Annotated in this window: 50 protein-coding genes and 1 tRNA gene (1 of these 51 running past the window's edge); 7 read left to right on the top strand and 44 right to left on the bottom strand. The window is 28.8% G+C overall.

Annotated features, from left to right (window positions below; all coding sequences use genetic code 11):
* Positions 1-774: IS3 family transposase (locus tag ACQPVP_RS14370; RefSeq protein WP_430851079.1), on the top strand; the 774-nt coding region annotated here is incomplete at its 5' end.
* 98 nt (positions 775-872) lie between these two features.
* Here the strand turns inward: ACQPVP_RS14370 and rlmD are convergent.
* From rlmD to ACQPVP_RS14535, 33 genes are all read right to left on the bottom strand, one after another.
* Positions 873-2,237: a 23S rRNA (uracil(1939)-C(5))-methyltransferase RlmD gene (rlmD, locus tag ACQPVP_RS14375; RefSeq protein ID WP_430851081.1), complete on the bottom strand. Its 1,365-nt coding sequence runs from the start codon at positions 2,235-2,237 to the stop codon at positions 873-875.
* Between the two features lie 418 nt (positions 2,238-2,655).
* Complete coding sequence (pyk, locus tag ACQPVP_RS14380) at positions 2,656-4,074, bottom strand: pyruvate kinase (RefSeq protein ID WP_430851083.1); 1,419 nt, start codon at positions 4,072-4,074, stop codon at positions 2,656-2,658.
* A gap of 98 nt (positions 4,075-4,172) precedes the next feature.
* Positions 4,173-5,132: a 6-phosphofructokinase gene (pfkA, locus tag ACQPVP_RS14385; RefSeq protein ID WP_430851085.1), complete on the bottom strand. Its 960-nt coding sequence runs from the start codon at positions 5,130-5,132 to the stop codon at positions 4,173-4,175.
* 446 nt (positions 5,133-5,578) lie between these two features.
* Positions 5,579-9,133, bottom strand: coding sequence for a DNA polymerase III subunit alpha (locus ACQPVP_RS14390; protein WP_430851087.1), 3,555 nt, complete (start codon positions 9,131-9,133; stop codon positions 5,579-5,581).
* A gap of 153 nt (positions 9,134-9,286) precedes the next feature.
* On the bottom strand, positions 9,287-10,237 hold the full coding sequence (gene whiA / locus ACQPVP_RS14395) for a DNA-binding protein WhiA (protein ID WP_430851089.1): 951 nt from the start codon (positions 10,235-10,237) through the stop codon (positions 9,287-9,289).
* A gap of 91 nt (positions 10,238-10,328) precedes the next feature.
* A complete protein-coding gene (locus ACQPVP_RS14400) occupies positions 10,329-11,576 on the bottom strand; it encodes a sensor histidine kinase (RefSeq protein WP_430851091.1) in 1,248 nt (415 codons plus the stop codon).
* 162 nt (positions 11,577-11,738) lie between these two features.
* Entirely contained in the window at positions 11,739-13,100 is a 1,362-nt protein-coding gene (locus ACQPVP_RS14405) for a gluconeogenesis factor YvcK family protein (protein WP_430851093.1), read from the bottom strand.
* Positions 13,097-13,981, bottom strand: a complete 885-nt coding sequence (gene rapZ, locus ACQPVP_RS14410; protein ID WP_430851095.1) for an RNase adapter RapZ — start codon at positions 13,979-13,981, stop codon at positions 13,097-13,099. Before rapZ ends, ACQPVP_RS14405 begins: the two co-directional genes overlap by 4 nt.
* A 245-nt stretch (positions 13,982-14,226) precedes the next feature.
* Positions 14,227-15,054, bottom strand: a complete 828-nt coding sequence (locus tag ACQPVP_RS14415) for a TIGR00266 family protein (protein WP_430851097.1) — start codon at positions 15,052-15,054, stop codon at positions 14,227-14,229.
* Entirely contained in the window at positions 15,044-15,526 is a 483-nt protein-coding gene (locus ACQPVP_RS14420) for an LURP-one-related/scramblase family protein (RefSeq protein WP_430851099.1), read from the bottom strand. The genes ACQPVP_RS14415 and ACQPVP_RS14420 overlap by 11 nt, the downstream gene beginning before the upstream one ends.
* 168 nt (positions 15,527-15,694) lie before the next feature.
* On the bottom strand, positions 15,695-16,615 hold the full coding sequence (gene murB, locus ACQPVP_RS14425) for a UDP-N-acetylmuramate dehydrogenase (protein WP_430851101.1): 921 nt from the start codon (positions 16,613-16,615) through the stop codon (positions 15,695-15,697).
* Positions 16,616-16,791: 176 nt separating this feature from the next.
* On the bottom strand, positions 16,792-18,660 hold the full coding sequence (gene uvrC, locus ACQPVP_RS14430; protein WP_430851103.1) for an excinuclease ABC subunit UvrC: 1,869 nt from the start codon (positions 18,658-18,660) through the stop codon (positions 16,792-16,794).
* 149 nt (positions 18,661-18,809) lie between these two features.
* Positions 18,810-19,358, bottom strand: a complete 549-nt coding sequence (locus tag ACQPVP_RS14435) for a dTDP-4-dehydrorhamnose 3,5-epimerase family protein (RefSeq protein WP_430851104.1) — start codon at positions 19,356-19,358, stop codon at positions 18,810-18,812.
* A gap of 278 nt (positions 19,359-19,636) precedes the next feature.
* The gene (locus ACQPVP_RS14440; protein WP_430851106.1) at positions 19,637-21,103 is read right to left on the bottom strand and encodes a peptidoglycan D,D-transpeptidase FtsI family protein; all 1,467 of its coding nucleotides are present in this window, start codon (positions 21,101-21,103) and stop codon (positions 19,637-19,639) included.
* 127 nt (positions 21,104-21,230) lie between these two features.
* Positions 21,231-22,466 carry an FtsW/RodA/SpoVE family cell cycle protein gene (locus ACQPVP_RS14445; protein ID WP_430851108.1) on the bottom strand — a complete coding sequence of 412 codons (1,236 nt, stop codon included), beginning with the start codon at positions 22,464-22,466 and terminating at the stop codon, positions 21,231-21,233.
* A gap of 10 nt (positions 22,467-22,476) precedes the next feature.
* Positions 22,477-22,929, bottom strand: a complete 453-nt coding sequence (locus ACQPVP_RS14450) for an FHA domain-containing protein (RefSeq protein WP_430851110.1) — start codon at positions 22,927-22,929, stop codon at positions 22,477-22,479.
* Between the two features lie 72 nt (positions 22,930-23,001).
* On the bottom strand, positions 23,002-25,830 hold the full coding sequence (gene uvrA, locus ACQPVP_RS14455; protein WP_430851112.1) for an excinuclease ABC subunit UvrA: 2,829 nt from the start codon (positions 25,828-25,830) through the stop codon (positions 23,002-23,004).
* Positions 25,831-26,065: 235 nt separating this feature from the next.
* Entirely contained in the window at positions 26,066-26,962 is an 897-nt protein-coding gene (locus tag ACQPVP_RS14460; protein WP_430851114.1) for a radical SAM protein, read from the bottom strand.
* 44 nt (positions 26,963-27,006) lie between these two features.
* A complete protein-coding gene (gene uvrB / locus ACQPVP_RS14465; protein ID WP_430851116.1) occupies positions 27,007-28,980 on the bottom strand; it encodes an excinuclease ABC subunit UvrB in 1,974 nt (657 codons plus the stop codon).
* Positions 28,981-29,109: 129 nt separating this feature from the next.
* The gene (locus ACQPVP_RS14470) at positions 29,110-30,378 is read right to left on the bottom strand and encodes a PDZ domain-containing protein (protein ID WP_430851118.1); all 1,269 of its coding nucleotides are present in this window, start codon (positions 30,376-30,378) and stop codon (positions 29,110-29,112) included.
* Between the two features lie 11 nt (positions 30,379-30,389).
* Positions 30,390-31,640 (bottom strand): S41 family peptidase, encoded by a 1,251-nt coding sequence (locus ACQPVP_RS14475; protein ID WP_430851120.1) that lies wholly within the window; start codon positions 31,638-31,640, stop codon positions 30,390-30,392.
* A gap of 111 nt (positions 31,641-31,751) precedes the next feature.
* Positions 31,752-32,642: a permease-like cell division protein FtsX gene (gene ftsX / locus ACQPVP_RS14480; RefSeq protein WP_430851122.1), complete on the bottom strand. Its 891-nt coding sequence runs from the start codon at positions 32,640-32,642 to the stop codon at positions 31,752-31,754.
* Positions 32,632-33,318: a cell division ATP-binding protein FtsE gene (gene ftsE / locus ACQPVP_RS14485; RefSeq protein ID WP_430851124.1), complete on the bottom strand. Its 687-nt coding sequence runs from the start codon at positions 33,316-33,318 to the stop codon at positions 32,632-32,634. The genes ftsX and ftsE overlap by 11 nt, the downstream gene beginning before the upstream one ends.
* Before the next feature lie 143 nt (positions 33,319-33,461).
* Positions 33,462-34,298 (bottom strand): YitT family protein, encoded by an 837-nt coding sequence (locus tag ACQPVP_RS14490; RefSeq protein WP_430842880.1) that lies wholly within the window; start codon positions 34,296-34,298, stop codon positions 33,462-33,464.
* A gap of 43 nt (positions 34,299-34,341) precedes the next feature.
* Complete coding sequence (locus ACQPVP_RS14495) at positions 34,342-35,187, bottom strand: YitT family protein (protein WP_430851126.1); 846 nt, start codon at positions 35,185-35,187, stop codon at positions 34,342-34,344.
* Between the two features lie 231 nt (positions 35,188-35,418).
* A complete protein-coding gene (locus tag ACQPVP_RS14500) occupies positions 35,419-36,363 on the bottom strand; it encodes a transketolase family protein (protein ID WP_430851128.1) in 945 nt (314 codons plus the stop codon).
* Positions 36,363-37,187 carry a transketolase gene (locus ACQPVP_RS14505; RefSeq protein ID WP_430851130.1) on the bottom strand — a complete coding sequence of 275 codons (825 nt, stop codon included), beginning with the start codon at positions 37,185-37,187 and terminating at the stop codon, positions 36,363-36,365. Before ACQPVP_RS14505 ends, ACQPVP_RS14500 begins: the two co-directional genes overlap by 1 nt.
* A 262-nt stretch (positions 37,188-37,449) precedes the next feature.
* Positions 37,450-37,803 (bottom strand): type II toxin-antitoxin system PemK/MazF family toxin, encoded by a 354-nt coding sequence (locus tag ACQPVP_RS14510; RefSeq protein ID WP_430842872.1) that lies wholly within the window; start codon positions 37,801-37,803, stop codon positions 37,450-37,452.
* An 8-nt stretch (positions 37,804-37,811) separates the two neighbouring features.
* Positions 37,812-38,105 carry a hypothetical protein gene (locus ACQPVP_RS14515; protein ID WP_430851132.1) on the bottom strand — a complete coding sequence of 98 codons (294 nt, stop codon included), beginning with the start codon at positions 38,103-38,105 and terminating at the stop codon, positions 37,812-37,814.
* Between the two features lie 190 nt (positions 38,106-38,295).
* Positions 38,296-38,907: a germination lipoprotein GerS-related protein gene (locus ACQPVP_RS14520; RefSeq protein ID WP_430851134.1), complete on the bottom strand. Its 612-nt coding sequence runs from the start codon at positions 38,905-38,907 to the stop codon at positions 38,296-38,298.
* Between the two features lie 60 nt (positions 38,908-38,967).
* Positions 38,968-40,458, bottom strand: a complete 1,491-nt coding sequence (locus tag ACQPVP_RS14525) for an NAD(P)H-hydrate dehydratase (RefSeq protein WP_430851136.1) — start codon at positions 40,456-40,458, stop codon at positions 38,968-38,970.
* Positions 40,458-40,826 carry a holo-ACP synthase gene (acpS, locus tag ACQPVP_RS14530; protein WP_430851138.1) on the bottom strand — a complete coding sequence of 123 codons (369 nt, stop codon included), beginning with the start codon at positions 40,824-40,826 and terminating at the stop codon, positions 40,458-40,460. The genes ACQPVP_RS14525 and acpS overlap by 1 nt, the downstream gene beginning before the upstream one ends.
* A gap of 50 nt (positions 40,827-40,876) precedes the next feature.
* Positions 40,877-41,182 carry a DUF6514 family protein gene (locus tag ACQPVP_RS14535; protein ID WP_430851140.1) on the bottom strand — a complete coding sequence of 102 codons (306 nt, stop codon included), beginning with the start codon at positions 41,180-41,182 and terminating at the stop codon, positions 40,877-40,879.
* Positions 41,183-41,652: 470 nt separating this feature from the next.
* Between ACQPVP_RS14535 and ACQPVP_RS14540 the strand changes: the two genes are divergently transcribed.
* Entirely contained in the window at positions 41,653-44,280 is a 2,628-nt protein-coding gene (locus ACQPVP_RS14540) for an FAD-dependent oxidoreductase (protein ID WP_430851142.1), read from the top strand.
* A 72-nt stretch (positions 44,281-44,352) separates the two neighbouring features.
* Here ACQPVP_RS14540 and ACQPVP_RS14545 read toward each other — a convergent pair whose 3' ends face one another.
* Positions 44,353-44,730: a single-stranded DNA-binding protein gene (locus ACQPVP_RS14545; RefSeq protein WP_430851144.1), complete on the bottom strand. Its 378-nt coding sequence runs from the start codon at positions 44,728-44,730 to the stop codon at positions 44,353-44,355.
* Positions 44,731-44,858: 128 nt separating this feature from the next.
* The gene (locus ACQPVP_RS14550; RefSeq protein WP_430851146.1) at positions 44,859-45,695 is read right to left on the bottom strand and encodes a YihY/virulence factor BrkB family protein; all 837 of its coding nucleotides are present in this window, start codon (positions 45,693-45,695) and stop codon (positions 44,859-44,861) included.
* Positions 45,696-45,861: 166 nt separating this feature from the next.
* Between ACQPVP_RS14550 and ACQPVP_RS14555 the strand changes: the two genes are divergently transcribed.
* Positions 45,862-46,740 carry an aldose 1-epimerase family protein gene (locus ACQPVP_RS14555; protein WP_430851148.1) on the top strand — a complete coding sequence of 293 codons (879 nt, stop codon included), beginning with the start codon at positions 45,862-45,864 and terminating at the stop codon, positions 46,738-46,740.
* Between the two features lie 40 nt (positions 46,741-46,780).
* On the opposite strand, the gene ACQPVP_RS14560 is transcribed toward ACQPVP_RS14555, so the two are convergent.
* The 4 genes from ACQPVP_RS14560 to ACQPVP_RS14575 form a co-directional block, all read right to left on the bottom strand.
* The gene (locus ACQPVP_RS14560) at positions 46,781-47,413 is read right to left on the bottom strand and encodes a cyclase family protein (RefSeq protein ID WP_430851150.1); all 633 of its coding nucleotides are present in this window, start codon (positions 47,411-47,413) and stop codon (positions 46,781-46,783) included.
* 12 nt (positions 47,414-47,425) lie between these two features.
* Entirely contained in the window at positions 47,426-49,714 is a 2,289-nt protein-coding gene (locus tag ACQPVP_RS14565) for an ATP-dependent DNA helicase (protein WP_430851151.1), read from the bottom strand.
* Between the two features lie 220 nt (positions 49,715-49,934).
* The gene (locus ACQPVP_RS14570) at positions 49,935-50,078 is read right to left on the bottom strand and encodes a YvrJ family protein (RefSeq protein WP_430851153.1); all 144 of its coding nucleotides are present in this window, start codon (positions 50,076-50,078) and stop codon (positions 49,935-49,937) included.
* 56 nt (positions 50,079-50,134) lie between these two features.
* On the bottom strand, positions 50,135-50,725 hold the full coding sequence (locus tag ACQPVP_RS14575) for a DUF1836 domain-containing protein (RefSeq protein WP_430851155.1): 591 nt from the start codon (positions 50,723-50,725) through the stop codon (positions 50,135-50,137).
* A gap of 411 nt (positions 50,726-51,136) precedes the next feature.
* Here ACQPVP_RS14575 and ACQPVP_RS14580 point away from each other — a divergent pair, with 411 nt between their 5' ends.
* Positions 51,137-51,376 carry an AbrB/MazE/SpoVT family DNA-binding domain-containing protein gene (locus tag ACQPVP_RS14580; RefSeq protein WP_016207519.1) on the top strand — a complete coding sequence of 80 codons (240 nt, stop codon included), beginning with the start codon at positions 51,137-51,139 and terminating at the stop codon, positions 51,374-51,376.
* A 48-nt stretch (positions 51,377-51,424) separates the two neighbouring features.
* Here the strand turns inward: ACQPVP_RS14580 and rsmI are convergent, their stop codons facing one another.
* The 4 genes from rsmI to ACQPVP_RS14600 form a co-directional block, all read right to left on the bottom strand.
* Positions 51,425-52,270: a 16S rRNA (cytidine(1402)-2'-O)-methyltransferase gene (gene rsmI, locus ACQPVP_RS14585; RefSeq protein ID WP_430851157.1), complete on the bottom strand. Its 846-nt coding sequence runs from the start codon at positions 52,268-52,270 to the stop codon at positions 51,425-51,427.
* A 2-nt stretch (positions 52,271-52,272) separates the two neighbouring features.
* Positions 52,273-53,022 (bottom strand): tRNA1(Val) (adenine(37)-N6)-methyltransferase, encoded by a 750-nt coding sequence (locus ACQPVP_RS14590; RefSeq protein WP_430851159.1) that lies wholly within the window; start codon positions 53,020-53,022, stop codon positions 52,273-52,275.
* A 305-nt stretch (positions 53,023-53,327) separates the two neighbouring features.
* Positions 53,328-54,569, bottom strand: coding sequence for an NlpC/P60 family protein (locus ACQPVP_RS14595; protein ID WP_430851161.1), 1,242 nt, complete (start codon positions 54,567-54,569; stop codon positions 53,328-53,330).
* 251 nt (positions 54,570-54,820) lie between these two features.
* Positions 54,821-55,126, bottom strand: a complete 306-nt coding sequence (locus ACQPVP_RS14600; RefSeq protein ID WP_430851163.1) for a hypothetical protein — start codon at positions 55,124-55,126, stop codon at positions 54,821-54,823.
* Positions 55,127-55,285: 159 nt separating this feature from the next.
* Between ACQPVP_RS14600 and ACQPVP_RS14605 the strand changes: the two genes are divergently transcribed.
* Positions 55,286-55,361 (top strand) — tRNA-Pro (locus tag ACQPVP_RS14605).
* 304 nt (positions 55,362-55,665) lie between these two features.
* Complete coding sequence (locus ACQPVP_RS14610) at positions 55,666-56,307, top strand: HAD family hydrolase (RefSeq protein ID WP_430851165.1); 642 nt, start codon at positions 55,666-55,668, stop codon at positions 56,305-56,307.
* A 192-nt stretch (positions 56,308-56,499) separates the two neighbouring features.
* On the opposite strand, the gene ACQPVP_RS14615 is transcribed toward ACQPVP_RS14610, so the two are convergent.
* The gene (locus ACQPVP_RS14615) at positions 56,500-57,246 is read right to left on the bottom strand and encodes a peptidylprolyl isomerase (RefSeq protein ID WP_430851167.1); all 747 of its coding nucleotides are present in this window, start codon (positions 57,244-57,246) and stop codon (positions 56,500-56,502) included.
* A 173-nt stretch (positions 57,247-57,419) separates the two neighbouring features.
* Here ACQPVP_RS14615 and bcp point away from each other — a divergent pair, with 173 nt between their 5' ends.
* Positions 57,420-57,671, top strand: partial view of a thioredoxin-dependent thiol peroxidase gene (gene bcp / locus ACQPVP_RS14620; protein ID WP_430851169.1) — the 5' portion only. It continues 201 nt past the right edge of the window; the window shows 252 of its 453 coding nt (coding positions 1-252); the start codon lies at positions 57,420-57,422; its stop codon lies beyond the right edge, outside the window.

Genomic DNA, 57,671 nt, shown 5'->3' on the forward strand with positions numbered 1-57,671 from the left:
AATAATCGTAGAAAACGTGAAAAACAAGATGAGATAATTAAAAATAATGTTTTGAAAGCTTTCAATTATAGAGGTTATAAAAAAGGATCAAGGTCTATTAAAATGACATTGAAAGAAAAATTTGATATTAACTATAGTAGGAAGCGTATACAAAGAATAATGAGAAAATTTAATATAGTTTGTCCAATTAGAAAACCTAATCCTTATAAATGTATAGCGAAAGCTACAAAGGAGCATACTGTAGTTCCGAACTTGCTTAATAGGAATTTCAAACAAGATATACCAGGTAAAGTATTACTTACAGATATCACATATTTGCCATATTCAAATTCTAATACGGCCTATTTGTCGACCATAAAAGATGCATCAACAAATGAAATATTAGCTTATAATTTATCAGATAGAATAACTTTAGATATTGCTACAAATACAATACATAAATTAATGATAAATCCTAATGTAAAACTTGCTAAAGACGCTTTTATTCATTCAGATCAAGGTAGCCATTATACAAGTCCGACATTTCAAAAACTTTTGAAATCCAAAAAGCTTGGACAATCTATGTCCAGACGCGGAAATTGCTGGGATAATGCACCACAAGAATCATTTTTGGGACATATGAAAGATGAAATTGATTATAAATCTTGCTCGAGTTTAGAAGAACTACAATTAATCATAGATGATTACATTGATTATTATAACAATGACCGTTGTCAGTGGAACTTAAAAAAGCTGACTCCTGTTAAATACAGAAATCAGCTTTTAGCTTCTTAACTCTCTTTTTTAAAATGTCCTTGACATAGGTACCACTTTTTAAAATAACACTAATCCTTTAAAATGTCTTATTTGCAGGCTTTTCTAGCCATTTTTAATTATTTCCTTGACATCAATACTACCGTCTCCACATGACTTGTATGTGGGAACATATCAACTGGCTGTACTTTTTCTGTTTTATAACCTTTTTCCTCTAATATCTTTAAATCTCTTGCTAAAGTACTAGGATCACAAGAAACGTAAACTACCTTTTTAGGTTTTGCTTTTCCTATTGCGTCTAAAAGTTTTATATCGCATCCCTTTCTTGGTGGATCTACTACTATAACATCTGGTATTATTCCCTTTTCTATTAATTCTGGAATTATTTCTTCTGATTTTCCTACAAAGAATTCTACATTATCTACATTATTGATTCTTGCATTTTCTCTTGCATTAATTATAGCTGGTTCTATTATTTCAACGCCATAAACTTTCTTTGCTTTTTGTGAAAGAAAAAGTGTAATTGTTCCTGTTCCACAATAAGCATCAAAAACTATTTCTTCTCCTGTCAATCCAGCATATTCTAATGCCTTTGAATAAAGCTTTTCTGTTTGTACTGGATTTACTTGGAAAAATGAAAGTGGTGAAATATTAAATCTAAAATCATCTATGTAATCTGTTATAGTATCTTCTCCCCATAAGGTTATACACTCTTGCCCTAAAATCACATTAGTATTTTCTTTATTTACATTTAAAATGATACTTTTTATTCCATCTATCTTTTCTTTAATTTCTTCTATGAATCTATCTAAATTGGGAACATCTTTCTTAGTTGATACTAATACTACCATAACTTCATTTGTAGTAAAGCCTTTACGAATCATTACATGTCTTATTAGTCCATTTTTATTAAAGCTTCCATCAATACTAGCTGCTGATATATTAAATTTTATCATCCAATTTCTCGTAATATTAGCAACCTTATCTGCTACTTCATCTTGAATTAAGCAAGTATCTAGATTGATTATATTATGACTTCTTGATGCATAAAAACCTATACTTAATTCTCCTTTTACTATACCAACAGGTAATTGAACCTTATTTCTATATCTTTCTGGCTTTTCCATACCTATAGGATACTCCACTAGTAAGCTATCTAATCCACCGATTTTTGATACACAGTCCTTAACTCTCTCAAATTTATAATCTAATTGCTTTTTATAGCTCATATGCTGAACTGTACATCCACCACATCTTTTATATACCCTACACTTTGGTTCAACTCTTTCTTCAGATGCTTCTATTACTTCTATCAGTTTTCCATAGGCATAGTTTTTCTTAACTTTAACCATTAAAGCCTTAACTTTTTCCCCTAAAATTGCTCCTTCTATAAATATAGGATAACCATCAATTTTTGCTATACCTTCTCCTTCATATCCTACACTAACTATATCTAATATATATTCATTGTTTTTTAAAACCAAATTATTCACCTCTTAGAACCTTTTAAATTTAATTATTCCTAAAGTTTCATCTTATGATAGCATAAAAATATATAAATTACAAAAGATGTAGATTACTAAACAATCTATTTATTTTTAGGTAAAAAAAAACGGCATCAAAGCGATGCCTAAGTTCAGAATTTGTTGCCATTTAATTCCATAATAATATTATTACATTATTCATTTCATAATATACATTATAACTTAACTTTTATCAATATATTTATTAACATTTTGTTAATTATCTATTTTTCATCTTAAATTTAACTATTTTAATACAAATTTATATTATTATTATTACTTTATTTGATTTTAATGATATTGATTATCAAATGATATGTTTTTTATAAAATCCTAAAAAAAATAGAAGCCCTAAAGGCTTCTATTAATTAATAATATATTATTCAACTACGCTAATCTTTAATAGGTTAGTTGCACCAATTTTGTCAACTGGAACACCTGCAGCTATTACTACTGTATCTCCCTTTTTAACAAATCCGTTAGCTTCTGCAACTTTAACTGATTCTTCCATCATGTGATCAGTTGACTGCATTTGTCCAGAAACAACTGGATAAACACCAAAGCATAATGCTAATTTCTTAGCTACTTTTTCATCTGGAGTAACAGCAACTATTGGACAATCTGGTCTGCATTGAGATAATCTTCTTGCAGTTGCTCCACTTTGAGTTGATGAAATTATAGCTGAAGCTTTTAATTCGTTAGCAGCATTTGCAGCAGCTCTTGAAATAACTCCTGCTATAGCAGGTATATGCTTCTTAGCCTTTGAAATAGCTATTTCATAATCTAATTGTTTTTCAGCTTCTACAGCTATCTTAGCCATAGTTTGAACAGCTTCTACTGGCCAATCTCCGTTTGCTGATTCTCCTGATAACATGATTGCATCAGTTCCATCATATATAGCATTAGCTACGTCTGATACTTCTGCTCTTGTTGGTCTTGGGTTTCTTATCATAGAATCTAACATTTGAGTAGCAGTTATAACTGGCTTTCCTGCATTATTACATTTTTCTATTATCATCTTTTGAACTGCTGGAAGTTTTTCCATTGGGATTTCAACACCTAGGTCTCCTCTAGCAACCATTATACCATCTGAAGCTTCTAATATAGCATCTATATTATCAACACCTTCTTGGTTTTCTATTTTTGAGAATATTTGAATGTGCTCTCCACCATTTTCAACTAAAACTTTTCTTATAGCTTCAACGTCAGCTGCTTTTCTTATGAATGATGCTGCAACTAGGTTAACTCCTATTTCACATCCAAATTTTAAGTCTGCTATATCTTTTTCAGTTAAAGCAGGTAACTTAATTGATACTCCTGGAACATTAACTCCCTTATGAGTTCCAACAAAACCTGTATTCATAACCTTACAGTTAATTTTGTTACCTTCAACTGATTCAACTTTTAATCCAACTAGACCATCATCTATTAATATAGTATCTCCAGTTTTTACGTCATTTGCTAATCCTTCGTAAGTTACTGTACATTGAGTTGTATCTCCTACAACATCTCCACCTGCATATATAACAAAATCATTACCTGATTTTAATTCAACTTTCTTAGGTTCGAACTTTCCAGTTCTAATTTCAGGTCCTTTAGTATCTAACATTATAGCTATTTCTTTATTATGTTTCTTAGCTAAGTCTTTTACTAAGTTTATTCTTTCTGCATGTTCTGCATGATCTCCATGTGAAAAGTTATGTCTTGATGCATTCATTCCTGCTTCAATTATTTTTGATAGTATTTCTGGATTTTCACTGGCTGGACCTATAGTACAAATCATCTTAGTTTTTCTCATGTAATAACACTCCTTTAATTAAATATAATATTTTTAAATATTAATTTTGACTTAAAATAGTCATATATATTTTGAGTAATAAATCAAAGATTTATAATCTAAGATGAAATCTCGTTTGCTATTTCAAATAATTTTTCATCAAATTTTCTATCTAATGCTAATGCTTCATCTATATCTTGATCGATTATCTCATTATTTTTAATTCCTATTACTCTTGAAGTTTTTCCTTCTAAAAGAACTTCAACTGCTCTAGATCCCATTTTAGAAGCTAAAATTCTATCTGTTGCTGTTGGGCTACCACCTCTTTGAATATGACCTAAAACTGTTGCTCTAGTTTCAATTCCAGTAACTCCTTCAACATATTCAGCTAATTCTTGAGCTCCACCAACACCTTCAGCTAATAATACTAGGTTATGGATTTTACCTTTTTGCTTTCCTTCTAAAATTACTTTACAAAGTTCTTCCTTAGAGAATCCCTTTTCTGGTGTAATTATATACTCAGCTCCACCTGCAATACCTGCATATAAAGCTAAATCTCCACAATCTCTTCCCATAACTTCTATTATTGAAACTCTTTCATGAGAAGTTGATGTATCTCTAATTTTATCTATTGCATCTATTACTGTATTTAAAGCTGTATCAAATCCAATTGTAAAATCAGTATAAGTTAAATCATTGTCTATAGTTCCTGGTAAACCTACAGTTTTAACACCTAACTTTGATAAAAGCTTAGCTCCTGTAAATGACCCATCTCCACCAATTACTACTAAAGCATCTACGCCATAAGCTTTTAATATTTTAGTAGCATTAACTCTTACTTCTTCCTTTTTAAATTCAAGACATCTAGCAGTTCTTAGGATAGTTCCTCCTCTATGAATGATATCTGAAACAGATGATCTATCCATAGTGAATAATTCTCCATTAATTAAACCACTATATCCTCTTTGAACGCCCATTACTTCAATACCATGATGTAAAGCAGTTCTTACAACGGCTCTTATTGCTGCGTTCATTCCTGGAGCATCTCCACCACTAGTTAAAATAGCTATTTTTTTCATGTTGTTTCCTCCTTAACACCACCGGGACAAAGGTTGTCCCACTTTCTGTGGAATTATCCATTTTTATTTACTATAATAATTTAAAATTTTTACCACATTAATTAATTTTTTTACTAATTTATCACCTTTTTTTATTTTACTTGCTTCCTTAAGTTTATGCAACTAAAATCAATACAATATTACGATTTTTATCGACTTTTTTATACCTTATAACTTATATTATAACCTAATTTAATATGATTTATATATTTATTAAAAATTTTTTCTCATTTATCTTTTGTAAATTTTTTCATTTAAATTTTTATTAATTTTTTTTATATTTTAAATGTAAATACTTAAATTTCTATTAAATTTAAAATAAAATTTCAATTTATAAAAAATAACAAAGTAATGAAGCCTACAAATACTATAACCCTTAATAGTACGCATCTGTAAACTTCATTTTATTATTCAACTACCTTTACATTTTCTTCTCCAGTAAGCTCTTTAAAGTAGCTTATTACATCTGATTCTAGATTTACCCAAATATCCTTTGGCATTCTATAATTTTTTCTATCACTTTCTGTAAATAAATATACAGTAGTATCTCCTCTATACTCATCTGGCATCATTCTCAACTCTTTCATTAATGCCTTTCCATTATTTATATCCTTAGCTCTAATATAAACTTTAGATGTATTGATTTTTTCTAAAGGCTCTATACTTTCACAAATCAGCTTAGGAAGTTCATCTTCTTTAATACTTATTCTCCCTTTAATAACTACTAAAGCATCCTCTTTTAAGCCTTCTCTTACCTTATCTAAAGTCTTTGGGAATACTATAACTTCAATAATACCTGTCAAGTCTTCAAGTTTTAAAAATGCCATCATAGTATTATTTCTAGTTATTTTTTGATTATACTCACAAATTATTCCCCCAAGTATTACTCTCTCTTCATCGTGAATTATATCATCTGGTAAATCACCTGGATTAAAAGTTTCTTTAATTATTTCATAAGATTTATATACCTTATCTATATTAGTAGATGTTTGAACTTTTAAACTATCTGAATACTCATCTAATGGATGACCTGATAAGTATAAACCTGTCATTTCTTTTTCCATTGCTAATAAATTTTTCTTTGCAAACTCTTTTATATTTGGGTAATTAACTTCAGGAAGCTCTAATTCCTCTTCTAATCCAAATAAGCTAATTTGCCCATCTATGTTTCTCTTTTTTTCATTAGCAACTCCATCCATTAACTTCTCATATACTGCCAACAGCCTTGATCTAAAAATTTTAAAGCAATCTAAGGCTCCAGCCTTAATTAAACTTTCAATAGATCTTTTATTAACTGATGATAAATCAATTTTGTTAATAAAATCTATTATCGACTCAAAAGCCCCTTTATTATTTCTAGATTCTACTATAGTTTCAACAACGTTATAACCTACATTCTTTATAGCTGCCAAGCCAAATCTTATCTTATTACCTTTAACAGTAAACTTTGAGTAACTTTCATTTATATCAGGTGGAAGTACTTGAATTCCTAAACTTTCAGCAAAAGCAATATAGTGAGCTACTTTTTCACTTGTTCCCATAACAGAATTAAGCATAGCTGCTATAGTTTCTACTGGATAGTACTTCATTAAAAATGCTGTTTGATATCCTATAACCGCATAGGCTGCTGCATGGGATTTGTTAAATGCATAACTTGCAAAGTCCATCATTTGATCAAAAATCTTATTTGCAGCTTCTTCTGAAATTCCATTTCTTTTACACCCTGGGACCTCTATATTACCATTCTCATCTAATACACCGTAAATGAAGTTTTTACGTTCCTCTTCCATAACCTTGTGCTTTTTCTTTGACATTGCTCTTCTTACAAGGTCACTTCTTCCCATAGAGTATCCAGCAAGTTTTCTTACTATTTCCATTACTTGCTCTTGATAAACCATAACTCCATAAGTAACATTAAGTATATCTTCTAGTTCTGGAACTACATATTCAACCTTATCTGGATTTTGCTTACACTCTACATATCTCGGAATTTCAGCCATTGGTCCTGGTCTATAAAGAGATATTCCCGCTATTATATCTTCTAAGCAGTCTGGTTTTAACTCCTTCATAAATGATGTCATACCTGGTGATTCTAATTGGAAAACACCTGCAGTCTTGCCTTCACCAATCATTTTATAAACATCTTTATCTTCAAAATTTATCTTATCTAAATTTATATCTATTCCTTGGTTTTCTTTAATCATCTTAACTGCATCGTTCATAACAGTTAATGTTCTTAAACCTAGGAAATCCATTTTAAGTAATCCTAACTCCTCCAAAGTTGTCATATCAAACTGTGCAACTATAGAGTCTTCATTTTTTTGAAGTGGTACATATTCAACTAAAGGTTTTGAGGATATTACTACTCCTGCAGCATGTGTAGATGAGTGTCTTGGAAGCCCTTCTAAATCCTTACTAACATCTATTAGACTTTTTACTCTTTCTTCATTATTATATGCCGCCTTAAGCTCTGGATTTATTTCTAAGGCCTTATCTATAGTTATCCCTAGCATAGTTGGAATCATCTTAGCAATTCTATCCACCTCTGCATAAGAATAATTCATTGCTCTACCAACGTCTCTAATACATGCTCTAGGAGCCATGGTACCAAAAGTTATAATTTGTGATACATTATTAACTCCATATTTATCAACAACATAGTCTATAACTTCCTGTCTTCTTTCATAACAGAAGTCAGAGTCTATATCTGGCATACTTACTCTTTCAGGATTTAAAAATCTTTCAAAAAGTAAGCTATATTTTATTGGATCTATCTTAGTTATTCCTAATGTATATGCAACTATTGAACCTGCCGCAGATCCACGACCAGGTCCTGTTGGAATTCCATTTTCATTAGAAAATCTTATAAAATCCCAAGTAATTAAGAAATAATCTACATATCCCATTTGTTTAATTACTGATAATTCGTATTCTAATCTTTCTATATATCCACAAGCTTCTTCATTTTCTTTATAATAATCCACAAGTTCTTCAACATTTAATGGTTTGTTTAAACATTCCTTAAATACATCATATCTTTCAATTAAACCTAAATAACAAAGATTTCTCAAGTAAACATAAGGCTCTACACCTTGTGGTAATGGGAATTTAGGTAATTTTGAAACATGAAACTCATAATCAAAATTACATTCTTCTGATATCTTTATAGTATTTTCTAATGCTTCTGGAATATAAGAAAACATATCCCACATTTCTTCTGGTGATTTTAAGTAAAACTGATCTGATGGATATCTTCTTCTATTTTGATCCTCTATTGTTTTTCCAGTTTGGATACACATTAGAATATCATGAGATGCTGAATCTCTTTGATTTATGTAGTGAACATCATTAGTTGCAACTAAAGGTATTCCTGTTTCCTTTGATAATTTGATGTTAGCCTCTGTAACCTTCCTTTGCTCATCCATACCATGATTTTGTATTTCTAAATAAAATCCTTCTTTAAAAATATCATTATATAAAAGAGCTACTTCTTTAGCCTTCTCATAATTATCCTTTAGATGCCAATGCTGAACCTCTCCACCTAAACATGCACTTAAAGCTATAAGACCTTTACTATGCGCTCTTAAAAACTCATGATCAACCCTTGGTTTATAATAAAACCCTCTAATTGAAGCTTCAGATACAATTTCCATTAAATTCTCATATCCTTCTTCATTTTTAACTAATAAAACTAGGTGGTGAGTACTATTTTCTTTATCAGCTACTTTTATATCCATAGACTTTGCAGCCACATAAATTTCGCAACCAAGAATAGGCTTAATACCTTGTTCTACAGCTTCTTTATAAAAAGCTACACATCCATACATAACACCATGATCAGTAATAGCAATACTATCCATTCCTAACTCTTTTGCTTTACTTATTAACTTCTTAACTTTTCCAGAAGCATCAAGTAAACTATATTCGGTGTGAAGATGTAAATGAGCAAATTTTTTTTCCATATAAAACACCACCTTTTAATTAATAATTAATGATGCGTAATGCATAATTATGGATGTAATTTGTTCCAAATCACTAGAAAAAAAAATTCAGAAACTCAGCTTGCTGAGTTTCATCATAAATTATCCATTTTCCACTATGCATTATACATTGAACTAATATGTTCCTGATCTAATTTCTTCTGCTATTTTCTCTATTTTTCTTAATCTATGATTAATTCCAGACTTTCCTACTGGAGGATTTAGCATTTCTCCTAGCTCTTTTAAAGATTCATCTGGATAACTTAATCTAAGTTCTGCTATTTCTCTTAAATTCTTAGGCAGTCTTTGAAGTCCAATTTCTCTTTGTATAAGTTTTATACTCTCCACTTGTCTAACAGCAGCATTAACAGTTTTACTCAAGTTAGCTGTTTCACAGTTTACAAGTCTATTTACGTTATTTCTCATTTCCTTCATTATCCTTATGTTTTCTAATTCAAGTAATGAAGTATGTGCTCCTATTATTCCCAAAAGATTTGATATTTGTTCTCCTTCTTTTAAGTAAATAATAAAGCTATTTTTTCTCTGTATAACTTTAGAATTTAATCCAAACGTATTTATTAAAGATGATAAATCCCTTGCATACTCTTCACTATGAGTTACAAATTCTAAATGGTAAGTTTTTTCTGGATTACTTATACTTCCTCCACCTATAAACCCGCCTCTTATATATGCTCTTTTTAATTCATCAGATTTAACCATATTCTCATCTATTCTATAATTTAAAGTTAATACCCCTTCAACTTCGGTAAGTATTCCTGTATCTCTTAAAAGGCCTCTAACCCCCATGTCCTCTTCTATAAGAACCATATATATATTATTCTTCTTTAAAGAATTACTCTTTTTAACCATTAATTTTGAATGTATATTAAAATGTTCTTTAAGCAAACTAAATATATGCCTTGCTGATGCAGGGTTTTCAGTAGTAATTCTAAAAGATAAGCCTAATCCACTAAAAGATATAGTTCCACTCACCTTCATTATAGCTGAAATTTCAGCTAATGCCTCTTCCTTACTTAATTCTGAATATCTGCAAATTTCTCCTTTTACTTTTGATGAAAATGACATATTGCCTATTTCTCCTTATTTACTATTCTTATCAAGTTATTATAACATAAATAATAATAAAAATTTATATGTAAATTATAGCTTAAAACATCTAAATAAATATTTCAATAACTAGATAATCATCAACTACTCTAGCATATATTGTCCCTTTATATTTTTTTACTATTTTCTTTACATTATATAGTCCATATCCCCTTCCATTACCCTTGCTAGAAAATCCCTTGTTAAAGAAATTTTCAATTTTACTAGGATCTATATTTAACCCAGAAATATTATTTTTAACTTCTATCTTATATTTTTCTAATTTTCTTACATCAATTGAAATCTTCTTATTGCTAGATTCTTTAGTTGCTTCAATAGCATTATTTAATAAATTGCTTAAAATTATAGTAATTTCTGTATCATCTAAATAAGCCTCTTCTATATTATTCTTTATAGTATAACTTAAGTTAATCCCTAGTTGTTCACATTCTACTAACTTACTATACAAAATTGCCTTAAGAGTTGCACTCTCTATATCTAACACTGTACTTAAAACATTAGTGTTAGTAATATTTCCAATATAACTTCCTGCCTTCTCCTTTATTTCAGGAATACTCTTAGATACCTGAATCATTGAATAAAGCATACTAATATGATTTTTATATTCATGCTCATTTGCTCTTATATTTTGTATTATCTCATCTAATAAAGGATTATAGGCATTCTTTACTTCAATATTTTTATTTTTCAGTATAGTCTTATGTAATGATCTATAAAAGCTTATATTTAATAAAATATTTATAAAAATAAGAAAATTAATTTCCACAATTGATCCATTTGATAACTTTCCACTATCATAAATTATTTTCAATATCATAAAGAACATAAATATATTTAATAATATATTAGATACTAATAAATTATCTTCAATATACTCTTCTAGATCAATATATTTTTTTCTTCTGTAATACCTTAGAAAACCTATAATAATAAATATACTAATTGCATATAAAATTAAATTTAATAGTCTAAACTCTCTTGTTTTTCCAGTAATAAAAAATATTATGGTAAGTAGACTATTTTGAATAATAAAGGTAGTAACAACACAAATAATCATCTCTGTCAAAACTAAATTTTTATCTTTTCTATCTACATAGGCTAAGGCAAAAATCTCAGCAATTAATAATACTACATAAACGAAGGTGACATTAATAGGGCTAAACTTGTAAAATAATACACTACATACCAAAACTATTGAACAATATAACAGAAAATTATCTAGTTTTCCCTTATTAAATAGACTATTGTACAGCATTACAACAAGGATCATTTCAATAAATATCATTATCACACCCATACCCAACTTCCCTTTCTATAACTTTTATAAATATTTATACCTAACCTACATTTTAACAAATTTTTGTATTATTTTCTATAATTTCCTCTATTTTTCTCAAAATTATATGTATTTTGTAAAAAAAGAGACTAAAAATTTACTTTTTAGTCTCTAAGTCATTATTTATGATTTCTCTTGCTTTTTATTTTCCTTGCTTTTTATTTCTCTTTCTTTAATTTTTTGAGAAACATACATATATTCTATTATCTTCTTCCTATCATACAATAATTTTTTCTCCATTATTGTATCTACAAGAACCTCTGCTAAATATTCTGAATCATGCTTAACATAACCTTTTTCTATCTTTGCTAAAGAAGCCTCTATAACTTCTACTCCAAGGCTTTTAAGCTCTTTTCTATCAAGCTCTACTAATTGAGAACTATCTTTTAAATATCTTTCTTTTATGTCTACAGGGATATCGCCCCTATTAGCAATAACATAATCAACAATTCCTCTTCCACCATATTTTTTTAATATTTTTATATGGTCAGAAGCTTTAAAACCGTGTGTTTCACCAGGCTGAGTCATTATATTAGAAATATAAAGTTTAATTGCATCACTTTTTCTAATACTTTCTGCAATATCTTTTACTAAAAGATTAGGAATTATACTCGTATAAAGACTTCCCGGACCTAAAACTATTGCATCAGCCTCTTCTATAGCTTTTATCGCATCCTGTAAAGGCTTTGCATCTTTAGGTTCAATCATAAGTTTCTTTATTCTTGAATTTTGACTTATAGATTCTTCTGGGATTTGTGATTCGCCTTCTATTCTATTTCCATTTTCTAGTTCTGCGACTAGCTTCATATCCTCTAAAGTAACTGGTAAAACTTTTCCTGTAACAGCTAGTACTGAACTCATCTTTTGAACTGCATCTTCAAAATTATCACTTACTCCATCCATAGCAGCCAAAAATAGATTTCCAAAGCTTTGATTTTTAAGTCTACCATCTTGAAACCTATATTGTAAAAGTTCTTCCATTAATGGCTCTGTATCAGCTAATGCCAATATACAGTTTCTTATATCACCTGGTGGTAACATTCCTAAATCTTCTCTTAGATCTCCAGAACCCCCACCATCATCAGCAACTGTAACTATTGCAGTTATATTAGACGTATAATACTTTAATCCCCTAAGCATTGTAGATAAGCCTGTTCCACCACCTACAACTACTATTTTAGGTCCCTTTACTAACAGCCTTTTTTCATAAATTAAATTTTCCATCTTCCTACTATCTAATGATAAATGAATATATCCCTTATTAGTTAAAGCAATTATTGATTTCATACTCTCAACAACTGAAATATATATTACTAAAACTCCAGTAATATTTAAGAATATATAAAAAACCTTATAATAAATATCATAGACCCTTCTTACTGCTAATTCAGTAAAACCAAAAGCAATTAGAAGAATTCCAAATATTCCAAAGAAAAGCCATCTCTTTATTCTAACTCCAGGCTTTAACCATTCCTTTAAACTCATAGCTTCTTAGCTCCTTGATGTACATCTTCTCTAATATCTCTATGTTCTACAGAAATATTATAATCTTTACTATTTAAACTTTCATATAGGGCATTTGCTATTGCAACAGATCTATGTCTTCCACCTGTACATCCTATTGAAATAATAAGTTGTCTCTTTCCTTCCTTTTTATAATTAGGAATTAAGAATTGTAATAATTCATCTACTCTTTTTATAAATCCTTTAGTTTCTTCTTGAGCTAAAACATAATTTTTAACAGGTTCTTCATTTCCTGAATAGGGTTTAAGCTCCGGGATGTAAAATGGATTTGGTATAAATCTAACATCAAATACTAAATCTGAATCTACAGGTATTCCATATTTAAATCCAAAACTTAATATAGTTACAGAAAGATGCCTTTCTGGTTGCTCTACATCTCCATAATTTTTAGTCATTTCTTCTCTTAAATCTTTAATAGCATATTTTGATGTATCTATTATTATATCTGCTCTATCTTTAACTTCTCTTAATCTATTTCTTTCTTCATTTATTCCTGTAATTATTCTACTTCCAGGTGCTAACGGATGACTTCTTCTAGTTTCTTTAAATCTCTTTACTAAAACTTCATCAGAAGCATCTAAGAATAGTATTTCATATTTAAACTCTTGATTTTTTAAATAATTCAAGCTTTCAAATAAATCATCGAAGAATATTCCTCCTCTAATATCTATAACTAAAGCAACTTTATCTATCTTACCTTGGCTTTGTACACAAGCTTCTGCAAACTTTGGTATTAGTTTTGGAGGAAGATTATCTACACAAAAGTATCCCATATCTTCAAGGCTTCTTGTTGCTTCTGTTTTCCCCGCTCCTGATAATCCTGTAACTATTATAAATCTCATGATACTACCTCCCTTTAAAATTAAAGTTCATTAATTGAATTATATCATATTCCCCTTATTATTATAATAAGTTATCATAATACTATTACAAAATATAATTTCTATAACATGGAGCTGTCTCATGATGAAAAAACTCCCGAAGGAGTTTTGAGAATAAATTAATTTTAGTAATTCTGTAAGAATTACATCAATAATTCTTCATTTTTAATTATTAAAATGGTTATATAAATAAAAAATCTTTAAAACTATTTTTCAAATATATTACCTAAAGAACCCAGTATACTTCCTTCATCCACTGACTTCCCCATATTTTGTGGAGCTGATGCATAAACTTTTGAAGCAAGCTTACTAAATGGAAGGCTCTGAACCCAGACATCTCCTGGTCCAGTTAATGTAGCAAAGAATAGTCCTTCTCCTCCAAATACAGCATTCTTAATTCCACCTACAAATTGAATATCATAATGGATATTTTGAGTCATGGCAACTAGACAACCTGTATCTATTTTTATAGTTTCTCCAGGCATCAAACTTCTCTTAACTATAGTTCCTCCTGCGTGAATAAAAGTCAAGCCATCACCCTCAAGTTTTTGTAGTATAAAACCTTCACCACCAAAGAATCCAGTACCAAGTCTTTTTGTAAACGCAATTCCAATACTTACTCCCTTAGCACAACATAAGAAAGCGTCCTTTTGGCATATTAATCTTCCCCCAATACTTCTTAAATCAACTGCTAATATTTTTCCTGGATAAGGCGAAGCAAAAGCTACTCTTTGTTTTAACATACCCTCATTTGTAAATGCAGTCATAAATAAGCTTTCACCTGTTATAACCCTTTTTGCAGCACTTCCTAACATTCCAAAAAATCCACCTGTTTTTGATTTTTCGCTTCCATCCCCAAATATAGCATTCATTGTAATACTATTATCCATCATCATCATTGCTCCAGATTCCGCAATAACCGTTTCTCTTGGGTCTAATTCAATTTCTACAAATTGCATTTCATTACCTTTAATTTCATAATCAATATCATGAGCTATTTTTATATCTCTCCTCTTAATATTATTAATTATCATTATGGAATCGAATCATATCTACCATAATTAATAGTCCAACAAAAAATTTTGTATATGATTCATCTATCACTTCTAGAAAATATCTATCACTTCCAAAAGTAAATTCTTTATCTATTGTTCCTATTACTACTCCATTTTTTCTTATTTCATAGTTTCTTCCTAAAATACTTGAACTCTCCATATTCATAGTTCCAACTGCTCCTGTTATATCATATTCAGGAACCATAAATTCTTTCTTTATAGTGGCTATTTCTCTTATATTTTCATCGTATGCAATATACTTATGAGCTCCAAACCTAATTTGTTGCCTCATATATAATACTTTTCTATTATTTAAATCATAAATATTGATATTTTTCCCTATATCAAACTTATCAGCTTCTGCAATAAAGACCTTATTGTCATCTTCATCATAAACATCGAATTTAGTTCCTATAGCAAATAATCTTTCCTTAACATAAAATTTTTTCATAAATCATCCACCCTTAAACATTTTTAATTAACTTTAAATACAGTATATTATACCATTTAGTAACTGTCAATAATTTCTTGTAAAGAATTTTTATATTATTAATTTTATTAATCTATTAAAAAAAATAGGAATCCAGTATAAACTGAATTCCTATGTTAATTTATAATTCTATCTTTCATCTTCGCCTATTATTCTAACTTCAGGATGTAAATCTACACCAAATTGCTTTTTAACTTCTTTTTGTATATGTTCTATTAAATCTAATATATCTTTAGCTGTAGCGTTTTTCTTATTAATTACAAAACCTGAATGTTTTTCTGAAACTGCAGCGCCACCTATACTATATCCTTTTAATCCTGCATCTTGAATAAGTTTTCCTGCATAATATCCTGTTGGTCTTTTAAATGTACTACCAGCCGAAGGATATTCAAGAGGTTGTTTAGATTCTCTTTTACTAGTTAAATCCTGAACTATTTCTTTTATTTTTCTAACTTCACCATGCTTCAAGCTAAATCTAGCTGATAAAACAATATAATTTTTCTTCATAACTATTGATGATCTATATCCTAATTCTAATTCATCCCTACTTAAAACTCTAATATCACCATTATTATCTATAACCTCTGCGCTTTCAATAACATGAGCAATTTCTCCATCATATGCTCCTGCATTCATGAACACAGCACCACCTACAGTTCCAGGTATACCACAAGCAAATTCAAAACCAGTTAAAGAATTTTCTACAGCTGCGCTAGATACATCTTTTAACATTACTCCACTTTCAGCTTCTATAGTTTCTCCATAAACTTTTATATTCTTAACTTCACTTAATTTTATAACTACCCCTTTAATTCCACCATCTTTTACCAACAAATTTGAGCCATTACCAACTACATAGTAAGGAATACCATTTTCTTTACATATTTCTATACTCTTTATAACCTGATCTTTATTTTCAGGAATTAATAGGATGTCTGCTGGTCCACCAACTCTAAAGTGAACATAATGCTTCATTTCAGCATCAAGAATAACATTTTCACTTTTGTAAAATTCTTTAAATAAGCCTTCAAATACTTTATATTGATTCATACCTAACTCCTTATAAATAACCTCGTAATATCTTAATCTAGTTCAAATAAAATTTGCTTTTTTTACTTTATTAAATATTTGATAATACCTTAACATAGTATAAATTAAAAAGCTTTATTACACAACCCATTAATATCATATTTATATAGTATAATTGAATTGTAACCATTTTGTTACTATTTTTCCTGTGTTTTAAAGTAGTCTATTATACTATTTGCAGCTTTTCTGTCAATGCTTGGTGTTTCTATTAATTCATCATATGTAGCTTTTTTTATATTTTCCACGCTTCCAAATTTCATTAGAAGATTTCTTCTTCTTCTCTCTCCTACATTAGGTATATCTTCTAATATAGAGTGTAATGTTCTTTTATCTCTTAAAGTTCTATGATATGTTATAGCAAATCTATGAACTTCATCTTGTATTCTTCTTATCATTTGCATTAAGTTTGAACTTCTATTAATTATAAGCTCTTTATTATTATAAATAATTCCTCTAGTTTGGTGCTTATCATCTTTAACTAATCCACAAACTGGAATATTAATATTTAACTTACTTAAAACTTCTAGCGCAATATTTACTTGCCCCTTACCTCCATCCATCATAATTAAATCTGGAAAACTAGAGAATTTACCACTTGAAAAGTTTAACTGTTTTTCTTGTATCTTTTTAATTTCCTCAAGTCCATGAGTAAATCTTCTCTCTAATATTTCTCTCATACTATCATAATCATTAGCACCTTTAACTGATTTAATCTTAAATCGTCTATAGTCACTATTTTTAGATCTTCCCTCTTCAAAAACTATCATAGTCCCAACAGAGTCTACACCTTGAATATTAGAAATATCATATGCTTCTATTCTAAAGGGAGGTTCATCTAAATCTAATAATTCTTGTAATTCTTCTAAAGAAATTCTATTTATTTCTTTGTCCTTAAAGAACTTATCTTTAAATTGCTCTAAAGTAATCTTAGCATTATTTTTTACCATCTCAAGCATATCTTTCTTTTGGCCCTTCTGTGGAACCTTAACCCAAGCCTTTGCTCCTCTTTTAATTGTTAAAAAATCTTCTATAAGCCCTGGATCTTCTATATCTGGTACATATATTGTTTTAGGAACCTTCGCTGTTCCTCCATAAAATGACGTAATAAAATCTTCTAAAACCTCTCCTACTTTATCATCAGCAGTATTATCAAAAATAAAATGCTCACGACCAGTAATCTTACCATCTCTAGAGAAAAATACTTGAATACAACTATCCTTTTCGTCTTTGTATATATTTATAAAATCTTCATCACCTTCCATGGTTTTAAATATTTTCTGTTTCTCTACTATCGCATTTATAGCAAGGATTTTATCCCTAAGTTTTGCTGCCAATTCGAATTCTAAATTCTTGGATGCTTCTTCCATGTCTGCCTTTAACTCATTTACAATAGTTCTATCCTTACCATTAAGTATATCCATAATATCATTAATCATTTCAGCATATTCTTCTTTTTTTATATATCCTGCACATGGCGCAACACATTTTTTAATATGGTAATTTAAACATGGTCTAACCTTTTCTCCATTCTCTTTAATCATTAGCTTACATGTTCTTATTGGAAATATTTTGTTGATTAAATTTATAGTTTCATAAACTGCAGTTGCATTAGTGTATGGTCCAAAATATTTTGCTCCATCTTTAGCATATTTTCTTGTTACAAAAACCCTTGGATAATCATCATTATTCGTAATTTTTATAAAAGGATAAAATTTATCATCCTTTAAAGCAATATTATATCTTGGACTGTATTTCTTTATTAAGTTACATTCTAAAATTAAAGCCTCCATCTCTGAATCTGTAACAATATATTCAAATTCAGAAATATTTTTAACCATGACCTTAACTTTTTCAGAATGATTTTTAGAATTTTGAAAATAACTTCTTACTCTATTTTTTAAAACCTTAGCTTTACCTACATATATAACTTCGCCAAGTGAATTTTTCATTATGTAAACACCAGGCTTTTCTGGTAAGTTTTTTAAATGGTATTCAAAATCAAACATTTAAATCTCTCCTTATTTTTTCACTTTGCTATATAAATTTTATCACTAGTAAATTAATTTGCAATTAAGAATATAAAAAAATAAGTAAACTATAAAAGGTTATTCATAGATTAAATCTTTTATAGTTCACTATACTTTAAAAATTATTGCTAAAATGGTGAATTTAATTCTTCAAATCGTGGCCATATTTTATCTTCACCTTCTACTTCAACTTTATTATTATCAAACTCCCAAGGAATATCTAAAGAATTCCAATGTATACCTCCCCTTAACTCTCTAACAAACGGCTTTGTTACCTTATAAAAAACTAAGGCGTGTTTATCTCCCTTAATATAGTACCCATGAGCACAACCAGATGGAATATATATTAAGTTCTTATTATCTTCATTTAAATTTACTACTGAATATTTACCAAAGGTTTTTGATTCCTTTCTTAAATCTACTACTACATCTTGAATTTCTCCTATAATACATGTAATTAATTTATCATGCTCTTCAGGAGGTAGCTGAAAATGCATCCCTCTTACTACTCCTGGTTTTACAATAACATAATATTCTTCTTTAAACTCCGTACTTAATCCATATATATTAAATTGAGTATCATTAAAAACCTTAATTAAGTCACATGTATTTTGCATGAATACTGTTGGTGTAATTAAGTAGCACCCTTCCACTTCTAATTTTTTTACCCTAAACATATCAAAATTATCTCCTTTTATCCTAAAAGTTTTAAAAATAGTCATAATTTAATATATGAATTAGGATATAAATAGTGAAGCAAGAAAAAAGTGAATTTTTATCGAAAAAGAAGCTTTTGTACAATAAAAATTTAAGAATGAATAATAAAAAACTAATGAAAAAACTCCCGAAGGAGTTTTTAAAATAAATTAATTTTAGTAATTCTATAAGACTTACATCAATAATTCTTCATTTTTAATTTTTAATTTGGTCTGTTTGTGCCATAGCCTCTTAATATTTACTGGCCTAAAATAGCAGTTCTTACAACTTGTGAAGCTATATCAGCTGCCGATCCAGCTCCATTTTCTCCTTCTTCTACTATTACAGCAACTGCAATCTGAGGATCATCTATAGGTGCTACTGATATAAACCATCCGTGTGGTACACCTTCTGAACCATCTTCTAACATATAATCTGCTGTACCTGTTTTTCCTCCTGCATTAGTACCTTCAAAAGCAGGCCATCTATAAAGATTATTTGAAACCAAATATCCCATATACTCTTTTATTGTATTTGCTATATCATCAGAAATCACATCTTCCTTAAGAGCCTTATTAGAAAACTCCTTAATTGTATTTCCATCTTTATCAACAATCTTATTAACTAACTTTGGCTGCATTAAAACACCATCATTAGCAACTGTTGCTGCTACCATAGCCATTTGTATTGGCGTTGATAATACGCTACCTTGCCCTATTCCACTTTGTGCTATATTACCTTCTTCATAATCATTTAATGTAGGAAAATTACTTGCTGGTATTAATAGTCCAACTCCACTTATTCTAGAATTAAATCCAAATCTTTCTGCTACTTCCTTAAGCTTAGCATTTCCCATATCCATTGCTAATGTACCAAATACAAAGTTACTAGAAACCCTATATGCCATCTGTAAACTTAAATCTCCATGAACTTGATTCATATAGTTACTTAAACTAGTCCCGTCTGCAAATGTTATTTTACCAGTATCATGAAAGGTTTCATTAACTATATTAGGATCATTTTCTAAAGCTGCTGCTAAGGTTACTGTCTTAAATACAGAACCTGGAGGATATAACCCATCAATAGCTCTATTTAATAATTTACTATTAGTATCAACTCCAGAATTAGCATCTTCAATTACTTGCTCTAAATTACTTGGATCATATGTAGGCTTTGATACCATTGCAAGTATTTCTCCAGTCTTAGGATTTAAAGCTACTACTGCTCCATTTAAATCTCCCATTGCATCATATGCTGCCTTTTGTATATCATAGTCTAAAGTAGTTACAACCCCATTCCCTACTTTCTCTTCATCTCTATTTTCAAAAGCACTTTTTAAATTAAAGTCTTTAAAAAAGTTTCTAATTCCATTAGAAAATCCACTATATGTAGATAATTCACTATCATATTCATCTTCTAACCCTGTTATACCAAATCTCTCATCTATGTATCCTAAAGCATGAACATATAAATCTCCATAAGTATAATTCCTACTTTGATTATATTCATCTATTCTTACACTATTAGTTAGAGCATTTCCATCTCTATCATAAATTGTACCTCTTAAAACTTCATTTCTTTTTGCCCAAAGTCTTTTATTACCTGAATCATTAGCTATATCAGGCCCCTTAAAGACTTGAAAATATGCTATATATGATATTAAGGCTATAAAACAAAAAAGGAATATCACCATAATGTTTCTTACGCTTTTTGATAAATCGTTCATAAACTCCTCCTTGCTTTTTTTAAAGCTACATATAAAAGATTATATAAAAGGAGTATTGATTTTGAGTTCAATACTCCCTTAATATTATACAACATTTAATTATAATTAAATATATTTTTTAATACTTTTAATATTCTTCAGAAATTTTTTGTAAAATTCCCAAAGCGAAAAATATAGTTAGCATAGAACTACCACCATAACTTATTAGTGGTAAAGTAATTCCTGTAAGAGGTATTACTTTAAAAATCCCACCTACTATAACTAATGTTTGGCAAGCTATCATCGTACTAAAACCTACTGCTGCTAATAAACTGAATCTATCTTTAGTTAGAAAGGCTGTTCTAATCCCTCTATAAAATAATAAAAAGTAGATTATCATTAAGCCCACTGCAAAGATAGTTCCAAATTCTTCACAAATAATTGCAAAGATATAGTCGCTTTCACTTGCAAAAATTAAATCCGGATAACCATTTCCAAGCCCAACACCAAATAATCCTCCTGTTGATATTGCATATAAACCTTGCACTATTTGATACCCTTCTGCAGTAGCATATTCCCATGGATCTAACCAAATCATAACTCTTCTTTGAATATGTCCAAAAACTCCATAAGCTCCAAGGGCACCAACTACTGATAGTCCTAAACATGTAAACACATATTTCTTTTTTGAAGTTGCAATATATAACATAGTCACAGATATACCAAAGAAAATTAATGTTGATCCTAAGTCTGTTTGAAGTACCATGCAAACTAAAGAAAACATTACTACTAAAGCTGGTTCTATAAGTTGTTTAAAGTCTTCTTTAATTACATTTTTACTTTCATAATTCATAAGCGAAGCTGATAAATATAAAACTAAAGCTATCTTACCAAATTCAGATGGCTGGAATCCAAAAGATCCTATATAAACCCAGTTCATAGCTCCATTTATACTTTGTTCTGTTATTAGCCCATAAATTAACCCCATAGGCATTAGAATTAAAGTTATTATCATATATATCTTTTTATACTTAGCAAAGCTTTTTAAATCAGGTAAGGCTATTACTATAGTCATATATCCAATTATTCCAAGTATAACCCAAACTAATTGCTTATATGCAAAGCTAGGATCTATTCTGTATAGTACTGCTATTCCTACAATAGCTAATATACTTGAAAAAATAAACATAAATTTATCTCCATCAGGATAAAAACGTCTTAAAATATAATGAGATAAACCTATTATAAAGCATAATACAACTCCGATAATTAATGCTTTGGTATCAAAAGGTTTTTGTAGTAAAGCTAGATTTGTAAATAGAAGTAAGCATAATAAATAGATTAATTTAAGAACTCTTTTTTCTAACTTTAATGCCTTATTCATTTTCTCACCTCTAGTTTTTTTCTGCTCTTATAACCTTAAAGGTAGCACTTCCTATTCTTATTTTGTCATTAGCTCTAATTTTAGAATATCCATTAATTTTTTCATCATTAATAAATACACCATTTGTACTATTTAAATCTTCTATTAATATTTCATTATTTTTTACTACTATTTTAGCGTGGTTTCCAGAAGCATATTGATCTGTTAACTTTATTGTATTTCCGTCTCTTCTTCCTATAGTTATTACCCCATTTAACAATAATATGGATCCTTCTTCTAAGTTTGAGTTTTCTCCAACACTTAGTACTTCTATTCCATAATTCTTTTTAGCAGAAGATTGTTTCCTTCTTCCACCACCTTTTACATCCTTGTACATTATTTTTAATGCATAATAGATTATAAAATAAAGTACAATTATAAAAGCCACACCAAAAACAATTGTCATAAGCTTTGAAAAACCCATTTTTTCACCTCAAAATTAGTATTATGTTACCATTATATATTAAAACTTATAGCTAAAAATGACAAGTACTCTTTAATTATTTAACATCTTTTTAAGATATTTCCCTGTATAGGACTCTTCAACCTTAATTATTTTTTCTGGAGTTCCTGTTGCAACTATTGTTCCACCCTTATCTCCACCTTCTGGTCCTAAATCGATGATATAGTCTGCACACTTTATCATATCCAAATTATGTTCTATAACTACTACTGTATTACCAGTATCTACAAGTCTTTGAAGTATTTCTACTAATCTACTTACATCATCTATATGAAGCCCTGTAGTTGGTTCATCTAAAATATACAGAGTTTTTCCTGTACTTCTCTTAGAAAGTTCATAAGCTAATTTAATTCTTTGAGCTTCCCCACCTGATAATTGTGTTGATGGTTGACCTAATCTTATATATCCAAGACCTACATCATACAGAGTTTGCATCTTATTTTTAATTCTTGGAAGATTCTCGAAAAACACTAATGCTTCTTCTACAGTCATATTTAACACATCATCTATAGATTTACCTTTATACTTAACTTCTAAAGTTTCTCTGTTATATCTTTTACCTTTACAAACTTCACATGGTACATAGACATCAGATAAAAATTGCATTTCTATCTTAATAATTCCATCTCCTGTACATGCTTCACATCTTCCACCCTTAACATTGAAACTAAATCTTCCTGGTTTATATCCTCTCATCTTAGCTTCAGGTGTATTAGAAAATAACTCTCTTATTATATCAAAAACCCCTGTATAAGTAGCTGGGTTCGATCTTGGAGTTCTTCCTATTGGACTTTGATCTATATCGATAATCTTATCAATATTTTCGTAACCTAAAATTTCTTTATGATCACCTACTGGATTTTTACTTCTATTTACAAGTCTATTTAATCCCTTATATAAAATCTCATTCACTAAAGTACTTTTTCCAGAACCAGATACTCCTGTAACCATAGTAAGGGTTCCTATTGGAATTTTTGCATTAACATTTTTTAAGTTATTTTCCTTAGCTCCTTTAACTGTTATAAAGTTGCCATTTCCTTTTCTTCTTTCTTTAGGAATATCTATTTTCTTTTCTCCTAATAAGTATTGCCCTGTTATAGACTTTTTACACTTTTTAATATCTTCCACAGTACCAGCAGCTACTATTTCTCCTCCATGCTCACCAGCTCTTGGTCCTATATCTACGATATAATCTGCTTCCTTCATAGTATCTTCATCATGCTCAACTACTATTACAGTATTTCCTACATCTCTTAAATGTTTAAGTGTACTTATTAATCTATCATTGTCTCTTTGATGGAGACCTATACTAGGTTCATCTAATATATATAATACCCCCATAAGAGCTGAGCCAATTTGAGTGGCAAGTCTTATTCTTTGAGACTCTCCTCCCGATAAGGTTCCAGAATTCCTAGATAAATTTAAGTAATCTAAACCTACATCTATTAAGAAATTAAGTCTATTTTTTATTTCCTTTATTATTTGATCACTTATTATTGTATCCTTTTCTGAAAATTCTAATGAATTTATATAATCAAGCTCCTCCTTTATAGAAAGCTTAGTAAATTCATATATATTCTTATCTCCCACTAATACAGCTAGTGCTTCTTTCTTAAGTCTTGCACCATGGCATTTAGGGCATGGATTATCACTCATATATTGCTCTATTTCGCTTTTTATAATATCTGAGTTAGTTTCTCTATATCTTCTTTTTAAAGAATTTATTTCTCCATCATAAGCATAATTATATTGTGAAGTTACTCCCTCTTTTGTATAAGTTACCTTCATCTTCTTTCCATTAGTTCCATAAAGAATTAAATCTAATTCTTTTCTGCTAAGTTCTTTTACAGGTCTACTTAAATCTACATCATACTCTTCACTTAAGGCTTTTAAAATGGCAAAAGTCCAAGAGTCTTCCTTCAATCTTCCTTCTCCCCAAGTTGCTATAGCACCTTCTAATATACTTAAATCCTTATTTGGTATAACTAGATTTTCATCTATTTCAATTAAAGTCCCTAAGCCATCACAGTAATCGCACTTACCAAAAGGAGAGTTAAATGAAAATAATCTTGGTGCTAATTCATCTATACTCATTCCACATTCTGGACAAGCAAACTTTTCACTAAATAATATATCTTCTCCATCTATAATATTTATAACTACTAATCCTTCAGCAAGTTTTAATGCTGTTTCAATTGAATCTGTTAATCTTCCTTCTATACCTTCTTTAATTATTATTCTGTCTACAACTGCCTCAATATTATGCTTTATATTCTTTTCTAAAGATACTTCTTCTTCTGACAGTTCATAAATAGATCCATCTATTCTTGCTCTAACAAACCCACTTCTCTTTATATTATCAAGTATCTTATCATGAGTTCCTTTTTTCCCTCTTATGACTGGAGCTAAAATTTGAATTTTAGTTCTATCCCCAAGAGCCATAACACTATCCACAATTTGATCAACAGATTGTTGCTCTATCGGAATTTTACACTTTGGACAATAAGGTTTTCCAACCCTTGCATATAATAATCTTAAGTAATCATATATTTCAGTAATTGTTCCTACTGTGGAACGTGGATTTTTACTTGTTGTCTTTTGATCTATGGATATAGCCGGTGATAATCCTTCAATATATTCTACATCAGGCTTATCCATCTGCCCTAAAAACTGTCTTGCATAGGATGAAAGGGATTCAACATATCTCCTTTGTCCTTCTGCATATAAAGTGTCAAAAGCTAATGAAGATTTTCCTGATCCTGATAACCCTGTAAATACTACTAATTTATCTCTTGGTATTTCTAAAGATACATTTTTTAAGTTATGTACTTTAGCACCTTTTATTATAATTTTATCCTTCATATTTAATGACCTTTCTCCTCTTATTAACATTCTTATTCGAACAAGCGTTCTTTATTCTATTCTAATTTTTATTATAAACCTTGTCAATTATATATTAAAGTATTTGCAAAAAAAGAGTGTAATAAACCCAAATTTAATTTATTACACTCTTTAATAATTTAAACCATTAATTTCAAATTTAAAACTCCTTTTGGAGTTTTTTCATACATTATTAATTCTTAATTATGCGCAACATCTATACTCCTTCAAAATTAAATAATGGAATAAAACTTTCTTTATCTGTTCCGTCTTCTTGAATAAACCCATTTTGTACTCCTAAATTTAAAGCATAGTCAATAAGTGATTCATAATGATTTTGATTTAAAGGCTTATTTAATTCTGGATAGTTCTTCACATAATCTAATGGTGTATATTGATTCATAATGCTAATATAAACCTTATTTCCATATGTATGACATATATAATCTATTATCTTTTTGGAATCAAATAATAATCCAGGCAACATTAGATGTCTTATTATTACGCCCTTTTGTATTATTCCATTTTCATCAAACTTAGCCTCTCCGACTTGATTTACCATTTCATTAATAGCATCCTTCGCATAAGAAAAATAATCTTTTGCCTTAGAATACTTACTGGAATATTTACTATCAAAATACTTCATATCAGGTAAGTATACATCTATATATCCTCTTAAAAGCTTAATTGTTTCTACCTTTTCATATCCACTACTATTGTATATAATAGGTAACTTTAACCCATTTTGTTTTGCTATTTTTATAGCTTCAATAATTTGAGGAACATAATGTGTTGGCGTAACTAAATTTATATTTAATGCTCCCTTCTCTTGAAGTTCCATAAATATTTCTGCTAATCTCTTAATTGATATTTCTTTTCCCCATGAACATTGACTTATATTATAATTTTGACAAAAAACACATTTTAATGTGCAGTAAGAAAAAAATACTGTTCCAGAACCTACATCACCGGATATACAAGGTTCTTCCCAATAATGAAGGGCAGCCCTTGCCACCCTTATTTTTTCTCCTGCTCCACAAAATCCTCTTTTTTCACCTAATCTATTTGCCCCACAATTTCTTGGACATAGCTTACAACTTTCTAATAATTCCATTTATTAATCACTCCAGATATTTCAAAAGATTTTGTAAATCTATATTATTTTTTACTTTTTAAATCGTTAATTATATCACGTAATTCTGCTGCTCTTTCGAATTGTAAGTTCTTAGCTGCCTCCATCATTTCTTCAGTATACTTCTTGATTAACTTCTTCTTATCTTTTTCTGAAACTACTTTAGTGTCTTCAGCCTTGTATTCTACTTTATCCTCTGCAACTTTAGTTGCTTCAATTACATCTCTTACATCCTTAATAATAGTTTGTGGTGTAATTCCATTATCTTCATTGTACTTGATTTGTATTTTTCTTCTTCTATCAGTTTCTTTTATAGCTTTATCCATAGACTTAGTAATAGTGTCTGCGTACATTATTACCTTACTTTCAGAGTTTCTAGCTGCTCTACCTATTGTTTGTATTAGTGATGTTTCTGAACGCAAGAAACCTTCCTTATCAGCATCTAAAATTGCAACTAAGGCTACTTCTGGAATATCAAGTCCTTCTCTAAGCAAGTTGATACCTACAAGTACATCAAACTCTCCAAGCCTTAAATCTCTTATAGTTTTCATTCTTTCTATAGTATCTATATCTGAATGCATATAAGTAGTTTTTATTCCTAAATCCTTTAGGTATTTAGTTAAATCTTCAGCCATTCTCTTAGTTAATGTAGTAATAAGAGTTCTAAATCCTCTTTCTGTATTTTTCTTAATCTCTGAATATAGGTCATCTATTTGACCTTTCACAGGTCTTATCTCTATAACTGGATCTAATAACCCTGTTGGTCTTATTACTTGTTCTGCTATATTCATTGAATTATCTAATTCATATTGAGAAGGTGTTGCACTGACAAAAACTACTTGATTTATCTTTTTCTCAAACTCAGCAAACTTTAATGGTCTATTATCATAAGCACATGGCAATCTAAATCCATACTCTACTAAAGTATCTTTTCTAGATCTATCACCTGCATACATAGCTCTACATTGTGGTAATGTAACATGACTTTCATCTATAAACATTAAAAAATCATCTGGGAAGTAATCTAGCAAAGTTTGTGGTGGTGTTCCTGATGCTCTCCCATCTAGAATTCTTGAATAGTTTTCTATTCCACTACAATATCCCATTTCTCTAATCATTTCTATATCAAAATTAGTTCTTTGTCTTAACCTTTGAGCCTCTAATAGCTTTTCTTGACTATTAAGTTCCTTCAATCTATCTTCAAGCTCATCTTCAATTTTACCTATAGCTTTTTCTAATACTTCTTGAGATGTAGCAAAGTGAGATGCTGGTGAAATAGATACATGATTTCTTTCACCTAATATATTTCCTGTTAGAACATCAAATTCTCTTATTCTCTCTATTTCATCTCCAAAAAATTCTACTCTAATTCCCTTATTTGAAGATGATGCTGGAATAATATCTAAAGAATCTCCTCTAACTCTAAAACTTCCTCTTGCAAAATCTATATCATTTCTCTCATATTGAATTTCTATAAGTTTTCTTATTATATCATCTCTATCTCTTACCATTCCTGGTCTTAATGATATAGTAAGCTTTTTATATTCTTCCGGATTACCTAAGCCATAAATACAAGAAACTGATGCAACTATAATAACATCTCTTCTTTCAAGCAATGCAGATGTAGCTGAGTGTCTTAATTTATCTATTTCATCATTTATTGATGCATCTTTTTCTATAAAAGTATCTGTTTGTGGTACATAAGCCTCTGGTTGATAGTAATCATAATAAGATACAAAGTATTCCACTATATTATTAGGGAAAAACTCCTTAAACTCTGAACATAATTGAGCTGCTAGAGTCTTGTTATGAGCTAATATTAATGTTGGCCTTTGAACTCTCTCAATAATATTTGCCATAGTATAAGTCTTTCCTGAACCAGTTACACCTAATAGTGTTTGTGCTCTATCCCCATTATTTATTGAGTTAACTAAGCTATCTATTGCTTGAGGTTGATCTCCAGTTGGTTTAAATTTCGATTCTATTTTAAACTCAGGCATATTTTCACTGTTACTTTATATTTATTAAAAGTAACGTCTCCTTTCTTTCATACTTAATTCTTCCCTTTTCTAATAAATAAATTATACATTTAAATATCTTTTATTACAATTTAAAAAAATAAAAGAAAGCTATCGCTTTCTTTTCATTTCTTCTAATATTTTTTTAAAATCATCATTGTCTACACTTAAAGTGCTATCTGCCTTTACCATTCTGGGTACTAATAGCATTCCAACTCTTTTATTCTTTGGTATTATATTTAAATCGACTATTTCCCCGGAAATTTTTTTAATTTTAAAGGGAATTTCGCCAAAATTTTCTCTTATAGACTTGAAAATCTCCACTTCAGATGTAACTTTATTTCTATTTACCTCTAATATTTTATCTCCTCGTCTTACTCCTGATTCAAAGGCTGGTGAATTAGGTGCTACTTCTAATACTGCTACCCCAGTATCATCAGTCACGTATAAATATTCTCCTGATTCCTCAATCTTATTTTGTATTTTAATCGTAATTTCATATCCCAATGCTGCAAATGCTACTACAATAATTTGTCCAACTATTCCAAAACTAGATATTTGAGCTATTAATGTTAACACAACTCCATATATTAATATTCCAATTCCTGAATAAATAGGTTTTTTATTTTTTTCTTTTGTAAAAGAAACTGAATTATATCCTATAACTCCATATAAAGGTATTGAAGCAATTATAGCAGAGCTTAAAAGCAATAATGCTCCTGATCTATTAATTATTGGCCACCAATCTGGTGTTGCTACTGCAGATGTATTAACTGAAGATATATTACTAGTAATTGCAATAAATAAAGCTACAGGTAATGCCCAATATCTATTATAAGCAAATCCTCCAATTATTTTATTGTCTTTATTAGTAAATACAGGAATAGCGCCTCTTCTTCCATCAACCATAATTAGAATGCCTTCTACTATATGTATTATGCCAACAAAAGACATAAGTACTAATATATTTACATTTATGTATGATTCAGTTCTTGTTAATTCTGCTAATATATTAAAAAATATACTAATAGCACCTAATATTGCTCCAGAATATGCAAAGCCGATATATCGCTTTTTAATAAAAAGTAAGGCAATTGATATCATAAACATGATTTCTATACCAGAATTTTCATTGAAAATTATTCCAAAACCACTTAATATTATACTAACTATAGCTCCTGCAATAATCCCTAATGCAATTTGTGATAATGTAAGTTCTAAAGGGGAGTTAATACTCTCCCCAATAGTCATTTTCTGCATTATAGATATTCTTCTATTTTTTATATAAAACATTATTCCCAAAGCTACCAGCATAAACAGATGCATCGGATCAACTATAGCATAAGCTACAGTTCTTAAAGTATATACCATTAACTCCATCAATGATCCTCCTAAATTTTTTCTTTAATCACTTCTAATGCCTTGTTAAATTGAGGATCTATACTCCTATCATACTCTTGTTGTGATATTTCATCTGGTATTTCAACTTCTATGTCTGGTTTAATTCCAATTTTGTGTATATTCTCTCCATTTGGAGTATAGTATTTTGAAGTTGTAACCTTTAATCCACCACTTCCATCACCAAACTCTATTAATTGTTGAACAACCCCCTTACCAAAGCTAGTTGTTCCAACTATAGTTCCTGCTTCATAATCTCTTAAAGCTCCAGTAACAACTTCTGAAGCTGACGCACTTCCACCATCAATTAATACTACTAATGGCATTCCTTCTGCTTCTCCACCTACAGATTTAGACTCTTGCTTATTACCATATTTATCTATAGTGTATGTTACAATTTCTCCCTTTGGTATGAATTGTGATGCTACTTTTACTGCTTCAGTTAGGTATCCACCAGGATTTCCTCTTAAATCTAAAATCATTCCTTCCATACCTTGGTTCTTTAATTCAACTATTTTTTGTTTAAAATTTTCAGCAACATCTTCATCAAAAGAAGACATTTGTATATATCCTATGTTTCCATCTATTATTTCTCCCTTAACAGAAACAACCTTAACAACATCTCTAATTATAGTTATATCTTGATATTCAGACCCTTCCCTTGAAATAGTCAGCGTTACTGATTCTCCTTGTTCTCCCTTTATCATCGATATAGCTTTTTCTACATTCGGTTCAGTAATCTCTGTTCCATCAACTTTCAAAATTACATCTCCTGCTTTTAATCCTGATTTTTCTGCTGGAGAACCTTCTAATGGAGCTACTACTGTAACTTTATCATCTTTAATTCCTAACTGTGCACCAATTCCAACAAAATGTCCTTCACTTTGTTCTACAAATGATGTATATTCATCAGAATTCATAAATACTGTATAAGGATCATTTAAAGATTGAGTCATTCCTTTAATTGCTGCCTCTAATAAATCATTATCATCTATTTCTCCATCATACTTTGTTAATAATGCATCTCTCACTTGAAATAGAAGTTCATACTTCTTAACATCCTTAACATCGCTAACATCCTTAGCTACATCTTCACTAACACTTCTTAAAGTAACACCATTAAATGCAAGAACATTTCCCATGTAGAAAAATGTAACATTTGAAAGTAAGATAATTAATACTATTCCTACTATAATTAAGGGCTTTTTATATATTTTACCCTTTGATTTTTTATTCTCCTCCATACTCTAATACTTCCTTTCATAAAACTCTATAGATTTACGTTAAATAATATTTAAGTGGAGATATATCTCCACTTAAATTATATAGTTTATTCTTTCTTTTTATTAATACCTTTATACATCTAAGAATTTTCTTAAAGCAACTATACTTCCTAAAGCTCCTACTATTATACCACCTAATAGGAATACCCAAGTTAAAGTACTTAAAACAAACCCTGGTGAAACTAAAGAAACAAGGAACATATTAGATACTATGTATCCATAAACCACTCTATAAAGCATAAATAATAGTATGCTTGATATAAGTGAACCCACAAAGCCTATTATCATACCTTCTATTATAAATGGCCATCTAATAAACCAATCTGTAGCTCCAACGTACTTCATTATTCCAACTTCTCTTCTTCTAGAATATACTGTTATTTTTGTTGTATTTGTAATTAAGAATATAGACACCCCTATAAACACTACAAATAATACCATACCAGTAATTCTAACTCCATTAACAAAAGCACTTATAGTATCAATCATATCTTGTTGATTAGATATATCTTCTACTCCACTCATACCCTGAACTGCATCTACAATCTGAGTTGCATATTCTGGAGCATCTAATTTAACAATATATGAACTTGGCAATGGATTTTCTGATAAATCATAACCTTCCAACAAACCTTGGTTATCTTTAAGCATTTCTTGTAAGTTAGCGAAGGCTTCTTCTTTAGATTCATAAATAACTTCCTTAACGCCCTCTTGTTCATTAAGCTTTAATTCTATTTCTCTTTGGTCAATTAATTTAATATCATTATCTAAATAAACCTTAATTTCAAGTTTTGATGCAACATCTTCTACAGCTTTATTGAAATTTAAGCCAAGCAATATGAATGTACCAAATATAAAGAATGTAATTAGCACAGTAATCATGGCCGCTATACTTAATGTTCTATTTCTCTTAAGACTCTTAAAAGCATCTATAAAAAAGTATTTTATAGTATTAAACTTCATCTTCGTACATCCCCCTTGTAGTATCTCTTGCTATACATCCTTTTTCTATAGCAATAACTCTTTTCTTCATACTATCAACTATATCTTTAGCATGAGTAGCCATTAAAATTGTAGTTCCAGCTCTATTAATATCTTCTAATAGTTCCATTATTTCCTTTGCTGTTTCTGGATCTAAGTTACCTGTTGGCTCATCACATATTAAAACTGATGGATTATTAACTATTGCCCTAGCTAAAGCAACTCTTTGTTGCTCACCTCCAGATAATTCATTAGGAAACATCTTATATTTGTGAGATAAACCTACTAATGACAATACCATTGGTACTCTTTTTCTAATATCCTTCTGTGAAGCTTCAACTACTCTCATAGCAAAAGCAACATTTTCGTATACATTTAATGTTGGAATTAATCTAAAGTCTTGAAAAACCATACCTATCTTTCTTCTGTAGTAAGGAGTTTGTCTCCTTGTAACACTTGAAAGATTCTTTCCAGCTACAATTATTTCTCCTACAGTAGGATCTACTTCTTTTATTAACATCTTTATAAAAGTTGACTTTCCTGAACCTGAAGGTCCAACCAAAAATACAAATTCACCTGATTCAATATTTATATTTACATCTGATAAAGCCTTAACATTATTATCATACAGCTTAGATACATTCTTAAATTCTATCATTCTCTAACACCTCGCACATCAGCGTATTTTAAAACCTATAGCGTTATTATAGCATAACAATGCCTTAGGAAAAATGTTTTTTGTACTTTTCCCCTGAATAAAACCTATAATATTCTATATTTTTATTAAATTTTCATTAAATCTTAATAATCTGCAAATCCTTTTCCTAATGCCTCTGTTGATTCACTAACGGTTAGAAATGCCTCTGGATTATTAACTTTTATAAATTGTTTTAATGTAATAAATTGTTTAGAGGTTAAAACTGTATATATGACAGTCATATCTTCTTTTGTATATCCGCCTTTTCCAGTTAATATTGTACAACCTCTATCTATATCATTATTAATAAATTCTACAACCAATTTTTCCTTATTTGTAATTACAAATACTTGTTTAACAGGATTTATACCCGCAATGAATTTATCTACTAAAATTCCTATTAAAGTAGCACTTAAAAGACCAAACAGTCCTTTTTCTACACCAAAAGAATAAATAGCTAATAAAGTTACTGTACAGTCAGCTAATAATAATCCTTGCCCTATAGGTAAGTGAAAATATTTATTAATAATTTTAGCAACTATACTAGTTCCACCTGTTGATGCACCTTGATTAAAAGTAATTGCTGTTCCAAAAGCTAATACAGCCGAACCAAATATGCATGCTAAAACTAAGTTATCAGTTATTGCTCTTGGTTCAAAAAATGTTTCAAAAATCCACATTATTACAGACATCATTATTGTCGAATATATGCTTTTAGCTCCGAAAGAAGCCCCAATTAAGAAAAATGCTAATGCAAATAATATCGCATTAAATATAAAAACTAATATACTTGGATTAATATCAATTAACTGATTTATAGCTAAAGCTAAACCCGAAACACCACCTGCCGCTATATCAAGCGGAAAGAAAAAATATTCTAGTGCAAAAGCTCCTATTGCTACTCCTACTGTAGATAAAAAATATTCTTTTAACTTTTCCATTTGTATTTTATTCTCCTTCTAATATATAGTCCTATCCTAAAGGTTATTGAATATTTTTAAAGCCTTCTCCCATAACCTCATGTACTTCCCCGACAGTTATAAAGGCTTTTGGATCTACTTTACCTATATACTGCTTAAGTTTTATAAATTCACTTCTACCTAAAACAGCATATAATACACAAGTATCCTGTCCAGTAAATCCCCCGATTCCTTTTAAATATGTGCATCCTCTCTCTAAATCATCCATAATAAATTTACCTATTTCATCACTTTTACTGCTTATTATAGTTACCTCTTTACAAGAATGGAACCCTTCTATAACTTTATCTATCGCTATTCCATTAATTATTACTGAAAGTAATCCATAAAGACCTATATTTATACCAAAAGTCATTGCCCCTAATAAGGTTACTATAAAATCAACTGCTAATAAAGACTTTCCTATATCTATATGAAAAAATTTATTTAGTATTTTTGCTATAGTATCTGTTCCTCCTGTTGATGCATTTGCATTAAATACTATCGCCATTCCAATTGCAGTAATAAAAGTACCAAAAATAGCTGCAAGCATTAGATCATTAGTTAAGGCTTTCGGATTAAAGAAATTTTCAATAATTGTCATCATTCCAGCTAAGCTAAAACTTGAAATTATAGTTTTAACTCCAAAGTTCTTTCCAAGAAAAATAAAACCAATTATAAATAAAAATAAATCCATTACAAAAACTAGAGGCCCTGTGGAAATAGCCGGAATATAATGATTTATTACTATAGCTAACCCAGTAAGTCCACCTGCTGCTATATTATTTGGTATAAAAAAGTATTCTAATGCCAATGCTACTAAGAAAACCCCAGTAAATATTAATACATAATCTTTTAAACTTTCTTTCATATAAATCCCCTTTCTTAGATAGTTTTTATTATTTTTCCACAATATATATCTTTCTATCCAATGATATTAGTTTTTTATCCACAAATTTTGTATTTATATAAACATTATATATTTTTTTATAAATATTTGTAATTTATTTTTTAAAATAAAAAGCTGTAGAATATTCTACAGCTTAATGGTAAATATAGCTATTTTTAGTGATTTATTTAAATTATTATTAGTAAACTAATCTTATTTTTTTAGTGAAATTGCTTTTTTTACCTTTTCAACAACATTAGTAGCTGTTAATCCATACGCTTCTAATAATTGATTTGGTAATCCACTTTCACCAAATACATCTTGTACTCCAATCTTAAGTACTGGTACAGGTATCTCTTCAGATAATACTTCTGAAACTGCTGATCCTAACCCTCCAATAACACTATGTTCTTCAACTGTTACTATTGCTCCAGTTTCTTTAGCCGCCTTAAGTAGGATTTCTTTATCAATTGGTTTTAATGTGTGTATATTTATTACTCTTGCATTAATTCCTTCTTTACTTAATTCTTCTTTAGCTTCTAATGCAACATCTACCATAATACCAGTAGCAACTATAGTTACATCATTTCCTTCTGATAAAGCAACACCCTTACCAATTTTAAACTCATATGTATTTTCATCATTTATAACATTAACGGCAGCTCTTCCTAATCTAACATAACAAGGTCCATCATATTCTGCAATAGCCTTAATAGCAGCTACAGTTTCTACTGCATCAGCAGGACATATTACAGTCATGTTTGGAATACTTCTCATTAAAGCTAAATCTTCTATAGCTTGGTGAGATGCTCCATCTTCTCCTACTGTTAAACCAGCATGAGTTGCACATACTTTAACATTTAACTTTGGATAACAAATAGAGTTTCTAATTTGTTCAAAAGCTCTTCCAGCTGCAAACATAGCAAAGGTACTAACATATGGAATTTTTCCACAAGTAGCTAATCCTGCTGCAACTCCCATCATATTTCCTTCTGCTATACCCATATTAAAGAATCTTTCTTCACAAACAGCTTTAAAATCAGCAGTCTTTGTAGATTTTGAAAGGTCAGCATCTAAAACTACAATATCTTTATTTACATCAGCTAATGCTGCTAATGCTTTTCCATAAGCTTCTCTTGTTGCAATCTTCTTACTCATTAGTTGTTACCTCCAATTTCTGCTAACGCTTGTTCACATTGTTCCTTACTTGGTGCTGTACCATGCCATGAAGCTTGGTTTTCCATGAAAGAAACACCTTTACCTTTTACAGTATTGCAAACTATAACTGTTGGTTTACCTTTAAAGCTTTTTGCTTTTTCTATTGCATTTTGAATTGCTTCTATATCATGACCATCTATCACCAAAACACTCCATCCAAAAGCTTCAAATTTCTTGTCTATTGGTGAAGGATTCATAACTTTTGTTATATCACCATCTATTTGTAATCCATTAAAATCAACAAAAGCAGTTAAATTATCTAGTTTATAATGAGCTGCTGACATAGCAGCTTCCCAAACTTGACCTTCTTCTAATTCACCATCACCTAAAAGTGCATATACTCTATATTCTTTATTATCAAGCTTACCAGCTAAAGCCATTCCAACTGCCGATGAAATACCTTGACCTAAAGAACCTGTTGACATATCAACTCCAGGTAAGCATTTCATACTTGGATGCCCTTGTAATCTAGATCCTATTTTTCTTAATGTATTTAATTCTTCAACTGGAAAATATCCTCTTCTAGCAAGCACGCTATATAAAACAGGTGCAGCATGTCCTTTTGATAATACAAATCTATCCCTATTTTCATCCTTAGGATTTTCTGGATTTATGTTCATTTCTCCAAAATATAGTGTTGTTAGGATATCCGCTGCTGATAACGATCCACCTGGATGCCCTGAACATGATTCTGTTAGCATAGAAACTATGTCTTTACGAACAGTTTTAGCTATTGATTTTAATTCTTCAACATTTTTAATCATCTTTTATCCTCCTAAGATTTGATTTACCTGTACATATATTGTGCCATATTTTGATAAAATTATTTTAACACAACATATTTAATTTGTATACACTAATACTCTTATTTTTTATTGAATTAATGTATTTTTATATATAAATGCTATACTATTTGTATATTGTATAGCATTTTTCCCTATATTTTTATATAATAAAAGAAACCCATTAAGGGTTTCTTAAGTATTTAAGATACTCAATTATCTAATTTTTTTCTAGAATAATTAATTATGCCAAATTTAAACTTATTAATAGTGCTTTATTCACCTTTCTCATATCAGCATCTGTCATATGTCCTATTTTCTCCTTTAGCCTTTTTTTATCTAAAGTTCTTAACTGTTCTAATAAAACAACAGAGTCTCTATTTAATCCATATTCCTCTGAGGAAATCTCAACATGAGTTGGTAACTTAGCTTTATTAATCTGTGATGTTATAGCTGCAACAATAACTGTTGGACTATACTTATTCCCTATATCATTCTGAATTATTATAACTGGTCTAATTCCACCTTGCTCAGATCCTATTACAGGGCTTAAATCCGCATAAAAAATATCCCCTCTTTTTACTACCATAGTCGTCATTAGAAATATCACACTCCGCAAAGCCAGTTCTCATATTCATCAATATCTGCACTTTCGCACTCGAAAGGAAGTTGTGAAAGCTCCAAGTTAATTTTTGCCATTGCTTTGTAGCCTTCTTTCATCATTTCAAAAACATCCATATTCAATTGATCTTCATTATATTCTATTAAAGAATACTCAATAAATTGACTATTTTTTTTATTTTTATCTACTTTTTTTGTAATTCGTGGATTTATAATTTTTTTAGACATAATTTGCCTCCAGATAGTAAAGGATCTATGTATAAATAAATTATATTGCAAATTATGTCCCCTTGTCAAAACTTATGTTTAACTTTTTAAACAATTATATATATTCATATTATTTTGCTATTTTATAACTTTTGTCTTAATACGTAAAACACATTCCATACTTATGTACTCCACTTTTTCTAACTTCTTAACTTGTACTAACATAAAGAACTAAATATTGAACTGGTTATTTTTTTATTTTTTAATTTAATAATCCCTCATCTAAATCCTTTAATTTTTCAAAGTTTCTATATACAATTCTAACTCTATCTTTATTATCCTTATCATAGATTATGGCACCAATAGGGGCTTTTTCTTGCTTATCTATAAAAATTTTAATTTTATTTAAACTATCATTTTTAATAAATAACTCACTTGTAAACACTATATATTCAGTATCTCCCCACTCCTCCTGACCTTCACTTATACCTTCGTTATCAATTGGATAAGATAACAATTTATCCACGAAACTTAAAGAATATAATTCATCCATGCTTTCTTCCATTGCATATTCTTTATTAGCTATATTATCCTTAACTAAAATACTCCCATCCTTATATATCTTAGTTCTGTCTGTTCCAAAATCTATTCTTCCACCAATATCTTTTTTATAATATTGAATAGTATCTTGTCTCTCTTCATCCCTAGAATTTTTCACAATAAATTCTATTTCTGTTTTATAGGCTTTTATTCCTTTTAAAGATTCGATTATTTCTTCATTAGTAGGTTCTGCTGTTACTCTAAATATAATAACTAAAACAATTAATATTATAGGTATAGATACCAACAATCCTAGTAATAATTTTTTCTTCATCATATCCCCCTTGAACTTTACTACTTATTATTACTAATATTATACCTACTCAAAATTTATTCATATATAATTCATAGCTCTAGATATATTTTCTATGACATCTGATGCTACTACAGAATATTTATCCTCAGAAGCTATCTCTCCTGCTAATCCGTGTATATATGCTCCTAGTAGCGCTGAGTCTATAAGAGAATGACCTTGTGCTAAAATTGCTGATATAATTCCAGTTAAACAATCTCCCATTCCCCCTGAAGCCATTTTACTACTTCCAGTATTATTTATGTAAACATATTCGCCATTAGTTATTATTGTGTTATATCCTTTTAATAAAACTACAACTTCATTTTCCCTTGCAAACTTCCTTGCTACCTCTATTCTATTTTCTTCTACATAATCTATTGTTTTGTCTATAAGTCTTGCCATTTCCCCTGGATGTGGTGTATATATAGCTCTTCCTTTTAATCCCTCCCTTATTTCTTTATTCCCTTTTGTTAAATCAAAAGCACCTGCATCAATCACAAACAATTTATTTTCATATTTAATTATGTCTATTAAAATTTCTTTGTACATTTTTTCATTATTAATACCAGGTCCTATAGCAATTACATCTACCTTTTTGAATAATTCTTTTAGTTCCTCTCTTGATTCAACATTTGCTGTCATAGCCTCTACTAGCTTACAACTTAATTTGTCTTGTACATATTCTGTAGATACCAAAGTAGTTAATCCAGCACCTGCTCTTACACAAGCCTCAGTTGCTATAAAAGCAGCTCCAGTGTACCCCTTACTCCCTGCTAAAATTGCTACTTTCCCATAATCCCCCTTATGTCCATATACAGTTCTTTCTTTCAAAAGTTGTCTATACTCTTCTTTATCTAATAAAAATACTTTTTCTGAATTCATTTTTTTTACAAACTCTGGTATTCCTATATTTAAAATTTCTAATTTTCCTAAGTATTCTAAAGCTTTATATTTAATGAACCCCTTCTTAATAACCTCAAAACTAAAGGTTATATCTGCTAATATAGACGCTCCCCTAACTTCTCCATCCTCTGCATTTAAACCAGATGGTACATCAACACTTATTATAAACGCACTTTTCTCATTTATAATATTTATCACTTTTATATAAAATTCATCTAAATTCCTATTTAACCCCACACCAAAAATACAGTCTACTACGATTTCATACTCACTAAAAGTTTTGCTTAATAGCTCTATATCTTTTATATCTTTTAAATGAATAATATTACTTGTAAGCTTTATCAAAATATTATAATTTATAAAAAAATCATTAGAGTAATTATCATTTTCACTTACTATAACTATACAAACATCTTTATTTTTAAGAAGTAATTTTCTAGCAATAGATAACCCATCTCCACCATTATTTCCACTTCCACAAAATATTATAAATTTATGTCCTAAGTTAACTATCCTATCTGTAACTTCTTTAGCTGCATTTTCCATTAGAACAATACTTGGTATTCCAATTTCTTTTATAGTATACCTATCTATCTCTTTACAACCTTCTCTTGACATTACTTCCATTATGCTTCCTCCAATACAGCAAAAGCTATTGCAGATGTTCTATTATGTGATATAGAAACATTAAGCCTGTACTCAGTAGCAATATTGTCTTTTATATTATCGCTTAAGTATGCTATTGGCTTGCCTAATTCATCTCTCAATATTTCTACATCTATTAACGAAAAACCTCTAAATCCCGTTCCCAACGCCTTACTTATTGCCTCCTTAGCTGCAAAGTTTCCAGCTATTACTTCTGATCTCATACTTTTTTCTTTAAACATTTCAATTTCTTTAAATGTAAAAATCTTATTTAAAAACCCATTATTTCCCTTGATAGCCCTTTCAATTCTATCTATTTCAATTATATCTGTTCCTATTCCAATAATCATAAAATCACCTCTATATATAGTTTACTATATAGGATTTTATTTTCTATATACTAAAAATAAAAATCAGAAACATAGTTATCAACATATTCTCCTAATATGTCAACAAGATGTATAGGTGAAACTTGATAATCCTGTAATAAATTTAGAAGAGTTTTTACTTTATCTTCCTTATTAGATATTTTTCTAATTAAATCCCTTTCAATTTGTACAACATTTCCTCCAATTAAATCTTGCCTCTCAGCTTCAATCCCAAAAGCTTGTCCCCCCAAAAAGCTTTCGCTAATCATTCTATAAGAATATCTTACTTCTTTTTTATCATTCTTACTACTGCTATATAGGCTATCAACAATGTACATATTATTATTCACTCCCTTTTAAGCTATAATTTATCTAAATAACACAATATTACAATATCATAGATTTTCATAAAACAATGTCAAACATTGTTTCCTATAAGATTAAAATATTTCTTTATATTTCAGCAAAATTCATGTATTGCTTAATATTTTCCTATTATTTATTTAATATAGATAAAATCCTCATCAAAATTACCATTTATTTTGCATTTTTTATAAAATACACTTTCATTTTGTATATAAAAAGTTATAATTTTGATTATATATTAATTATTTTTGTATTTTTTTGATATATTATTTTTGTATTCGTTTCAATATTGTTTATTTAATATCAACATATAAAAATACTTTTAAAATGCAAATTTATTTGTAATTATTTCATTTTCTTATTGATATTGTTAATAATTAGACATATAATAATTTTATAATAATTGTTATTAATTAATATTTAATTAAGGTAGGTGTTAACTTTGAAATCTTTAGAATTAAAAAAAGATATACATTGGGTTGGAGCTTTAGATCCAAATTTAAGAGTCTTTGATATTATTATGTATACACCTTATGGCACAAGCTACAACTCATACGTAGTAAAAGGAAGCGAAAAAACAGCTGTATTTGAAACAGTTAAAGCAGAATTTTTTGATCAATATATTGAAAGATTACAAGATTTAGATGTAGATATAACAAAAATTGATTATATAGTTGTAGATCATACCGAACCAGATCACGCTGGATCAGTATCTAAATTGTTAGAAATTTCACCAAATGCTAAGGTTGTAGGATCAGCCCCAGCAATAAAATTCTTGAAAGAAATTGCTAATAGAGATTTTGAATCTATTACTGTAGGAGATGGAGATACAATATGTCTAGGTAATAGAACATTACATTTTATATCAGCACCTTTCTTACATTGGCCGGATTCAATTTACACTTATATTCCTGAGGATGAAGTCTTAATTACTTGTGACTCTTTTGGATCTCACTATTCATCTGAGGCTATTTTAAATAGTAAAGTGGAAAATAAGGAAAATTATATGGAAGCGTTAAAATACTACTTTGATTGTATTTTTGGACCATATAAATCTTTTGTATTAAAGGCAATTAAAAAAATAGAAAATTTAAAAATCGATATGATACTACCTGGACACGGTCCTGTTTTAGTTGAAAACCCTATGGAAATAGTTGAATATTATAGAACTTGGAGTACTTCACCAATTCCTTCAACTGATAAAAAGAAAATAGTATCCATTCCTTATGTTTCAGCTTATGGATACACAGAATCATTAGCAAAAAAAATTGCTGAAGGTATAGAGGCAGCTGGAAATATTGAAGTTAGATTATTTAATGCAACAAATTATAAAATTGATGATATAGTTAATAGCATTGCTGAATCTGATGGATTTTTATGCGGTTCACCTACTATAGTTGGAGAATTACTTGAACCAATCCGTGATATACTTTCTAAATTAAATCCAATAATTCATGGTGGAAAATTATCTGGAGCATTTGGATCTTACGGATGGAGCGGAGAAGCTATACCAAGAATGGAAACTAGGTTAAAAGAGTTAAATATGAAACTTTGTCCAAGTCTCAAAATAAACTTTAAACCATCGGACACTGAACTTCAAGAAGCCTTTGACTACGGATTAGAATTTGGGCATATTCTACTTGGTAATAAGACACTTAAACCTCAAGAAGCTCCACAAGTCAAGGAAGCTCCTAAATCTACTGGCGGATTAAAGCTTTGGAAATGTGTAATTTGTGGAGAAATAATAGAATCTGAAACAATTCCTGAATACTGCCCTGTATGCGGAGCTGGAAGTGACGCATTTGTAGAGGTAAAAAGAGAAGTATCAACTTATAAAATAGATAAAGAAGAAACTTATGTAATTATAGGTAATGGCGCTGCTGGTTTCTATGCTGCAAAAGCTATTAAAGAAAGAAATAAAAGTGCTATAATTAAACTAATATCTAATGAACCAGTACATTCATATGTAAGAACTCAACTTTCAGACTTATTAACTGAAGATATAGATAATTCCTTCTATCTAGCAGCTGAAAACTGGTATAAGGAAAATAATATTGTAGAAATCCTTAATACTAATGTTGATAGTATAGATAGAGAAAAGAAAGTTGTTAGATTAGATAGTAAGCATGGCGTTCGTTACGATAAATTAATCTTAGCTAACGGTAGTTACAATTTTGTTCCTCCAACTAAGGTCAATATAAATGGTTCTGAAACCGAAATTAACTCTTGGACTTACAATAGTATAAAAGGAATTCATACTATTAAGAAACTTGCTGATATTAATGCTATAAAGGAAGAATTACCTTCTACTAAAAATGTAGTAGTTATCGGCGGTGGATTATTAGGTTTAGAAGCTGCATGGGAAGTTCAAAAACGTGGAATAAATGTTACAGTAGTTGAATTGGCTGAAAGAATGCTTCCTCGTCAATTAGATAACGACGGATCTAAGCTTTTTGAAACTCTAGTTAACAAAACTCCTGTTAAAGTTCTTCTAGGAGAGGCCGTAGAGTTTATAAATGCAGATGAAAATGGAGTTAAGTCTCTACAATTAAAGAGTGGAAAAACTATAAATGCAGATGCAGTTATTTTCTCAGTAGGAGTTAGATCAAATATATTCTTAGCACAACCTGTTGGTATTAATTGTAATAGAGGTGTAGTTGTTAATCAATATATGCAAACAAATATTAATGATATTTATGCATGTGGTGATATTGCTGAATATGATGGTGTATATTATGGAAACTGGCCAGCTGCTATAGAAATGGGTAAAGTTGCTGGTGCTAATGCAACTGGGGATAATATCAAGTTTGAAAAATTTGTTTCATCAACAATATTCCAAGCAATGAATACTCAAGTATTCTCTGCAGGAACTGTTGACTTCGATGATCAATCATTAGAAAGAATCGGATATGTAGATAGTGTAAATAATAAATACTCTAAATTATTCTTCCAAAGCAATAAATTAATTGGTGGTATACTAATTGGAGATGTATCAACATCTGCTAAGATTATGGAAGGAATTCAAAAAGGAGAAGATAAAGCAACTGTTTTAAGTAAAGGTGCTATTTAGACTCTATTAATTAGTAAGGTGCTGTCCTACGACAGCACCTTTACTCTATTTATTTAAATTTATATTTCAAACCTAATTAGTTGCTAAATCATCAAAATTATTTTCAGATTGGTTATTTTCTTTTTCTACTCTTCTATTTCCTACAAATTTAAAATCTTCAGCTACCACTTCTGCTATATACTTTTTATTTCCATCTTTATCTTCATAGCTGCCCGTTCTTAATCTTCCACTTAAACTTATATAACTTCCCTTTTTCATATATTGACAAACTACTTCTGCTTTTCTTCCCCAAAGAGTAACTGGAATTAAATCTGACTTTCTTGTTCCATCTAGAGCCTTGAAGTTTCTATCTACTGCAATAATGAATCTAGTAAACGCCTTATTGCCATCTTCTAAAGTTCTAAGTTCAGGGTCCTTTATTAATTTTCCTAGTAATACAATTTTATTCATTTTTTACACCTCCTGAATATTTCTTCTTTGATTATATCCACTTAAAATTTTTCTATTCAGGGTTTCATAAAATTCCCATTTCAAAAAAGCATTGACTATTCTATTTATGCAATTTATGATTTTCTTTATTACTTTCTTCTTATATTTAAAACAGAATTAATTTCTGCGCCTAATATAAGTATCATAGAAGTAATATAAAGCCAAGTCATTAATACAAATACAGCCCCTACACTCCCATATAATCTTGAGTAATTTGCAATATTATTTATATAATACGAAAAACCTAGAGAGACCATTATCCAACCTAAGGTACTTATTATTGCTCCAGGATAAACCTCCCTCCATGAAATTTTCTTTGCCGGAGTATATCTATACATACTTGCAAATATTAATATCATCATGAACACTACTATTAAATATCTACTTATATTCCATGCATACATTATTATATCTTCAAATGGAAATACAGCTAAAATATACTTACCTATTATCTCTCCAAATACTAGCATAGCCAATGTTAACATTATTATTATAACTAAAGCTAATGTGAATATAATAGCCACAAATGACCTTTTTATAAATGATCTAGAATCCTTAACATTATACGCTTTATTCAGTCCCTTAATAACAGCTCTAAAGCCTGAAGAAGCAGACCAAATAGTAAGAGCAATAGATGCTCCTAATAATCCTGCATTTTGGGTTCCCACCAACTCTACTACTGTTGTATCTACTAAACTAAAAACATTATTAGGTAAAATAGCTCTTAACCCATCTAATATATCAGCTGAATCTAATTTACTAAAACCAACTACAGTCATTAAAAATATTAAAAATGGAAAAAATGATAACATTAAATAATAAGCAAGTTGTGCACCTAAAGCAAAAATATCATCGTTTTTAACTTTTACAATAAAGTAAATAATTCCATCTAAAAATGACTTATTATTTGTATTTTCTTTATCCATTAAATCACCACATTACTATAATTTTTTATAGCCCTTATTATATTACTTTATATATAATACTACATAATCACTAATTATATAAGTAAAATGATCTACTTCTTTCTCAAAACTGTCTATTGTAGTATAATTTTTTATATAATATTTAAAAATCTGAAAGGGTGTTGTTATGAATTACATATTAGAAAATGAGAATATTAAAATATCAACCAATACTTTTGGTGCTGAACTTACCAATTTAATAACAAAGAAAGATAATATTGAATTTCTATGGAATGGTGATGAAAAATATTGGAAGTATCATTCACCTATATTATTCCCAATAGTTGGTAAAGTATTTAATAATAAGTATAGAGCTGAAAATAGAGAATATGAATTACCTCAGCATGGTCTTGCTAGAACTAGAGAATTTGAAATGATAGAAAAAGATGATAATCATATTGTATTTGAGCTTTTATGGTCTGAAGATACATTAAAAGTTTATCCTTATAAATTTTCTCTAAGGCTTTCTTATGAATTATTAGAAAATGGCGTTAAAGTTGGGTATAATGTTAAAAATCTTGATAATAAAGAAATATATTTTTCAATTGGAGGACATCCAGCATTTATGTGTCCACTATTAAATGGAGAAAAATTTGAAGATTATTATTTTCAGTTCAATGAAAAAGAAAATATCGGTACTATGGAATTAGATGCTAATACTGGATACTTTACAGGTAAAACTAATGAATTCTTTAATAACTCAAATAAAATCAATTTAAATATAAATCTTTTTAAGTATGATGCTTTGGCATTTAATAACTTAAAATCTAATCTAATTACATTAAAATCTGATAAAAATAACAAGGAATTAACTATGGACTTTTCAGGATTTCCTTATTTAGCTCTATGGACTAAACCTACAGGAGCACCTTTTATATGTATTGAACCTTGGTATGGACATGCAGATTACAAAGACTTCAATGGTGAGTTTAAAAATAAAGAAGGAATTGAAAAATTATCAATTTCTGAAGAGTTTAATGCAGAGTATAAATTATTTATTAAATAAATTAACTAAAATTAAAGAGGCTGCTTCTCAAACAACCTCTTTAATTTGTTATAGCTATGGCCCTAACTGGAGATGCATCTGCACCTTCTATTTTCAAAGGAGTAGCTACAAGTGTAAATTCTTCTTCTCTTACTTCGTCTAAATTAGTTAGATTTTCAATTATAATTTTTCCTCTTGATAAAATTGTATTATGAACTTCAAAATCTATACTATCAAATTTATCTATAGAAATTGTATCTATTCCAACTCCTCTAATATTAAAGCTACATAACCATTTAGCAGCCTCTTCTGTTAAGCTGGGAAATCCATTCAAATATTCATCACTTCCCCAATACCTGTCCCAACCAGTTCTTAGTATAACAAAATCACAATTATTGATTTTTTCTCTATAAAAAATCAAATCTTCTACATCTACCTTATTGATATTAGATATATCTATAATAGTTGCAATACCTATAAAATCGCTTATATTAAATTCATCTATAGTTCTTCCTTTATTTATCATGTGACTAGGAGCATCAATATGTGTTCCAGCATGAGTACATAATTTTAAAAGTTTCTCATTATATCCATCTTTTTCTATAGATGCTATGTTATAGACTTCTAACTTTTCGTCCTTTGTATATGTGCTCATATCACTATTTATGATATGACTTAAATCAATAACATTCATAAAACCCCTCCTTTATTTTGTTAATTCCCATTCCTTTGGAAGTAAACTTCTATATTTTAAAGTATAATACCTATCATCTATAAGTAGTATTCTTCCCTTATCCGTTTCTGTTCTTATTACCCTACCAGCTGCTTGCATAACCTTATTTATTCCAGGATAAATATATGCATAATCAAACCCCTTCTCATCATAATAGTCTCTAATTATATCTCCCTCATTTGATATTTTAGGAAAACCAACTCCTACTATTACACTTCCTATAAGCCTTCTTCCAGGTAAATCTATCCCCTCTGAAAAAACTCCTCCTATTACACAAAAGGCTATTATCTTTGTATCTTCCTTAAAATTATTCAAAAACTCTTCTCTTTCTGTTTCTATTAATACTTCTCCCTGGCAAATAGTATTCTCTTCACCAAATAGTTCTATATATCTTGAATATACCTGATTCAAATATAAATAAGATGGTAAAAACACCATATAATTGCCTTCCTCTTCCCCCTTAAACTTATATATTAAGTTACAAACATTATCTATATTATTTTCTCTTTGTTTAAATCTCATATTTAATGGATGTCCGTAAATTTTTAAGTTTTCTTTTTTAAAGGGTGAAGGAAGTTTCATTCTATAGCTTTTCTCGTCTCCACCAAGTAGATCTATATAATAATTAATGGGAGTTAATGTAGCTGAAAATATTGTAGTAGAATAACTTCCTTTAACTATCTTAGATAAATTTTTAGATGGATTTACACAAAATAATTTAACTTTTACATCATTTTTATTTATTTCTACTAAAGTTACATACTCTTTACTATATAACTCGGAAATAGATATAAATGCTCTTATTTCAAAGTAAAGCTCTCTAATTTCATCATATCCTTCTGTATTAGTTGCCTTTATTAGATACTCATCACATTCACTCAAAAACATTCTAAGTAATTTATAAAGGTCTTTATATTCTTCATTCTTATATATGCTAGTACTTTCTGACTCCTGAACTTCTTTTCTAATATCAATTAAATACCTATTAATAGAATTTAAGGATTTATATAAATTAGGAGCTTTTCCCTTTATCAACTTGCTAGACTTTAAAATTCTTTCCTTATAAATTTCGGCACTAAACATATTTCTTGCTCTATCCACAAGGTTATGACCTTCATCCACAAGTAATATATTTTTATTCACATCTTCCTCAAAAAATCTCTTTAATCTAGCTCTAGGATCAAAAGCATAATTATAATCACAAATTATTAAATCACACCAAAGACTTAAATCTAAAGATAGTTCAAATGGACATAGCTTTTCTTTTCTAGCATATTCTTCAATCTTTTCTCTTGTAAAACTATCTTCATCCTTTAACATTGATAATATAACATCATTTACCTTATCGTAATAATTTACTGCATATTCACATTGTTCAGGATTACAACTTGATTTATCTTTAAAACAAATCTTTTCTTTTGCTGTTACTGTTATACTTCTACAACTAAGCTTATTATTCTTTAATCTATTTACAGCTTCTTCTGCAACAGTACGAGTTATAGTCTTAGCAGTTAAATATACAATTCTTTCTCCCCTATCTTCTCCTAAAGATTTTACTGCAGGAAATATTGTGGAAATTGTTTTACCTATTCCAGTAGGTGCTTGAGCAAATAATACTGCCTTTTCTTTTATAGTATTAAAACAAGCTACAGCTAGTTCCTTTTGGCCTTTTCTATAACTTTCAAATGGAAACTGTAATTTTCTTATACTTTCATTTCTTTCAGTTAATAAATTTGATTTTAATATTACCCATTTTTTATATTCACTTATTATTGATAACACAAAATTTTCTAAATCATTTTTACTAAAACTTTTATTAAAACTCTTTACTTCTTCTGTCTCTATATTAAAATAACTTAACCTTATATTAATTAATTCTATATTATTTTGAATTGCATATATATAAGCATAAAATTTAGCTTGAGCCCAATGTAATTCATTATAATCTTCATCTATAAGAACCAATGACTTCATAGTTGATTTTATTTCCTCTATATAAATATCACTATCTTCAATTATTATTCCGTCAGCTCTACCATCTACTATTAAAGTCACATTCTCTATTTCAAAGGCCTGTTGAAGTTTTACTTCTTTTTGATAATTACTATATGCTTTTTCATTACTGCTCTGAAGCTTCTGATGAGCAATAGTTCCTTCTAAAGCTCTAGTGCTCCCCATATATCTATCATCTATACTGCCTGTCTTTAATATATACTCAATGATTCCTCTAACAGATTCTTTAATAATAATTTTATCCTTCATTAAAGTTCTTCCAATCTTTATATTTTAAATATATTATAAGCCTAAAAATATCTAATTAATAGATAAGTATTAATGAAAAATAGAAGGGGCTGCTGCACAAACATCACAAATTAAAAATGAAGAATTACTAAAATTAATTTCTTTTTAAAACTTCTTCAAGATTTTTTCATTATTCATTCTTAATTTTTTATTATGCCACAGCTCCTCCATAAGATTATTCTTATTTCATTGAATTTATTGTTTGAGATAAGTTATTTATACTATTAGTAAGATTCTCTAGCTTTCCTTCAATCCTAATCAAAAGATATAAAGAAACAGCAATAGGAAATCCTATATTAGCAACTAAATTAACTAATTCTTCCATAAAATCACCCCACTTATTATATACGTTAATAAGTGGGGAATTTTAAACTCTCATTATTATTCTGAATGATATTCATTTACTATTTTTTGAACTAACTTTTTAATAGCACTTGCTTGAGCAATTAATGACATTACTATAACAAAAGTTCTTATACTATTTTCATCTTTTTCATTTAACTCTAATTCTGAAATTATGCTATCTAATTTCTCTTCATTTACCGCAGGCTTACTTAAAAATTCCTTAAAACTTTCACTTTGAGTCTCTGAGAATATTTTATAAGCCTTTTCCCAAGATATAATATCATCTGACCTATCATTAATTTCATTAAAAGCTAAACTAAATACTTTTTTAATTTCCTCTGTAGTAAGTACTGGTCTCATATAGCTTAATAAAACTAATTGAACTAAATGTATCTTAGTATATCCTCTTTTTTTCCCATCTTCAGGTTTACTAATCACTTCACTCTTTATATAATTTTGAACTATATTATTTGTGTATTTATCTTCAATAAATTTATCATTTAAAAAATCTATAACTTGAGATAAAAAAAGATCGTATTTCGGTAAATCGTCGTAAGCAATCATAGTACCGTTTGCCATTTCTTCTGCAACTTCTGTTATATAATTAGTATCTATCCTCTTTACCATTATATCCACCTCTACGCTTTTATTCTTTATTCTAATTAAATTATATAGTATGTATAAACTTATTACAAGTTATTTCTATCTGTATAATTTTATTTATTATTCATACCTTATTATCATTTACATTTTTTTCTTTTTTTATTAATATTTTTTTAATAAAATTTTTAAATTATTTTTTTAGTAAGGCTCAATCCTAGAGGACAAGCCATTCTACATTTTTTTGCTATTTTACTCTAATTTTGATTAATTAGTCTTGACTTTTCTAATTTATGGTAGTATATTGTATTTATAAATTGTTTAATCTAATAAATTTGTACTTTTTGAAAATTTTTTTCTTTTGTTATTGACTTTTAATTACATTTTTAGTAATATTAACATTGCGCGATGTCGAAACTTGTTTTAAGGAGGATGTTTATGAAATCAACAGGAGTTGTAAGAAGAGTAGATGAACTTGGAAGAATAGTTATTCCAATAGAATTAAGAAGAACATTAGATATAGCAGAGAAGGATGCTTTAGAAATCTATGTAGATGGAGAACAAATAATCTTAAAGAAATATGAGCCAGCTTGTATTTTCTGTGGAGATGCTAGAGATGTTGTTAACTACAAAGGTAAGAATATCTGTAAAAACTGCTTAAATGAATTAAAAAAATAATTCTTAATTGAACCCCCTATAGTATACTATAGGGGGCTAATGTTTTAATTATATATCCATCGAATGCTTATAAACTTCTTTTTTGGCTATTCCTCTTTCTTTAGCAACTAATTTTATAGCTTCTTTCTTATCTATTCCTTCTTCTGTCATTTTTAACAAATGTTCCCTTATTGTTAAATCACTCCATAGTGCTTCTTTTTCAGCCTTAATATCTTCATGAGATTTTCCCTCTATAACTAATACAAATTCACCTCTTGGCCTATTATCAACAAAAAAATCTATTGCTTCTGATATTTTCCCTCTGTATATTTCTTCATGTAACTTAGTTAACTCCCTACAAATAGCAATCCTTCTATTACCTAAATTATTTTTTAAGTATTCTAAAGTATTAAGTAATCTATGAGGGGCTTCATAAAATATTAATGTATCTCTAACATTTTTCACTTCCTCAATAACAGGATTTCTTTCCTTATTTTCTCTAGGTAAAAAACCTCTAAATAAAAATCTAGTTGTATCTAGTCCTGAATATACTAAAGCTGTAGTTATTGCAGTTGCACCTGGTAAAACTTCAAATTCTATATTTTCCTCTATACATCTTTCAACTATTACACTTCCAGGATCTGAAATCCCTGGTGTTCCAGCATCAGTAATTAAAGCAATATTTAATCCACTCTTAAGTTTATTTATTATATCTAGACTCTTACCTTTTTCATTATGTTTGTGATAACTGAATAGACTCTTCTTAATATTAAAATGATTTAAAAGCTTTAAACTAGTTCGTGTATCTTCTGCTGCTATTTCATCTACCATTTCTAAAACCTCCAAAGCTCTTAAAGTTATATCTTTAAGATTACCAATAGGAGTTGGAACTAAATATAATTTTCCATTTTCCATCATTATTCCTCCCTACCATAAATTTCATTTAATTCTTTTGTATAAGTTCCATCTTCATTATAAATATGTAGCGGAGCTTCCCACTTTAAATAAGCCCCTCCATCACGTTGACCTTCAACTAAAACTATATTAGGAGCTTTTTTAACATTAGGTTGAATCATTTGTACCCTTTTAGGTTCAATTTTATGTTTTCTCATAAGCTCAAAGATATCTATTAGTCTTTCTGGCCTATGTACCATATACATCCTTCCATTATCCTTTAAAAGCCTTCTAGCTGCTATCATTACATCTTCTAGATTACACATTACTTCATGTCTAGCAATTGCTAACTTATCATTAGGATTTAATATACCTGAATTATTTAATTTATATGGAGGGTTAACAGTTAATACATCAAAAGTTCCTAAAGTTTTTAAGAAATCTATATTCTTTAAATCAGCATTTCTAAATTTAACTATATCTTCAACATCATTATACTGACTACTTCTATTAGCCATCTCCACCATATCCTCTTGAATTTCAATTCCTATTACTTCTTTAGGCTTATATTTACCATAAACTAAAAAAGGAACTATTCCTGTACCTGTGCATAAATCTACAACCCTATGTTTATTTTTTATATTAGCAAAATTAGATAGAAGCACCGCATCTACTCCAAATCTAAACCCTTGCTTTTTTTGTATTAAATATAAGTTATCTAACTGTAAATCATCTATAGATTCATCTTCTAATAAATTAATATTCTTACTCATTTAATTACCTCAATATAAGATTTCTACGTATATATAACAAATTTATATACATTATCTAAGTCTTAGCTTAAATCCATTAAATTATATCATAATTTTCATTTTCTTATATATAAAAAAACAGTAAATATGCTATATTAGTCACGACCTCACAACTCCAAGTCGCTCTAACACAACATATTTACTTCTACAAACTTCTACAAACTTATAAAAGATTATTGAAATGGTTACATTCTTATAATTTCTAAAGGAAAAAATAAGTTCCGTCAATTAGACGAAACTTATTTTAATTAATATTAACTTCTTAATTAAAGTACTCTTCTTGCAGCATAGAATGATGTAACAGGTGAAACCTTAACAGATTCTCCTGGTTGTGGAGCATGTATATACTGACCATTACCAACGTATATTCCTACGTGATCTGATCCATAAGTAAATACTAAATCTCCTGGTTGTAATTCATTGTATGATACTGATGTACCAACTCCAAGTTGTGAATAAGTAGTTCTAGTTATTTCTATTCCTGCTGCATTTCTATAAACATAGCTTGTAAATCCTGAACAGTCAAAAGAATTTGGACCTGTTGCTCCATATACATATGGAGTTCCCATTAACGTGTAAGCATAGTCTACTATTGCATTTCCTGATGAAGAGGTTTGACCTCTATTTGGAGTAATAGTACTATTGTTACTACTATTAGTAGTATCAGAAATAGCTGCTTGAGCCTGTAAATCCTCAATTCTTGCTGTTCCACTTTCAATTGCATTATTTACTTCTTCTATAACAGTAGGGCTCTTTAATGGCTGATTGTCCCTAATACTTATTAACTGATTAATTGCACTTTTTAGCTCTGAAATATCACTAGATGATCCTAAAGTTTCAATTTGGGATTCAACTAGACTTCTTTCTGAAACTGATAAATATTCTGCATCAAATTTCTCTTGCTCTGCTTGCGCTTGAGCAATAAGATCTTCTTGTTCATTTTTCTTAGCTTCAAATTCAGCTAATGTTTTATTTGTTTCATCATTAATCTTAGCTATTTCATTAGATTTTTCTTCTAATGAAGCAACTTTCTTATCTAAATTCTCTTTTTTATCAAGCAAATCATTTACTATTTTCTTATCAATACTAACAAGTCTACTAGCAGAATCTATCTTTGAAATAAGGTCGCTAAAACTCTCTGCACTGAATAAAAGAGTTAAATAACTTCCTTGGCCACCTGATTTATATAACTCTCTTAATCTTTTATTTAGTGTTTCTTCCTTAGCCTCAATTTCAACCTTTGAAGCCTCTATTTCTTTATTAGTATTGTCTATTTCCTCTTGAATAGTCGCCATTTGTTGCTTATTACTTTCAACTTTTTCTGCTAATGGCGCTATTTGTTCATTTAAACTGTATATTTCACCTTGAATATCATCTATCTTTTGATTTAATGCGTCATACTTTTGTTGATTTTCTATTACTTCCTCATTAGGAGTAGCAAACACTGGTGTTACCGAAGTTATTGTTAAAGCACCTGCTATAACAATTGATAAAATTTTCTTCTTCATACTTGATCGGTCTCCCTCGACCATCCCCCTCTCCCTACATAATACTTTACCATTATAACACTTATGGAAAGCTTGGACAATGGTAATTTTTTAAAAATGTGATATTTAGAGCATGTAAATGTATTCTATACATAATTGGGATTAATTCGTCCTTAGAGTTGATATATAAAATGCTCTTATAATATTATATTTCTCTATATCAACTTTTATATCTTATCTCTATAAAGATATTAGTATTAAGCTATATATTTCTATATATTTCTATATTTTTTTAATGTTCTATTTTGTAATATTGATAAAGTCATTATGAATATTATATAAATTACTATTATGTACTTAGAGATTCCTACTAAAATAATATCTAATATTCCTAATATTAACCCTATTAAACCTAAAGATAAATTAAATATTCCATTATATTTCATAAAATTATCAGTGTCTTTATAAACACCACTTTCTTTAAAATACCTTTTCATCTTCTTACTTAATAAAGATATTAATCCTATTATCATAAACCCTATACTACCAAACAATATAACTAAAGTTGTACTTTTCATTTTTCTTCCTCCTATCTTAATAATTGCCTATTTATTACAAATATAAACATTCTTTTAAAATATTTTATCAATTTTTTATTTCTATGTAAAATAATTTTAAATTTTATTTTTAAAAGTGTTGACACAATTAAATATAGTTACTATAATTATAATGTACTTCGGGGTGTGGCGCAGATGGGAGCGCGCGTGGTTTGGGACCATGAGGTCGCAGGTTCAATCCCTGTCACCCCGACCAAAAAAACCTCTCAAATTGAGAGGTTTTTTTTAATTTCAAATTTAAATATTATAAGCTTACTAAATTGAATTTACTACATAATTACTTACAATCTATGTAATTATGAAATTCTTCAAACTTTTCATCGAATCCAAGAGATTTACAAGAGATTAATACTATTGGAATTATAGAAATGTAAATACAAAATATTAATTTTCACATAAATTTTATCCCCTTTTAATAAATTCTATTTAACTTTATTGTATGAAAAAGTTATCACTATAGTCACAATTTTTATATATTTTTATAAAAGGAGGTTTTACAAATGAATAATTTTAAAGCAGTAATTTTTGATTTAGATGGTACACTAATAGACTCTATGGAAATCTGGTCTAAGATAGATAAAGAATACTTAGGATCTTTTGGATATGAAGTTTCTAAAAATCTTCAAGAAGATATAACTCATCTTACTCTTACAGAAACTGCAAATTATTTTAAAGATAGATTTAAAATACAAGATGATACAAAAGAAATAATTTCCACTTGGAATACTATGGCTCTACATCACTATTCAAATGATATTAAACTAAAAGATGGTGTACTCCCATTTTTAAAAAGCTTGAAAGATAAAGGTGTGAAAATGGCATTAGCTACTAGTAATTCAGTTCCCTTATTAGAAGCAGTATTAAAAAACAATAACATATATCATTATTTTGACGCTATAACTACTACTGAAGAGATAAATAAATCAAAAGATAACCCTGATATATATTTATTGTCTGCAGCTAAGCTTAATGTAAATCCCACTGAATGTTTAATCTTTGAAGATATTATACAAGCTGTTAAAGGTGCTAAGTTATCTGGAGCAACAGTTTATGCCATTTATGATAAGAGCTCAGCTCATCAAAGGGAAGAGTTAGAAAAATTATCTGATAAATATATTTTTAGCTTTAATGAATTATTATAAAAAAGTACTTCTATATAATTTTTACTTATTCCATGGCAGGTTCTAAGCCATGTCAAAATTAATAGAAGCACTTCATAAATTAAGAAATAAAATTGCAAAACGTTATTCACATGTTAACCTTTTATAATTTCCTAAATAATAAAAAGGTATGCCTCAATATAATTAATATTTAGCATACCTTTTTAATTCATACTAAGCTCTAGTTACTCCGTATTTATTTTCTAGTTCTTTAACAACATCTAAATATTTTCTTTGTTGTCCTTCTTGTAATAATTGATTAACTATTTTAGATTTAACATCTTCAAACTCAGCTTCTGATCCTTCATTCTTTTCTTCAACCTTAATTAAATGATATCCAAATTGAGTTTGTACTGGATCACTTACTACATCAATATCTAATCCAAATGCAGCTTCTTCAAATTCAGGAACCATCATACCTCTACCAAAAGATCCTAAATTTCCACCTTGTTCTTTAGATGGACAAGTTGAATATTTAACTGCAGCTTCTTCAAATGTTATTTCATTATTATCTATTTCTTTTTTTATTTGATCACATAATTCTTTATTATCTACTAATATATGTTTTGCTGAAACAGTTGGAGGTTGAGTAAATAAATTTTTATTATTATTATAATAATTTAATGCATCTTCCTCTGTAACTGTTACATCTAATAATATCTTATTTAATGTCAATTGAGTTAATATATCTTTTTCAGCTTGTTTTACATTATCTGCATACTCTTCTGTTTCATTAATCTTTAACTCTCTACCTAGTATATTTATTAATTCAAATGATACAATTTGTTCTAACAATTGTTTTTTAGCTTCATCCGTAGTAAAATATGCTCTCTTATCTTCTGGATATCTTGATATTATATTTTTTAAATCTGATTCCTTAATTTCTTTCCCTGCAACTGTTGCTAAAACCTTATTTTCCATTAAAATTCTCTCCTTCGTCTTATAATTTATTAACATCATTAATTATAGCAGAGTTTCTTATGAAATATACAAATTTTCTATAATTAATCTAATTTTATCTAAGCTTATCATTATTTATTGATAATAATTATTCTTAGTATTATAATATAATTAATATCAAAGGAGGTAATATAATGGAAATAGGAAGTTTAATGCCAGATTTCAAACTTATTGGATCTGATGAAAAAGAACATAAATTAAGTGACTATAGAGGAAAGAAAATCGTATTGTATTTTTATCCTAAGGATAATACCCCTGGATGCACTACTGAAGCTTGCGACTTTAGAGATAATATAAATGAAATTCATAATTTAAATGCTATAGTTATTGGAATAAGTAAAGATAATTTAAATTCACATAATAAATTTATTGAAAAATTTAATTTG

Origin of the sequence: Clostridium nigeriense (assembly GCF_050585265.1) — a bacterium.
Classification (GTDB): domain Bacteria; phylum Bacillota; class Clostridia; order Clostridiales; family Clostridiaceae; genus Clostridium; species Clostridium nigeriense_B.

What these genes read in the sequence shown, in the direction of transcription:
- ACQPVP_RS14510 (WP_430842872.1), bottom strand. Translation starts at nt 37,803, where the DNA reads ATGACGACTATGGTAGTAAAAAGAGGGGATATTTTTTATGCGGATTTA.
- rsmI (WP_430851157.1), bottom strand. Translation starts at nt 52,270, where the DNA reads ATGGAAAATGGAAAATTATATTTAGTTCCAACTCCTATTGGTAATCTT.
- ACQPVP_RS14590 (WP_430851159.1), bottom strand. Translation starts at nt 53,022, where the DNA reads ATGAGTAAGAATATTAATTTATTAGAAGATGAATCTATAGATGATTTA.
- ACQPVP_RS14500 (WP_430851128.1), bottom strand. Translation starts at nt 36,363, where the DNA reads ATGAGTAAGAAGATTGCAACAAGAGAAGCTTATGGAAAAGCATTAGCA.
- ACQPVP_RS14545 (WP_430851144.1), bottom strand. Translation starts at nt 44,730, where the DNA reads ATGAATAAAATTGTATTACTAGGAAAATTAATAAAGGACCCTGAACTT.
- ACQPVP_RS14595 (WP_430851161.1), bottom strand. Translation starts at nt 54,569, where the DNA reads ATGAAGAAGAAAATTTTATCAATTGTTATAGCAGGTGCTTTAACAATA.
- pfkA (WP_430851085.1), bottom strand. Translation starts at nt 5,132, where the DNA reads ATGAAAAAAATAGCTATTTTAACTAGTGGTGGAGATGCTCCAGGAATG.
- ACQPVP_RS14550 (WP_430851146.1), bottom strand. Translation starts at nt 45,695, where the DNA reads ATGGATAAAGAAAATACAAATAATAAGTCATTTTTAGATGGAATTATT.
- ACQPVP_RS14525 (WP_430851136.1), bottom strand. Translation starts at nt 40,458, where the DNA reads ATGGAAGTAATGTCAAGAGAAGGTTGTAAAGAGATAGATAGGTATACT.
- ACQPVP_RS14535 (WP_430851140.1), bottom strand. Translation starts at nt 41,182, where the DNA reads ATGTACATTGTTGATAGCCTATATAGCAGTAGTAAGAATGATAAAAAA.
- ACQPVP_RS14575 (WP_430851155.1), bottom strand. Translation starts at nt 50,725, where the DNA reads ATGGTAAAGAGGATAGATACTAATTATATAACAGAAGTTGCAGAAGAA.
- ACQPVP_RS14450 (WP_430851110.1), bottom strand. Translation starts at nt 22,929, where the DNA reads ATGGGTTTTTCAAAGCTTATGACAATTGTTTTTGGTGTGGCTTTTATA.
- ACQPVP_RS14415 (WP_430851097.1), bottom strand. Translation starts at nt 15,054, where the DNA reads ATGATAATTAATAATATTAAGAGGAGAGATATAAAAATAGCTCATGAT.
- ACQPVP_RS14520 (WP_430851134.1), bottom strand. Translation starts at nt 38,907, where the DNA reads ATGAAGAAAAAATTATTACTAGGATTGTTGGTATCTATACCTATAATA.
- ACQPVP_RS14570 (WP_430851153.1), bottom strand. Translation starts at nt 50,078, where the DNA reads ATGGAAGAATTAGTTAATTTAGTTGCTAATATAGGATTTCCTATTGCT.
- ACQPVP_RS14440 (WP_430851106.1), bottom strand. Translation starts at nt 21,103, where the DNA reads ATGAACGATTTATCAAAAAGCGTAAGAAACATTATGGTGATATTCCTT.
- ACQPVP_RS14615 (WP_430851167.1), bottom strand. Translation starts at nt 57,246, where the DNA reads ATGGAAAATAAGGTTTTAGCAACAGTTGCAGGGAAAGAAATTAAGGAA.
- pyk (WP_430851083.1), bottom strand. Translation starts at nt 4,074, where the DNA reads ATGAGAAAAACTAAGATGATTTGTACTATAGGTCCAGCCAGTGAAAAT.
- ACQPVP_RS14445 (WP_430851108.1), bottom strand. Translation starts at nt 22,466, where the DNA reads ATGAATAAGGCATTAAAGTTAGAAAAAAGAGTTCTTAAATTAATCTAT.
- ACQPVP_RS14475 (WP_430851120.1), bottom strand. Translation starts at nt 31,640, where the DNA reads ATGGAGGAGAATAAAAAATCAAAGGGTAAAATATATAAAAAGCCCTTA.
- ACQPVP_RS14495 (WP_430851126.1), bottom strand. Translation starts at nt 35,187, where the DNA reads ATGAAAGAAAGTTTAAAAGATTATGTATTAATATTTACTGGGGTTTTC.
- rapZ (WP_430851095.1), bottom strand. Translation starts at nt 13,981, where the DNA reads ATGAGATTTATAATAGTTACAGGATTATCAGGAGCGGGGAAAACAGAA.
- uvrA (WP_430851112.1), bottom strand. Translation starts at nt 25,830, where the DNA reads ATGAAGGATAAAATTATAATAAAAGGTGCTAAAGTACATAACTTAAAA.
- ACQPVP_RS14390 (WP_430851087.1), bottom strand. Translation starts at nt 9,133, where the DNA reads ATGGAAAAAAAATTTGCTCATTTACATCTTCACACCGAATATAGTTTA.
- ACQPVP_RS14580 (WP_016207519.1), top strand. Translation starts at nt 51,137, where the DNA reads ATGAAATCAACAGGAGTTGTAAGAAGAGTAGATGAACTTGGAAGAATA.
- ACQPVP_RS14610 (WP_430851165.1), top strand. Translation starts at nt 55,666, where the DNA reads ATGAATAATTTTAAAGCAGTAATTTTTGATTTAGATGGTACACTAATA.
- ACQPVP_RS14560 (WP_430851150.1), bottom strand. Translation starts at nt 47,413, where the DNA reads ATGAATGTTATTGATTTAAGTCATATCATAAATAGTGATATGAGCACA.
- acpS (WP_430851138.1), bottom strand. Translation starts at nt 40,826, where the DNA reads ATGATTATTGGAATAGGAACAGATATAATTGAAATAGATAGAATTGAA.
- ACQPVP_RS14470 (WP_430851118.1), bottom strand. Translation starts at nt 30,378, where the DNA reads ATGGAGTTAATGGTATATACTTTAAGAACTGTAGCTTATGCTATAGTT.
- whiA (WP_430851089.1), bottom strand. Translation starts at nt 10,237, where the DNA reads ATGTCATTTTCATCAAAAGTAAAAGGAGAAATTTGCAGATATTCAGAA.
- uvrC (WP_430851103.1), bottom strand. Translation starts at nt 18,660, where the DNA reads ATGTTTGATTTTGAATACCATTTAAAAAACTTACCAGAAAAGCCTGGT.
- ftsE (WP_430851124.1), bottom strand. Translation starts at nt 33,318, where the DNA reads ATGATAGAATTTAAGAATGTATCTAAGCTGTATGATAATAATGTTAAG.
- ACQPVP_RS14555 (WP_430851148.1), top strand. Translation starts at nt 45,862, where the DNA reads ATGAATTACATATTAGAAAATGAGAATATTAAAATATCAACCAATACT.
- murB (WP_430851101.1), bottom strand. Translation starts at nt 16,615, where the DNA reads ATGAATCAATATAAAGTATTTGAAGGCTTATTTAAAGAATTTTACAAA.
- ACQPVP_RS14600 (WP_430851163.1), bottom strand. Translation starts at nt 55,126, where the DNA reads ATGAAAAGTACAACTTTAGTTATATTGTTTGGTAGTATAGGGTTTATG.
- ACQPVP_RS14435 (WP_430851104.1), bottom strand. Translation starts at nt 19,358, where the DNA reads ATGTTTAGGGTAAAAAAATTAGAAGTGGAAGGGTGCTACTTAATTACA.
- ACQPVP_RS14565 (WP_430851151.1), bottom strand. Translation starts at nt 49,714, where the DNA reads ATGAAGGATAAAATTATTATTAAAGAATCTGTTAGAGGAATCATTGAG.
- ACQPVP_RS14460 (WP_430851114.1), bottom strand. Translation starts at nt 26,962, where the DNA reads ATGGAATTATTAGAAAGTTGTAAGCTATGTCCAAGAAATTGTGGGGCA.
- uvrB (WP_430851116.1), bottom strand. Translation starts at nt 28,980, where the DNA reads ATGCCTGAGTTTAAAATAGAATCGAAATTTAAACCAACTGGAGATCAA.
- ACQPVP_RS14420 (WP_430851099.1), bottom strand. Translation starts at nt 15,526, where the DNA reads ATGAAAAAATTTTATGTTAAGGAAAGATTATTTGCTATAGGAACTAAA.
- ACQPVP_RS14490 (WP_430842880.1), bottom strand. Translation starts at nt 34,298, where the DNA reads ATGGAAAAGTTAAAAGAATATTTTTTATCTACAGTAGGAGTAGCAATA.
- ACQPVP_RS14400 (WP_430851091.1), bottom strand. Translation starts at nt 11,576, where the DNA reads ATGGGTGTGATAATGATATTTATTGAAATGATCCTTGTTGTAATGCTG.
- ACQPVP_RS14405 (WP_430851093.1), bottom strand. Translation starts at nt 13,100, where the DNA reads ATGAGTTTAAAGGAATGGTTAAAGCCTGGAGTTAGAATAAAGAGATGG.
- ftsX (WP_430851122.1), bottom strand. Translation starts at nt 32,642, where the DNA reads ATGAAGTTTAATACTATAAAATACTTTTTTATAGATGCTTTTAAGAGT.
- ACQPVP_RS14505 (WP_430851130.1), bottom strand. Translation starts at nt 37,187, where the DNA reads ATGATTAAAAATGTTGAAGAATTAAAATCAATAGCTAAAACTGTTCGT.